Raw genomic sequence first — 57,671 nt, 5'->3', positions numbered from 1 at the left:
GACCCGCAGCAGCGGCTGCTGCTGGAGACCTCGTGGGAGGCGCTGGAACGGGCCGGCGTCGACCCGGCCTCGCTCAAGGGCGCGGACGTCGGGGTGTTCAACGGCATCATGGGCGTCGACTACTTCTTCGGTGGCAGCGTGCCGCCCGAGCTGGAGGGCTTCGCGGGTACGGGTGCGGCCGGCAGCGTGGCGTCGGGCCGGATCTCGTACGTGTTCGGCTTCGAGGGCCCGGCGGTCACCGTGGACACGGCGTGCTCGTCCTCGCTGGTGGCGATCCACCTGGCGGCGCAGGCGCTGCGCCGCGGCGAGTGCTCGATGGCGCTCGCGGGCGGTGCGACCGTGATGGCCACGCCGCACACCTTCGTGGAGTTCTCGCGCCAGCGCGGCCTGGCGGCCGACGGCCGGTGCAAGTCCTACGCGGACGCGGCGGACGGTACCGGCTGGGCCGAGGGTGCGGGCGTGGTGGTGCTGGAGCGGCTCTCCGAGGCCCGCCGCAAGGGCCACCGGGTGCTGGCCGTGTTGCGCGGCAGCGCGGTGAACCAGGACGGCGCGTCCAACGGTCTGACGGCGCCCAACGGGCTCTCCCAGCAGGTCGTGATTCGCAAGGCGTTGGCGGCGGCCGGGCTCACCCCGGCCGATGTGGACGTGGTGGAGGGTCACGGCACCGGGACGGTGCTGGGCGACCCGATCGAGGCGCAGGCGCTGCTGGCCACCTACGGCCAGGAGCGCGAGCCCGGGCGGCCGTTGTGGCTCGGGTCGCTGAAGTCCAACATCGGTCACGCCCAGGCGGCGGCCGGTGTGTCGGGTGTGATCAAGATGGTGCAGGCGCTGCGGCACGGTGTCATGCCCGCAACCCTGCACGTGGACGCGCCCTCCTCCCAGGTGGACTGGACCACGGGAGCGGTCGAGCTGCTCGACCGCAGCCGGCCCTGGCCGGAGGTGGACCGGCTGCGCCGGGCCGGGGTCTCCTCCTTCGGGGTCAGCGGCACCAATGCGCACCTGATCCTGGAGCAGGCGCCCGAGGAGGAGCCGGAGCCGCTGGCGGGCGAGGCCGCGCCGGGCGCCGGCGCGGTGCCGCTGGTGATCTCCGCGAAGAGCGCGGGATCGTTGACCGGTCAGGCCGAGCGGCTGACCGTGTTCGTCGAGGGGTCGGCGCAGGAACTGCCGGACGTCGCCGCCGCGTTGGTGGCGCAGCGGGCGTTGCTGACCGAGCGCGCGGTGGTGCTGGCGGGCTCGCGCGAGGAGGCGCTGGCCGGGCTGGGCGCGCTGGCGCGCGGGGAGTCCGATGCCGCGCTGGTGGCCGGCGGCGGCTCGGGCCCGGTCCGGACGGTGCTGGTGTTCCCGGGGCAGGGTTCGCAGCGGGTGGGTATGGGTCGGGAGTTGGCGGAGCGGTATCCGGTGTTCGCCGAGGCGTTCGACGCGGCGTGTGCGGCGTTGGACGCGCGGTTGGCGGGCTGGGTGGAGCACTCGGTCAAGGGCGTGGTGTTCGGTACGGCGGGTGAGGGTCTGCTGGACCGGACGGTGTTCACCCAGGCGGGTCTGTTCGCCGTCGAGACGGCGTTGTTCCGGCTGGTGGAGTCCTGGGGGGTGCGGCCGGACGCGGTGCTGGGCCACTCGATCGGTGAGCTCACCGCCGCGCATGTGGCGGGTGTGTTGTCGCTGGCGGATGCGGCGGCGGTGGTGGCCGCGCGTGGCCGGTTGATGCAGGCGCTGCCGGAAGGTGGCGCGATGGTGGCGGTGGCCGCCACGGAGGCGGAGGTCGCCGAACTCCTGGGTGACGGGGTGGATCTGGCGGCGGTGAACGGTCCGTCGTCGGTGGTGCTCTCCGGGGAGGAGGCGGCCGTGCTGAAGGCGGCCGAGAGTCTGCAGGCGCAGGGCCGCAAGGTCAAGCGGCTGACGGTCTCGCACGCCTTCCACTCGGCGCTGATGGAGCCGATGCTGGCGGAGTTCGCCGCGGTGCTCGCCGAGGTCTCCTGGGGTGAGGCCCAGGTCCCGATCATCTCGAACGTCACCGGTCGTCCGGCCGAGTCGGGTCAACTGGCCGACCCGGCCTACTGGGTGGACCATGTCCGCCGTCCGGTCCGGTTCGCCGAGGGCATCGCGGCGGCGGCCGAGGGCGGTGACGCGGTCTTCGTCGAGCTCGGCCCGGGTGCCGCGCTCAGCGGCGTGGTGGACGAGACGCTCGACGGCCGTGCGGTGGCGGTGGCCGCGCTGCGCGACGGCCGTCCGGAGGCGCACACCATGCTTGCCTCGGTCGCCGAACTCTTCGTCCGGGGCGTCGAGGTGGACTGGGTGAAGACCCTGCCCGCCGGCGCCGGCGCCGCTCGGGTGGAGCTGCCCACCTACGCCTTCGACCACGAGCACTACTGGCTCCGGATGATGGCCACGGTGACGGATGCGGCGGCGCTGGGCCTGACCGGCGCCGGGCACCCGCTGCTCGGCGCGGTCGTCCAACTCCCGCAGTCCGACGGGCTGGTGTTCACCTCGCGGCTGTCCCTGCGGACGCACGCGTGGTTGGCCGACCACGCCGTCGGCGGCGTCGTCCTGGTGCCGGGTACCGGGCTGGTGGAGCTGGCGGTGCGGGCCGGTGACGAGGTCGGCTGCGGTGCGCTGGACGAACTGGTCATCGAGGCACCGCTGGTGGTGCCCGAGCACGGCGGCCTGCGCGTCCAGGTCGCCGTCGGCGGCCCCGACGGAAATGGCGCCCGCACGGTGGAGGTGTACTCCGCGCGCGAGGACGCCACGGACGCCTGGACCCGTCACGCCACCGGCACCCTGGCGCCGACCACGGCCGGCGACTCCGAGTCGGCGTTCGACTTCACCGCCTGGCCCCCGCCCGGCGCGCAGCCGGCCGACATCGCCGACCTCTACCCCGACCTGGTCGCCCACGGCTACGCCTACGGCCCGGCCTTCCAGGGCCTGCGCGCGCTCTGGCGGCGTGGCGAGGAACTGTTCGCCGAGATCGCCCTGCCCGAGGACCAGCACGACGAGGCCGACCGCTTCGGCATCCACCCCGCGCTGCTCGACGCCGCCCTGCACCCGGGCCTGCGGGACACCGTGGCGGCCGACGGCGACCGGACCTGGCAGCCGTTGCGATGGAACGGGCTCGTGCTGCACGCCACCGGCGCGGCGGCGCTGCGGGTCAGACTCGCCCGACTCGGCGCCGGCACGCTGTCGTTCGAGGCCGCCGACGAGACCGGTGCCACCGTGCTGGCGGCGGACTCGGTGACGCTCCGCCCGGTTGCCGTCGAGCAGTTGGCCGCAGCGGCGGGGGCGACGGGCGGCGACGCGCTGTTCCGGGTGGAGTGGACCGAGCTGCCCTCGGCCGCCGGCCCGGCCGCCGTGGAGTGGACCGCCCTGTCCGACGCGGCCGAGGTCTCCGACCTGGTCGCCCCGGCCGACGGTGCGCCGGTACCGTCCGTCGTCGTCCTGGACACGGCCGGGGACGTGGCCGGGGGCGACGCCCTCGCGCTGACCGGCCGGGTCCTGGAGGTCGCGCAGGCCTGGCTGGCCGCGCCGAACCTCGAAGGCTCCCGCCTGGTGGTGCACACCCGGGGCGCGGTGCCCGCCGGTGGCGACGGTGCGGTGACGGACCCGGCGGGTGCCGCGGTCTGGGGTCTGATTCGGGTCGCCCAGGCGGAGAACCCGGACCGGATCGTGCTGGTCGACAGTGACGCCGACGTCGACGCCTTTCTCCCCGCCGTGCTGGCGGCCGGTGAGTCGCAGGTCGCCGTTCGCGGGACGACGCTGTTCGCGCCGCGTCTGGTCCGCGCCGCCGCGGCCGATGTGACGGGGGCGGCCTTCGACCCGGAGGGCACGGTTCTGGTCACCGGCGGTACCGGCTCGCTGGGCGGCCTGCTGGCCCGGCACCTGGTGACCGGGCACGGTGTCCGGCACTTGGTGCTGGTGAGCCGGCGCGGTCTGGGGGCCGAGGGTGCCCCGGAGTTGGCGGCGGAGCTGGCCGAGCTCGGGGCGTCCGTGTCGGTCGTGGCGAGTGACGTGACCGACCGGGAGTCGGTGGCGGCGCTGCTGGCGGCGGTGCCGGCCGAGCACCCGTTGACCGGTGTCGTGCACACCGCGGGTGTGCTGGACGACGGTGTGTTCGGGGCGCTGACGCCGGAGCGGTTGGCGTACGTGTTCGGTCCGAAGGTGACCGCGGTGCGGCATCTGGACGAGCTGACGCGTGAACTGGCACCGCGGCTGCGGTCGTTCGTGCTGTTCTCGTCGGCCGCGGGGGTCTTCGGCTCCACGGGTCAGGGTAACTACGCGGCGGCCAACGCCTATCTGGACGCGGTCGCCCACCGGCGCCGCGCCGACGGACTACCGGCCGCATCGCTGGCCTGGGGCCTCTGGGAGCAGGCCGGCGGCATGGCCGCGCACCTCACCGAGGCCGACCAGAACCGGGTGAACCGCGGCGGGTTCCTGGCGATCGCCCCGGCGGAGGGGCTGGAGCTCTTCGACGCGGCCCTGCGCGCCGACCGGGCCGTGACCGTGCCGATCAAGCTGGACCTGCGGGCCGTCCGGGCCGAGGCCGCGACGGGGCGCGGGGTCCTGTCGCTGCTGCGGAGCCTGGTGCCCGTCGGCCGGCGGGCCGTCCGGACCGCGTCCGGGCTGGCCGACCGGCTGGCCGGGCTGGCCGCGGCGGAGCAGGAGACGCTGCTGCTGGAGCTGGTCCGTACCCACGTGGCGACCGTGCTCGGGCACGCCGGTGCGGCGAACGTCAAGGTGGAGAAGGCCTTCAAGGACGCCGGCTTCGACTCGCTCACCTCCGTCCAACTGCGCAACCGGCTCCGGGAGTCGACCGGGCTCAACCTGCCCACGACCGTCGTCTACGACTACCCCACGCCGGTGGCGCTCGCCCGCTTCCTGCGCGAGGAGCTCGGCGACACCGCTGCTGCCGCCGCCGTCCCCACGGTGGTCGCGGCCGACCTCGACGAGCCGATCGCGATCGTCGGCATGGCCTGCCGGCTGCCCGGTGGTGTGGTCACCCCGGAGGACCTGTGGCGCCTGGTCAGCGAGGGCCGCGACGCGGTCTCCGGATTCCCGGTGGACCGCGGCTGGGACGTCAGCGGTCTCTACGACGAGGACCAGGAGAACATCGGCACCTCCTACGTCGACCAGGGCGGCTTCCTGCACGACGCGGGGCTCTTCGACGCGGGGTTCTTCGGGATCTCGCCGCGTGAGGCGCTGGCGATGGACCCGCAGCAGCGGCTGCTGCTGGAGATGTCCTGGGAGGCGCTGGAGCGGGCCGGGGTCGACCCGGCCTCACTGAAGGGTCGGGACGTCGGCGTGTTCTCCGGCGTGATGACCCAGGGCTACGGGATCGGCGGCGTCATCCCGTCGGAACTCAGCGGGTTCACCGCGACCGGCTCCGCGATGAGCGTGGCCTCGGGCCGGGTCTCCTACGTGTTCGGGTTCGAGGGCCCGGCGGTGACGGTCGACACGGCGTGCTCCTCCTCGCTGGTCGCGATGCACCTGGCCGCGCAGGCGCTGCGGTCGGGCGAGTGCTCGCTGGCGCTGGCCGGCGGCGCGACGATCATGGCGACGCCGCACACCTTCGTGGAGTTCTCGCGACAGAAGGCGCTGGCCCCCGACGGCCGCTGCAAGGCGTTCTCCTCGACAGCGGACGGTACGGGGTGGGGCGAGGGCGCGGGCGTGGTGGTGCTGGAGCGTCTGTCCGAGGCGCGGCGCAACGGGCACCGCGTGCTGGCCGTGCTGCGCGGCAGCGCGGTGAACCAGGACGGCGCGTCCAACGGTCTGACCGCGCCGAACGGCCCGTCGCAGCAGCGGGTGATCCGCCGGGCGCTGGCCAACGCGGGCCTGTCCACCGCCGACGTCGACGCGGTGGAGGCGCACGGGACGGGCACCTCGCTGGGCGACCCGATCGAGGCGCAGGCGCTGCTGGCCACCTACGGCCGCGGCCGCCCGGCCGAGCTTCCGCTCTGGCTCGGCTCGGTCAAGTCCAACGTCGGCCACACGCAGGCCGCGGCGGGTGTCGCGGGCGTGATCAAGATGGTGGAGGCGCTGCGGCACGGTGTGCTGCCGCCCACCCTGCACGTCGAGGAGCCGACGGCGCAGGTGGACTGGTCGGTCGGCGCGGTGGAACTGCTGACCGAGACGCGGCAGTGGCCGGAGACCGGCCGCCCCCGCCGGGTGGGCGTGTCCTCGTTCGGGCTGAGCGGGACGAACGCGCACCTGATCCTGGAGCAGGCGCCCGAGGAGGAGCCGGTCGCGGTCGAGGCCGCGCCCGACGCGGTGGTGCCGCTGGTGGTGTCGGCGGCGTCGACCGGTTCGCTGGCCGGTCAGGCCGAGCGGCTGGTCTCCTTCCTGGACACCGCGGATGCGGTGTCGCTGCCCGCGACGGCGAACGCACTGGTGTCCCGGCGCGCGCTGCTGTCCGAGCGCGCGGTGATGGTGGCCGGTTCGCCGGAGGAGGCGTTGGCGGGGCTGGGTGCGCTGGCGCGGGGCGAGTCCGTTCCGGGGCTGGTGACGGGCAGTGTGTCGAGTCCTGGCCGGACGGTACTGGTGTTCCCGGGTCAGGGTTCGCAGTGGGTCGGCATGGGTCGTGAACTGCTGGACTCCTCACCGGTGTTCGCGGAGCGCATCACGGAGTGCGGCCGAGCCCTGGGCCCGTGGGTGGACTGGTCGCTGGAGGAGGTTCTGCGCGGTCAGGCGCCGGCGGAGCTGCTGGACCGGGTGGACGTGCTCCAGCCGGCGAGCTTCGCGGTGATGGTCGGTCTGGCCGCCGTGTGGGCGTCGGTGGGTGTGGTGCCGGACGCGGTGGTCGGTCACTCGCAGGGTGAGATCGCGGCGGCCTGTGTGGCCGGTGCGTTGTCGTTGGAGGACGCGGCGCGGATCGTGGCGGTGCGCAGCCAGGTGATCGCCGGGAGCCTCGCGGGGCGTGGCGGGATGGCGTCGGTGGCGCTCTCCGAGAGCGAGGCCGTGACGAGGCTGGAGCGTTGGGCGGACCGCGTCGAGGTGGCAGCCGTCAACGGTCCGACGTCCGTCGTGGTCGCCGGCGATGCCGAGGCCCTGACCGAGGCCTTGGAGGTCCTGGCGGCGGACGGGGTGCGGGTGCGCCGGGTCGCGGTGGACTACGCCTCCCACACCCGCCATGTCGAGGCGATCGAGGACACGCTGGGTGAGGCGTTCGCGGACATCCGCAGCCAGGCCCCGCTGGTGCCGTTCTACTCGACGGTCACGAGTGGGTGGGTCGACGAGGCGGGTGTGCTGGACGGCGGGTACTGGTACCGCAACCTGCGCGGCCAGGTCCGCTTCGGCCCGGCGGTCGCGGCGCTGCTGGGCGAGGGCCACACGGTGTTCGTGGAGGCCAGCGCCCACCCGGTGCTGGTCCAGCCGATCAACGAGGTCGTGGACGAGACCGGGGCCGAGGCCCTGGTCACCGGTTCGCTGCGCCGGGAGGAGGGTGGCCTGCGCCGGCTGCTGGCCTCGATGGCCGAACTCCACGTCCGCGGCGTGGCCGTGGACTGGACCGGCGTGCTGCCCGCCGATGCCGGCGCAGCCCAGGTGGACCTGCCGACCTACGCCTTCGAGCAGCAGCACTACTGGCTCCAGACCGCCCCGGCCACCGACGCGGCCTCGCTCGGCCAGGCCACCGTCGACCACCCGCTGATCGGCGCGGTGGTGGAGGTCCCCGAGACGGGTGGCGTGCTCTGCACCTCCCGGCTCTCCCTGCGCACCCACCCCTGGCTGGGCGACCACGCCGTCGGCGGCGCCGTGCTGGTGCCCGGTACCGGTCTGGTGGAGCTGGCGGTGCGGGCCGGTGACGAGGTCGGCTGCGGCACGCTGGACGAGCTGGTGATCGAGGCCCCGCTGGTGCTGCCCGAACAGGGTGGCGTCCGGGTCCAGGTCACCGTCGGCGGCCCCGACGGGAACGGCGCCCGCAGCGTCGGCATCTACTCCGTCCGCGAGGACGCCGCCGGCGGCACCGGCGGCGACAGCTGGACCCGCCACGCCACCGGCACCCTGACGACGACGTCCGACGCCGCCGGCCCGGCGTTCGACTTCACCGCCTGGCCGCCCACCGGCGCCCAGCAGGTGGGTGTCACCGGCGGCTACGACCTGCTGGCCCGGGCGGGGTACGGGTACGGGCCGACCTTCCAGGGCGTGCGGGCGGTCTGGCGGCGCGGTGAGGAGCTCTTCGCCGAGATCGCGCTGCCCGAGGAGCAGCGGGACGGCGCCGCCAGGTTCGGTATTCACCCCGCACTGCTCGACGCGGCCCTGCACCCCGTCATGCTGGACGTGGCGCTCGGGGACCCGGCGGGCGAGAACCGGACGGGCGACGAGTCCGAGGTGCACCTGCCGTTCGGCTGGAACGGTCTGCGGTTGCACGCGGCCGGTGCCTCGGCGCTGCGGGTGCGTCTGCTGCAGTCCGACGCCAGGACCCTCTCCCTGGAGGCCGCCGACGAGACCGGCGGGCCCGTCCTGACGCTCCGCTCGCTGGTCTCCCGGGCCGTGTCCGCCGATCAGTTGGGCGCGGCCGCCGACGAGGGCCGGGACACCCTGTTCCGGGTGGAGTGGACGGAGCTCCCCGGCTCCGCCGCTCCGGGCCTGGAACTGCCACCGGCGTGGGTGCCGGTGGCCTCCCCGGACCACGTGGCCATGCTGACCAACGGCTCGGGAGTGCCGCCCGTCGTCGTCCTGGACGCGGCGGGGGACGCGGCGGGGGACGATGCCCTCGCGCTGACCGGCCGGGTGCTGGCGATCGTGCAGGCCTGGCTCTCCACCAGGGGGCTGGACGCGGCGCAGCTGGTCGTGGTCACCCGGGGCGCGGTGCCCGCCGGTGGCGACGGTGCGGTGACGGACCCGGCGGGTGCCGCGGTCTGGGGTCTGATTCGGGTCGCCCAGGCGGAGAACCCGGACCGGATCGTGCTGCTCGACACCGACACCGCCCCCGGCACGGACGTCGAGCCGCTGCTCGCCGGCGTGCTGGCGGCCGGTGAGTCGCAGGTCGCCGTGCGTGGGACGACGCTGTTCGCGCCGCGTCTGGTCCGCGCCGTCGCGGCCGACGTGACGGGGGCGGCCTTCGACCCGGAGGGCACGGTCCTGGTCACCGGTGGCACCGGAACCCTCGGCGGCCTGCTGGCCCGGCACCTGGTCACCGGGCACGGTGTCCGGCACTTGGTGCTGGTGAGCCGGCGCGGTCTGGGGGCCGAGGGTGCCTCGGAGTTGGCGGCGGAGCTGGCCGAGCTCGGGGCGTCGGTGTCGGTCGTGGCGAGTGACGTGACCGACCGGGAGTCGGTGGCGGCGCTGCTGGCGGCGGTGCCGGCCGAGCACCCGTTGACCGGTGTCGTGCACACCGCGGGTGTGCTGGACGACGGTGTGTTCGGGGCGCTGACGCCGGAGCGGTTGGCGTACGTGTTCGGTCCGAAGGTGACCGCGGTGCGGCATCTGGACGAGCTGACGCGTGAACTGGCGCCGCGGCTGCGGTCGTTCGTGCTGTTCTCGTCGGCCGCGGGGGTCTTCGGCTCCGCGGGTCAGGGTAACTACGCGGCGGCCAACGCCTATCTGGACGCGGTCGCCCACCGGCGCCGCGCCGACGGACTGCCGGCCGCGTCGCTGGCCTGGGGCCTCTGGGAGCAGGCCACCGCGATGACCGCCCACCTGGAGACGGCCGAGGAGGCCCGGGCGAGCCGGAGCCGCAGCCGGTCGCTGGGGTCGGACGAAGGCCTGGACCTCTTCGACGCGGCGCTGCGCACCGACGAGGCGCTGCTCGTCCCGATCAAGCTCGACCTGCGGTCCATGCGCGCCGACGCGGCGGCGGGCCGTGAGGTGCAGCCCCTGCTGCGCGGGCTGATCCGGGTGAGCCGGCAGACCGCGCGGTCGGCGGCGGCGAGCGACAGCACGGGCGGGCTGGCCGGTCGGCTGACCGGGCTGGCGGCGGCCGAGCAGGAGGCGCTGCTGCTGGAGCTGGTCCGTACGCACGCGGCGACCGTGCTGGGGCACGCCGGACCGGAGGGTGTGAAGACCGACACGGCGTTCCGCGACTCCGGCTTCGACTCGCTGACCTCGGTCGAGCTGCGCAACCGGCTGCGCGAGGCCACCGGCCTGAAGCTGCCCGCGACGGTCGTGTTCGACCACCCCACCCCGCTCGCCCTCGCCCGCCACCTGTACGGCGAGTTCGGTGAGACGACGAGGACCGGGGCCTCGGCGGCGGCGACCGTGCCGGCGGCCATGGCGGCCGATCCCGGCGAGCCGATCGCGATCGTCGGCATGGCCTGCCGGCTGCCCGGCGGTGTGGCGAGCCCGGAGGACCTGTGGCGGCTGGTCAGCGAGGGCCGGGACGCCATGTCCGGGTTCCCGTCCGATCGCGGCTGGGACCTGGACGGCCTGTTCGACGCCGACCCGGACAAGGCCGGCACCTCCTACGTGGACCAGGGCGGCTTCCTGCACGAGGCCGGGCTGTTCGACGGTGGCTTCTTCGGGATCTCGCCGCGCGAGGCGCTGGCGATGGACCCGCAGCAGCGCCTGCTGCTGGAGACCTCGTGGGAGGCGCTGGAGCGGGCCGGTATCGACCCGGCCACGCTGAAGGGCACCGACGTCGGGGTGTTCTCCGGCCTGATGGGCGCCGGCTACGGCTCGGGCAGCGATGTGCCCGCCGAGCTGGAGGGCTTCGTCACGACCGGCGCCGGCAGCAGTGTGGCGTCGGGCCGGGTGTCGTACGTGTTCGGGTTCGAGGGCCCGGCGGTGACGGTGGACACGGCGTGCTCGTCCTCGCTGGTGGCGATGCACCTGGCCGCGCAGGCGCTGCGGTCGGGCGAGTGCTCGCTGGCCCTGGCCAGCGGCGCGGCCGTCATGACCGGCCCCGGCGCGTTCGTCCAGTTCTCGCGCCAGCGGGGTCTGGCCTCGGACGGCCGGTGCAAGTCCTACGCGGAGGCCGCCGACGGTACGGGGTGGGCCGAGGGCGCGGGTGTGGTGGTGCTGGAGCGGCTCTCCGAGGCGCGCCGCAAGGGCCACCGGATCCTGGCGGTGGTCCGCGGCAGCGCGGTGAACCAGGACGGCGCGTCCAACGGACTGACGGCGCCGAACGGTCCCTCGCAGCAGCGGGTGATCCGCAAGGCGCTGGCGGCGGCCGGGCTCGCCCCGTCCGACGTCGACGCGGTCGAGGGCCACGGCACGGGCACCGTGCTGGGTGACCCGATCGAGGCGCAGGCGCTGCTGGCCACCTACGGCCGCGACCGCGACCCGGAGCGCCCGCTCTGGCTCGGCTCGCTGAAGTCCAACATCGGCCACACCCAGGCGGCTTCGGGCGTGGCCGGGGTGATCAAGATGGTCCAGGCGCTGCGGCACGGAGTGCTGCCGCCCACGCTGCACGTGGACGCGCCGTCCTCGCAGGTGGACTGGACGGTCGGTGCGGTGGAGCTGCTGACCGAGGCGCGGGAGTGGCCGGAGACCGGCCGCCCGCGCCGGGTGGGCGTCTCCTCGTTCGGGCTGAGCGGGACGAACGCCCACCTGATCCTGGAGCAGGTGCCCGAGGAGGACGAGGCCGAGCGGCCTGCCGTCGAGCCGACGGGCGCCGTGCCGCTGGTGATCTCCGCGAAGAGCGCGGGGTCGTTGGCCGGTCAGGCCGAGCGGCTGGCCGCCTTCGTCGAGGCGTCGGAGCGGGAAGTGCCGGATGTCGCCGCCGCGTTGGTGGCGCAGCGGGCGGTACTGACCGAGCGCGCGGTGGTGGTGGCGGACTCCTCCGAGGAGGCGCTCACGGGTCTGCGGGCGCTGGCTCGCGGGGAGTCCACCTCCGGCGTGGTGACCGGCTCGGGTTCGGCCCGGACGGTGCTGGTGTTCCCGGGGCAGGGTTCGCAGCGGGTGGGTATGGGTCGGGAGTTGGCGGAGCGGTTCCCGGTGTTCGCCGAGGCGTTCGACGCGGCGTGTGCGGCGTTGGACGCGCGGTTGGCGGGCTGGGTGGAGCACTCGGTCAAGGGCGTGGTGTTCGGTACGGCGGGTGAGGGTCTGCTGGACCGGACGGTGTTCACCCAGGCGGGTCTGTTCGCCGTCGAGACGGCGTTGTTCCGGCTGGTGGAGTCCTGGGGGGTGCGGCCGGACGCGGTGCTGGGCCACTCCATCGGTGAGCTCACCGCCGCGCATGTGGCGGGTGTGTTGTCGCTGGCGGATGCGGCGGCGGTGGTGGCCGCGCGTGGCCGGTTGATGCAGGCGCTGCCGGAGGGTGGCGCGATGGTGGCGGTGGCCGCCACGGAGGCCGAGGTCGCCGAACTCCTGGGTGAAGGTGTGGATTTGGCGGCGGTGAACGGTCCGTCGTCGGTGGTGCTCTCCGGTGAGGAGGCGGCCGTGCTGAAGGCGGCCGAGGGTCTGAAGGCGCAGGGCCGCAAGGTCAAGCGGCTCACGGTCTCGCACGCCTTCCACTCGGCACTGATGGAGCCGATGCTGGCGGAGTTCGCGGCCGCCCTGGCGGATGTGGCGTGGAGCGAGCCGAAGCTGCCGGTGATCTCGAACGTCACCGGCCGAGCTGCTGAACCCGGTCAACTGGTCGATCCCGCCTACTGGGTGGAGCACGTCCGCCGTCCCGTCCGGTTCGCCGAGGGCATCGCCGCGGCGGCCGAGGTCGGTGGCGCACTGTTCGTCGAGCTCGGCCCGGGTGCCGCGCTCAGCGGCGTGGTGGCGGAGTCCGCCGGCGAGGACGCGGTCTGTGTCGCGGCGCTGCGCGACGGCCGCCCCGAGGCGCACACCCTGCTCGCGTCGGTCGCCGAACTCTTCGTCCGGGGCGTCGAGGTGGACTGGGTGAAGACCCTGCCCGCCGGCCTCCCGGCCGCCCATCTGGACCTGCCCACCTACGCCTTCGACCACGAGCACTACTGGCTCCGGAGCGCTCCCGCCACCGACGCGGCCTCGCTCGGCCAGGGCCGGGCCGATCACCCGCTGCTCGGCGCGGTCGTGCGCCTGCCGCAGAACGACGGGCTGGTCTTCACCTCCCGACTGTCCCTGCGCACGCACGCCTGGTTGGCCGACCACGCCGTCGGCGGCGTCGTGCTGGTGCCCGCCACCGCCCTGGTGGAACTGGCCGTCCGGGCCGGTGACGAGGTCGGCTGCGGCGCGCTGGACGAACTGGTCGTCGAGGCACCCCTGGTGGTGCCCGAGCAGGGCGGGGTCCGGGTCCAGGTCGCCGTCGGCGGCCCCGACGGGAACGGCGCGCGCGCCGTGGAGGTGTACTCCGCGCGTGAGGACGTCGAGGACGCCACGGACGCCTGGACCCGCCACGCCACCGGCACCCTCGCGGTGGCGCCGACGGTGGGCGCCGCCCCGCAGGTCGACACCGCCGCGTGGCCCCCGGCCGGTGCGGAGCCGGTCGACGTCGACGGCATCCACACCGAACTCATCGGGCACGGCCACGAGTACGGGCCGTCGTTCCAGTGCGTGCGCGCGGTCTGGCGGCGAGGCGACGAGGTGTTCGCCGAGGTCGCCCTGCCCGAGGCGCAGCGGGACGGCGCCGGCCGGTTCGGTCTGCACCCCGCGCTGCTCGACGCAGCCCTGCACCCCGCCCTGCGGGACGCGGGCGCTGCGGACCGCGAGCAGGCGTGGCAGCCGCTGGAGTGGCGCGGGCTGGCCCTGCACGCCGTCGGCGCCCCGGCGCTGAAGGTGCGGATCACCGCGCAGGGGCCCGACACGCTGGCGCTGGTGGCGGTCGACGAGACCGGCGGCCCCGTCCTGACGGCGGCCTCGGTGACGCTGCGACCGCTGGCCGCCGAGCAGTTGGCGGCCGCGGCCGGCACGGCGGGCGACGACGCGCTGTACCGGGTGGACTGGACGGTGCTGCCCCCGGCACCGCTGCAGAGCGCCGGGACGGCGCCGCGCCGGGCCACCGTGACGACGGCGGCGGACCTCGCGGCCCTGACGGCCGCCGGGGACGTTCCTCCCGTGGTGCTTCTGGAGGCCGTCGCGGACGGCGAGGGAGGCGAGGACGCCGAGGGCGAGGACGCCGTCCTCTCCCTGGCCTCCCGGATCCTGGCGGTGGTGCAGTCCTGGCTGGCCGAGGAGGACCTGGAGGACTCCCGGCTGGTGGTGGCGACCCGGGGCGCGGTGCCCGCCGGCGGCGACGCCGCGGTGACCGACCCGGCCGGCGCCGCCGTCTGGGGCCTGGTCCGCGCGGCCCAGGCCGAGAGCCCCGACCGGATCGTCCTGCTCGACCTGGACCCGGCCACGGCGGCCGACCCGGACACCGTGCTCGGCCCGGTGATCGCACTCGGCGAGCCGCAGGTCGCGGTGCGCGGGACGGCGCTGCACGTGCCGCGCCTGGCCCGGACCGCCGGTGGTGACGCGACGGGCGGGGAGCCGGCGTTCCGTCCGGACGGCACGGTCCTGATCACCGGCGGCACCGGGTCGCTCGGCGCCCTGGTGGCCCGCCACCTGGTCGCGCGGCACGGCGTCCGCCACCTCGTCCTGGCGGGCCGGCGCGGTCCGGACGCCGACGGTGCGGCGCAGCTCGCCGCCGAACTCGGCGCCGCAGGCGCGGCCGTGTCGGTGGTGGCGTGCGACGTCACCGACCGGGACGCGGTCGCCACCCTGCTGGCCGCCGTCCCGGCCGAGCACCCGCTGACCGGCATCGTCCACGCCGCCCGGGTCTTCGACGCCGGCGTGATCGGCGAGGTCGATCCGGACCGGATGGCGCGGGTCTTCGCGCCGAAGGTCACCGCCGTCCGCCACCTGGACGAGCTCAGCCGTGAACTCGCCCCGGAACTGGCCGCGTTCGTCCTGATGTCCTCGGCCGCCTCGGTCTTCCTGGGTGCGGGCACCGGCGGCTACGCCGCGGCCAACGCCTACCTGGACGCGGTGGCGCACCGGCGCCGCGCGGCGGGCCTGCCCGGCACCTCGCTGGCCTGGGGCGTGTGGGCGCAGGCGGCCGGCACGGACGGCTCCGCCGACGGGCCCGGCCAGGACCGGACCGGCCGGCGCGGGGGCGTCCGGCCCCTGACGGCCGAGGCGGGCACGGACCTGTTCGACGCGGCGCTGCGCACCGGCGAGGCGCTGCTGGTGCCGGTCCAGCTGGACCTGCGGGCGCTGCGCGCCGACGCCGCGCTCGGCGGTGGCGTCGCGCCGCTGCTGCGCGGGCTGGTCCGCACCGGCCGGCAGGCCGTCCGGGCGGCCGCCGGTGACGGTGGCGGCGGGCTGGCCCGCCGGCTGGCCGGGCTCGCTCCGGCCGAGCAGGAGGCGCTGCTGCTGGACCTCGTTCGGGGCCGGGTAGCGACCGTCCTCGGTCACGCCGGGGCGGAGCAGGTCAGGCCGGAGACGGCGTTCAAGGACGCCGGCTTCGACTCGCTGACCTCCGTCGAACTGCGCAACCGGCTCCGGGAGGCGACGGGGCTGGGACTGCCGGCCACGGTGGTCTTCGACTACCCGACGCCGCTGGCGCTGGCGCACTACCTGCACGACCGGCTGGACCCGTCCGCCGAGGCCGCGGCCACCTCGCACCCGCTGCTGGTCGAGCTGAGCCGGCTGGAGGCGATGCTGGCCGAGACACCGGCCGGCGACTCGGCCCGGGACCAGGTCGCCACCCGGCTCCAGGGCCTGCTGGCCACCTGGTCGACCGGGAACGGCGGGCCCGGCGAGGAACAGATCGACTACGACACCGCCTCCGACGACGAGCTCTTCGATCTCATCGACACGGAGTTCGGCAGCTAGCCGCCGACGACACCCCGCGACCCCGCAGAACACCCGACGCCACAGCCCTCTAGGAGCCGAACTTCGATGGCGGATGAAAGCAAGCTTCGCGACTACCTCAAGCGCGTCCTCGCGGAGGCGCGCCGCTCCCAGCAACGCGTGCTGGAGCTGGAGGCCGAGAAGTCGGAGCCGATCGCGATCGTGGGCATGGCCTGCCGGCTGCCGGGCGGGGTGGCCGGCCCGGACGACCTGTGGCGGCTGGTCACCGAGCGCGGGGACGGCGTGTCGGGCTTCCCGACCGACCGCGGCTGGGACCTGGACGTGCTGTTCGACGAGGACCCGGAGAAGAGCGGCACCTCGTACGTCAGCCGGGGCGGCTTCCTGCACGAGGCGGGGCTCTTCGACGCGGGGTTCTTCGGCATCTCGCCGCGTGAGGCGGTCGCCATGGACCCGCAGCAGCGGCTGCTGCTGGAGACCTCGTGGGAGGCGCTGGAGCGGGCCGGCGTCGACGCGGCGGGGTTGAAGGGCTCGGACGTCGGCGTCTTCGTCGGAGTGATCAACGAGGGTTACGCGACCGGCGGCCCGGTCCCCCCGGAGCTGGAGGGCTTCACCGGGACGGGGACCACCGGCAGTGTGGCGTCGGGCCGGATCTCGTACGTGTTCGGCTTCGAGGGCCCGGCGGTGACGGTGGACACGGCGTGCTCGTCCTCGCTGGTGGCGATGCACCTGGCGGCGCAGGCGCTGCGGCGGGGGGAGTGCTCGCTGGCGCTGGCCGGCGGTGCGACGGTCATGGCCGGGCCGGGGATGTTCATGGAGTTCTCGCGGCAGCGGGCGCTGGCGGCCGACGGCCGGTGCAAGTCGTACGCGGAAGCGGCGGACGGCACCGGCTGGGCCGAGGGCGCGGGCATGGTGCTGTTGGAGCGGCTCTCCGACGCCCGGGCCAACGGGCACCACGTCCTGGCCGTGCTGCGCGGGTCGGCGGTGAACCAGGACGGCGCGTCCAACGGTCTGACGGCGCCCAACGGCCCCTCGCAGCAGCGGGTGATCCGCAAGGCGTTGGCGGCGGCCGGGCTCACCCCGGCCGATGTGGACGTGGTGGAGGGGCACGGCACCGGGACGGTGCTGGGCGACCCGATCGAGGCGCAGGCGCTGCTGGCCACCTACGGTCAGGAGCGCGAGCCCGGGCGCCCGTTGTGGCTCGGGTCGCTGAAGTCCAACATCGGCCACACGCAGGCCGCGGCCGGTGTCGCCGGTGTGATCAAGATGGTGCAGGCGATGCGCCACGGCGTGATGCCCGCGACCCTGCACGTGGACGCGCCCTCCTCCGAGGTGGACTGGTCGGCGGGTGCGGTGGAGCTGCTGACCGAGGCGCGCGAGTGGCCGGAGACCGGCCGGCCCCGCCGGGCCGGGGTCTCCTCCTTCGGTGTCAGCGGGACGAACGCGCACGTGGTGCTGGAGGAGCCCCCCGTCGAGCCCGCGGCCGAGCCGGACGCGGTCCGGGCCGCCCCCGGCGGCATACTGCCGCTGGTCGTCTCGGCGGCCTCGATCGGCGCGCTGGCGGGCCAGGCCGAGCGGCTGGCGGCCTTCGTCGGGAGCGCGGACGGGGCGGTCCTGGAGGACGTCGCCGCAGCGCTGGCCACCGGCCGGGCGGTGCTCGCCGAGCGTGCGGTGGTGGTGGCCGGTTCGTCGGAGGAGGCGCTGGCCGGGCTGGGTGCGCTGGCGCGGGGCGAGTCCGCTCCGGGGCTGGTGACGGGGACCGCGGGCGGGGCGGGCAAGCTCGTCCTGGTCTTCCCCGGGCAGGGCTCGCAGTGGGTCGGCATGGGTCGTGAACTGCTGGACTCCTCGCCGGTGTTCGCCGAGCGGGTGGCGGCGTGTGCGGCCGCCCTGGGCCCGTGGGTGGACTGGTCGCTGGAGGAGGTTCTGCGCGGGGACGCCCCGGCCGAGCTGCTGGACCGGGTGGACGTGCTGCAGCCGGCGAGCTTCGCGGTGATGGTCGGTCTGGCCGCCGTGTGGGCGTCGGTGGGTGTGGTGCCGGACGCCGTGCTGGGCCATTCGCAGGGTGAGATCGCGGCGGCCTGTGTGGCCGGTGCGTTGTCGCTGGAGGATGCGGCGCGGATCGTGGCGGTGCGCAGCCAGGTGATCGCCGGCAGCCTCGCGGGGCGTGGTGGGATGGCCTCGGTGGCGCTCTCCGAGACCGACGCCGCCGAGCGACTGGAACGTTGGGCGGACCGCGTCGAGGTGGCGGCGGTCAACGGCCCATCCTCCGTGGTCGTGGCCGGTGACGCGGAGGCCCTCGACGAGGCCCTGGACGTCCTGGCTGCCGAGGGCGTGCGGGTGCGCCGGGTCGCGGTGGACTACGCCTCCCACACCCGCCATGTCGAGGCGATCGAGGAGACGCTGGGCAAGGCCTTCGCCGACATCCGTAGCCAGGCCCCGCAGATCCCCTTCTACTCCACCGTCACGAGCGGGTGGGTCGACGAGGCGGGTGTGCTGGACGGCGGGTACTGGTACCGCAACCTGCGCGGCCAGGTCCGCTTCGGTCCCGCGGCCGCCGAACTCCTCGGCCAGGGCTACACCGTGTTCGTCGAGTCCAGCGCCCACCCGGTGCTCGTCCAGCCGATCAGCGAGATCGTGGACGCCGCCGACGCGACGGCCGTGGTCACCGGGACGCTGCGCCGCGAGGAGGGCGGGCCCCGCCGGCTGCTGACCTCGATGGCCGAACTCCACGTCGGCGGCGTGGCCGTGGACTGGACGGGCGTCCTGCCCACCGGCACCGCCCGCGTCGAGCTGCCGACCTACGCCTTCGACCACCGGCACTACTGGCTCCAGCTCGGCCCCGCCGCCGACGCGGCCTCGCTCGGCCAGGCAGCCGCCGACCATCCGCTGATGGGCGCGGTGGTGGAGGTGCCCGAGACGGGCGGCCTGCTCGGCACCTCACGGCTGTCGCTCCGGACGCACCCCTGGCTGGCCGACCACGTCGTCGGGGGAGTGGCCCTGCTCCCGGCCGGCGCCCTGGTGGAACTGGCGGTGCGGGCCGGTGACGAGCTCGGCTGCGGAACCCTCGACGAGCTGGTCGTCAAGGCCCCGCTGCTGCTGCCCGAACAGGGCGGCGTCCGGGTCCAGGTCACCGTCGGCGGCCCCGACGAGACCGGTGCCCGCAGCGTCGCCGTGTACTCGACCCGCGAGGACGCCGCCGGCGACACCGGCAGCGACACCTGGACCCGCCACGCCACCGGCACGCTCACCGCGACGACGAAGACCGGCAGCCCGCAGGCCGACTTCACCGTCTGGCCGCCCGCCGGGGCGCGGCCCGTCGACGTCGACACCCTCTACGACGCTCTCGCCCGGCACGGCTACGAGCACGGCCCGGTCTTCCGGAGCGTACGCGGGCTCTGGCAGCGTGGCGAGGAGACGTTCGCCGAGGTCGCGGTGGACGAGGCCGACCGCGAGGAGGCCGGCCGGTTCGGCCTGCACCCCGCCCTCCTCGACGCCGCCCTGCACCCGGCACTGCGGGACACCGCCGGGGCCGACGGCGCCGCGAGCGGTGCCCGGGTCTGGCAGCCGCTCGCCTGGCAGGGGCTCGCGCTGCACGCCGTCGGCGCCACCGTGCTGCGCGTGCGGATCGGCCCGAACGGCGGCGACGCCGTGTCGCTGGAGGCGGTCGACCAGGCCGGCGGTCTGGTCCTGACGGCGGACGCGGCGGAGCTGCGGCCGCTGACCGCCGAACAGTTGACGACCGCGACGGGCACGGCGGGCGAGGACGCGCTGTTCCGCGTCGAGTGGAGCGAACTGCCCCCGTCCGCGGGGGCGGTGGCCGAGCCGCCGACCTGGGTCACGGTGTCCGAGGCGGGCGCGGTCACCGCGCTGGCCGACGCCCCGGAGCTTCCCGCCCTGGTGGTCCTGGACGCCGCCGCCGACGGCGGTCACGGCGTCGACACCGCGCTCGTCCTGACGAACCGGGTGCTGGCGGCCGTCCAGGCCTGGCTGGCGGCTCCGGGGCTGGAGACGGTCCCCCTCGTCGTGGCCACCCGGGGTGCGGTGGGCGCCGGCGCGGACGGCGCGGTCACCGACCCGGCCGGCGGCGCGGTGTGGGGCCTGATCCGCGCCGCCCAGACCGAGAACCCCGACCGGATCGTCCTGCTCGACCTCGATCCCGACTCCGACGCGGGTCACCACGCCGACGTAGACGCCCACCCCGCCGCTCACGGTGACCTGGCCCCCGTCCTGGGCGCGGTGCTCGCCGCCGGGGAGCCCGAACTGGCCCTGCGGGGAACGACGCTGTCCATTCCGCGACTCGTCCGGGCGGTATCGGCCACCGGGACCGGCGGTGGCGGTGAGCGCGCCACCGCGCCCTGGGCGGGCCTCGACCCCGAGGGCACCGTCCTGATCACCGGTGGTACGGGTTCGCTGGGCGGGATCCTCGCCCGGCACCTCGTCGCCACGCACGGCATCCGCCATCTGGCGCTGGTCAGCCGGCGCGGACCGGCGGCGGAGGGAGCGGCGGAGCTGGTCGCCGAACTGACCGGGCTCGGTGCGACGACGGTCTCGGTGGAATCCTGCGACGTGACCGACCGGGAGGCCGTGGCGGCCCTGCTGGCCGCCGTGCAGCGCGACGGACGTCGGCTGACCGCCGTCGTGCACACCGCGGGCATCGCCGACGCCGGCGTCATCGGCACCCTGGAGCCCGAGCGGGTCGCGCAGGTCTTCGCCCCGAAGGTGACCGCGGCGCAGCACCTGGACGCTCTGACCCGCGAACTGGCCCCCGATCTGGACGCGTTCGTCGTCTTCTCCTCCGTCTCCTCCGTGTTCCTCGGCGCGGGCACCGGCAGCTACGCGGCCGCCAACGCCTTCCTGGACGCGCTGGCGTACCAGCGCCGGGCGGCCGGACTCGCCGGGACCTCGCTGGCCTGGGGCCTGTGGAACCAGACCGCCGGCGGTATGGCCGCCGGCATGGACGAGCTCACGCGGAGCCGGATGAACCGGCGCGGCGGCGTGCTGGCGATGACGGCCGAGGAGGGCATGGACCTCTTCGACGCGGCGCTGCACACCGGCGAGGCGCTGCTGATCCCGGCCAGGCTCGACCTGCGGGCGCTGCGCGCCGGCGCCGCGGCCGGCCGCGACATCCCGACCCTGCTGCGGGGCCTGGTACGGACCGGGCGGCAGCTGGTGCGGGCGGCCTCGGGTGACGGCGGCGGAGGGCTGGCCGGTCGGCTGGCCGGGCTGGCGGCGGCCGAGCAGGAGGCGCTGCTGCTGGACCTGGTCCGTACGCACGCGGCGACCGTGCTCGGGCACGCGGGGCCCGAGGCGATCCGCAGCGGGACGGCGTTCCGGGACTCCGGCTTCGACTCGCTGACCTCGGTCGAGCTGCGCAACCGGCTGCGCGAGGCGACCGGCCTGAAGCTGGCCGCGACGGTGGTCTTCGACCACCCCACCCCGCTCGCGTTCGCCCGCTACCTCCACGCCGAGTTCGGTCATGTGGCCGCCGAGACCGCCGCGACGGCTCCGACCGTCCTGGCCGCCGATCCGGACGAGCCGATCGCCATCGTGGGCATGGCCTGCCGGCTGCCCGGTGGCGTCGGCAGTCCGGCGGACCTGTGGCGGCTGGTCAGCGAGGGCCGGGACGCCATGTCCGGCTTCCCGGAGGACCGCGGCTGGGACGTGGACGGCCTGTTCGACGCCGACCCCGGAAAGGCCGGCACCTCCTATGTGAGCCAGGGCGGGTTCCTCTACGAGGCCGGGCAGTTCGACGCGGGCTTCTTCGGGATCTCGCCGCGTGAGGCGCTCGCGATGGACCCGCAGCAGCGGCTGCTGCTGGAGACGTCCTGGGAGGCGCTGGAGCGGGCCGGGATCGACCCGCTCGCACTGAAGGGGCGGGACGTCGGCGTGTTCTCCGGCGTGATGGGCCAGGGCTACGGCGCCGGCGGCGCGGTGCCCGCCGAGCTGGAGGGCTTCACCGGCACCGGCGGCATGGGCAGTGTGGCCTCCGGTCGGGTCGCCTACGTGTTCGGACTGGAGGGTCCGGCGGTCACCGTGGACACGGCGTGTTCCTCCTCGCTGGTGGCGATGCACCTGGCCGCGCAGGCGCTGCGGCAGGGCGAGTGCTCGATGGCGCTGGCCGGTGGCGCGACCGTGATGGCCACCCCCGGTACCTTCGTGGAGTTCTCGCGCCAGCGCGGCCTGGCGACGGACGGCCGGTGCAAGTCGTACGCGGACGCGGCGGACGGTACCGGCTGGGCCGAGGGTGCGGGCGTGGTGGTGCTGGAGCGGCTCTCCGAGGCACGGCGCCACGGGCACCGGGTGCTCGCGGTGGTGCGCGGCAGCGCGGTGAACCAGGACGGCGCGTCCAACGGTCTGACGGCGCCCAACGGGCTGTCGCAGCAGCGGGTGATCCGCAAGGCGCTGGCGAACGCGGGTCTGTCGCCGGTCGAGGTGGACGTGGTGGAGGGTCACGGGACCGGGACGGTGCTGGGTGACCCGATCGAGGCGCAGGCGCTGCTGGCCACCTACGGCCAGGACCGGGAGCCGGGGCGTCCGCTCTGGCTGGGCTCGCTGAAGTCGAACATCGGCCACACCCAGATGGCGGCCGGTGTCGCCGGTGTGATCAAGATGGTGGAGGCGCTGCGGCACGGTGTCCTGCCGCCCACGCTGCACGTGGACACGCCGTCCTCGCAGGTGGACTGGTCGGCCGGCGCAGTGGAGTTGCTGACCGAGGCGCGGGAGTGGCCGGAGACCGGCCGCCCCCGCCGGGTGGGCGTGTCCGGGTTCGGGGTCAGTGGGACGAACGCCCATCTGATCCTGGAACAGGCTCCGGTCGAGCCCGCGGTGGAACGCCCCGCCGTCGCGCCGACGGGCCTGGTGCCGCTGGTGGTCTCCGCGAAGAGCACGGGGTCGCTGGCCGGGCAGGCCGACCGGCTGGCCCCGTTCGTCGAGACCTCCGGCGCCCGGACGGTGGACATCGCCGCCGCCCTGCTGTCGCAGCGGGCGCTGCTGTCCGAGCGTGCTGTGGTGCTGGCGGGCTCCTCGGAGGAGGCGCTGGCGGGGCTGAGCGCGCTGGCGCGGGGTGACAGCAGCTCGGCGCTGGTGAGCGGGACGGTGTCGGAAACGGCTCGGACGGTGTTCGTCTTCCCGGGGCAGGGTTCCCAACGGATCGGGATGGGCCGGGAGTTGGCCGAGCAGTACCCGGTGTTCGCCGAGGCGTTCGACGCGGCGTGTGCGGCGTTGGACGCGCGGTTGGCGGGCTGGGTGGAGCACTCGGTCAAGGATGTGGTGTTCGGTACGGCTGGGTCCCTCGATCAGACCGTCTACGCCCAGGCGGGTCTGTTCGCGGTGGAGACGGCGTTGTTCCGGCTGGTGGAGTCCTGGGGGGTGCGGCCGGACGCGGTGCTGGGTCACTCGATCGGTGAGCTCGCGGCCGCGCATGTGGCGGGGGTGTTGTCGCTGGCGGATGCGGTGGTGGTGGTGGCCGCGCGTGGCCGGTTGATGCAGGCGCTGCCGGAGGGTGGTGCGATGGTGGCGGTGGCCGCCGCCGAGGCGGAGGTCGCCGAACTCCTCGGTGACGGGGTGGATTTGGCGGCGGTGAACGGTCCGTCGTCGGTGGTGCTCTCCGGTGAGGAGGCGGCCGTGCTGAAGGCGGCCGAGAGTCTGAAGGCGCAGGGCCGCAAGGTCAAGCGGCTCACGGTCTCGCACGCCTTCCACTCGGCACTGATGGAGCCGATGCTGGCGGAGTTCGCGGCCGCCCTGGCCGAGGTGACCTGGCGCGAGCCGAAGCTTGCGGTGATCTCCAATGTGACCGGCCGGGTGGCCGATCCCGGTCAACTGGCCGATCCCGCCTACTGGGTGGAGCACGTCCGCCGTCCGGTCCGGTTCGCCGAGGGCATCGTCGCGGCGGCCGAGGACGGTGGCGCGCTGTTCGTCGAGCTCGGCCCGGGTGCCGCGCTCAGCGGGGTGGTGGGCGAGACGGTCGACGGCCGTGCGGTGGCGGTGGCCGCGCTGCGCGACGGTCGCCCGGAGGCGCACACGCTGCTCGCCTCGGTGGCCGAACTCTTCGTCCGGGGCGTCGAGGTGGACTGGGTGAAGACCCTGCCCGCCGGCCTCCCGGCCGCGCACCTGGAGCTGCCGACCTACGCCTTCGATCACCGGCACTACTGGTTGCAGAGCGCCCCGGCGACCGACGCCGCCTTCCTGGGCCTGACCGGGACCGACCACCCGCTGCTCGGCGCGGTGGTGCACCTGCCGCAGAACGACGGGCTGGTCTTCACCTCCCGGCTTTCCCTGCGCACACACCCCTGGCTCGCCGACCATGCCGTCGGCGGCGTCGTGCTGGTGCCCGGCACCGGTCTGGTGGAGCTGGCGGTGCGGGCCGGTGACGAGGCGGGCTGCGGCACGCTGGACGAACTGGTCATCGAGGCACCGCTGGTGGTGCCCGACCACGGCGGCGTCCGCGTCCAGGTCGCCCTCGGCGGCCCCGACGACCGGGGCGCCCGCACGGTGGAGGTGTATTCCGCCCGCGAGGACGCCGGGGGCGCCGCGAACGGCGCGAACGGTGCGGACAGCTGGACCCGCCACGCCACCGGCACCCTGGTGCCGGCGAAGGCCGGCGCCGCCGCGCCGGAGTCCGACCTCACCGCCTGGCCGCCGCCCGGCGCCCAGCCGGTCGAGGTCGACGTCGACGGCTTCTACGCCGACCTGATCCGGCTCGGCTACACCTACGGCCCCTCGTTCCAGGGCCTGCGGGCGGTCTGGCGGCGCGGCGAGGAGGTCTTCGCCGAGATCGCGCTGCCGGACGGGTACCGCGAGGAGGCGGACCGCTTCGGCATCCACCCCGCGCTGCTCGACGCGGCCCTGCACGCCAACGGGTTCGTCCAGCCGGCCGGCGCCCCCTCGGGGGCGGACGAGCGCCGGACGGTCCTGCCGTTCGCGTGGAACGGGCTGACCCTGCACGCCGTCGGCGCCTCGGCGCTGCGGGTGCGGGTGGCACCGTCCGGCCCGGACGCGGTGTCGCTCCAGGCCGCCGACGAGACCGGCGGGCCGGTCCTGACCCTGGACTCGCTGGTGTTCCGGGCCGTCTCCGCCGAGCAGTTGGAGGCGGCGGCCGGTGCGCCGGGCGGCGACTCGCTGTTCCGGGTGGACTGGACGGCGCTGCCCCCGGCGGCGCAGGCCGTCGCACCGGCGCCGAGCCGGGTCTGCGTCGCCACCGCGGACGAGGTTGCCGCCCTGGCCGAGCAGGGCGCGGTGCCCGACGCGGTCGTGCTGACGGCCGTCGGCGGCGACGCGCTGGAGCTCGGCTCCCGGGTGCTCGACGTGCTCCAGGCCTGGCTGGTCGCGCCCGGCCCGGCGGACTCCCGGCTGGTCGTGGCCACCCGGGGCGCGGTGCCCGCCGGCGGCGACGCCGCACTGACCGACCCGGCGGGCAGCGCCGTCTGGGGTCTGGTCCGGACCGCCCAGGTGGAGAACCCGGACCGGATCGTCCTGCTCGACCTCGACCCGGACACCGATGCCGACACCGGCCTCGACGCCGTCCTGACCGCCGTGCTGGCGACCGGCGAGCCGCAGATCGCGGTGCGCGGGGCGGTGCTGTCCGCACCGCGTCTGGTCCGCGCCGTCGCGGCCGACGCGACGGGGGCGGCCTTCGACCCGGAGGGCACGGTCCTGGTCACCGGTGGCACCGGGTCGCTGGGCGCCCTGCTGGCCCGGCACCTGGTCACCCGGCACGGCGTGCGGCACCTGGTACTGACCAGCCGGCGTGGCCCGGCGGCCGCCGGGGCCGAGGAGTTGGTGGCCGAGCTGCGCGAGCTGGGCGCCGAATCGGTGTCCGTGGCGGCCTGCGACGTCGCCGACCGTGACGCGCTGGCGGCGCTGCTCGCCGCGGTGGTCGACGAACGCCCGCTGACGGCCGTCGTGCACACCGCGGGCGTCCTGGACGACGGTGTGATCGGGGCGCTGAACGGGGAACGGCTGGCGAACGTCTTCGCACCGAAGGTGACCGCCGTCGGCCACCTGGACGAGCTGACCCGCGAACTCGCCCCCGAACTGGACGCGTTCGTCGTCTTCTCCTCCGCCTCCGGCCTGTTCGGCTCGGCCGGGCAGGGCAACTACGCGGCGGCCAACGCCTACCTGGACGGGCTGATGGCCCGGCGCCGGGCGGGCGGCCTGCCGGCGCTGTCGCTGGCCTGGGGCCCGTGGGAGCAGACCGCCACCGGGATGACCACCGGAGCCGAGGCGGCCGGCCGCACCCGGACGAACCGTCGCGGCGGCATCCTCGCGCTCGGGCCGCAGGAGGGCACCGCGCTGTTCGACGCCGCGCTGGACGCGCACGAGGCCCTGCTGGTGCCGATCAAGCTGGACCTCCGGGCGATCCGGGCCGACGCCGCGACGGGCGCGGCGGTGCCACCCCTGCTGCGCGGTCAGGTCCGCGTCGGCCGCCAGGTGGCCAGGGCCGCGTCGGGTGACGGCGGTGACGGTCTGGTCCGCCGGCTGGCCGGGCTCGCCCGGGCCGACCAGGAGGCCGTGCTGGTGGACCTCCTGCGGACCCAGGTCGCGCTGGTCCTGGGCCATGCCGGTCCGGACGGGGTGGTGGCCGGGACGTCCTTCAAGGACGCCGGCTTCGACTCGCTCACCTCGGTCGAGCTGCGCAACCGGTTGCGCGAGGCCACCGGCCTCAACCTGTCCGCCACCGTGGTCTTCGACTACCCGACCCCGCTGGCGCTGGCCCGCCACGTGCACGGCGAACTGCTCCCGGACGGTGCGGCGAGCGGGCCGGAGGTGGACGAGGACCGTCTGCGGCACGCCCTGGTCTCCCTCCCGATGGCCCGGTTCCGGGAGGCCGGACTGATGGAGGCCCTGGTCAGGCTGGCCGCGCTCGACACCGGCGGTGCGGTGGCCGGCGAGCCGGACGAGGACGACCGGCCGGGCACGCTCGCCGACCTGGACGTCGACGACCTCGTTCAACTGGCGCTCGGCGGCGACGACGAGGGCCTCGAAAGCTGATGCGGTACAACGTGATGGGGGCAGTGAAGTGAGTACTTCATACGAGAAGCTCGTCGAGGCGCTACGGAAGTCGCTCGAAGAGGTCGGCTCGCTGAAGAAGCGGAACCGCCAACTCGTCAGCGCCTCCAGCGAGCCTGTGGCGATCGTGGGTATGGCGTGCCGGCTGCCCGGTGGTGTCGACAGCCCCGAGGGGCTCTGGAACCTGGTCAGCGAGGGCCGTGACGGCGTCTCGGCCTTCCCCACCGACCGGGGGTGGGACCTCGACGGGCTGTTCGACGAGGACCCGGAGAACCGTGGCACCTCCTACGTGGACCAGGGCGGCTTCCTGCACCGGGCCGGGCTGTTCGACGGGGGCTTCTTCGGGATCTCGCCGCGTGAGGCGCTGGCGATGGACCCGCAGCAGCGGCTGCTGCTGGAGACGTCCTGGGAGGCGCTGGAGCGGGCCGGCATCGACCCGGCCACGTTGAAGGGCACCGATGTCGGGGTGTTCAACGGCATCATGGGCGTCGACTACTTCGCCGGCGGGAGCGTGCCGCCCGAGCTGGAGGGCTTCACGGGGACGGGAGCGGCCGCCAGTGTGGCGTCGGGCCGGATCTCCTACGTGTTCGGCTTCGAGGGCCCGGCGGTCACGCTCGACACCGCCTGTTCGTCCTCGCTGGTGGCGATCCACCTGGCGGCCCAGGCGCTGCGCCGCGGTGAGTGCTCGATGGCGCTGGCCGGCGGCGCGACCGTGATGGCCACGCCCGGTCTCTTCATCGACTTCTCGCGCCAGCGCGGCCTGGCGGCCGACGGCCGGTGCAAGGCCTACGCGGACGCGGCCGACGGTACCGGCTGGGCCGAGGGCGCGGGTGTGGTGGTGCTGGAGCGGCTCTCCGAGGCCCGCCGCAAGGGCCACCGGGTGCTCGCGGTGGTGCGTGGGTCGGCGGTGAACCAGGACGGCGCGTCCAACGGTCTGACCGCGCCCAACGGCCCCTCGCAGCAGCGGGTGATCCGCAAGGCGCTGGCGAACGCGGGTCTGACCACCGCCGATGTGGACGTGGTGGAGGGGCACGGCACCGGGACGGTGCTGGGTGACCCGATCGAGGCGCAGGCGCTGCTGGCCACCTACGGTCAGGACCGGCCCGTCGAGCGGCCGCTCCGGCTCGGGTCGTTGAAGTCGAACATCGGTCACACCCAGGCGGCGGCCGGTGTGTCGGGTGTGATCAAGATGGTGCAGGCGCTGCGGCACGGTGTCATGCCGCCCACCCTGCACGTGGACGCGCCGTCCTCGCAGGTGGACTGGTCGGCCGGTGCGGTGGAGCTGCTGACCGAGGCGCAGGAGTGGCCGGAGACCGGCCGCCCCCGCCGGGCGGGTGTGTCCGGGTTCGGTGTCAGCGGCACCAACGCGCACCTGATCCTGGAGCAGGCGCCGGAGGAGGAGCCGGTGGCGGTCGAGGTCACGCCCGACGCGGTGGTTCCGCTGGTCCTGTCGGCGGCTTCGGCGACGGCCCTGGCCGGCCAGGCCGGGCGGCTGGCGGCCTTCGTCGAGAGCGCCGAGGCGTCCGGGGCCGGGGCGCCGGTCGCGGTGGCGGGTGCGCTGATCGCCCAGCGGGCGGTGCTGGGCGAGCGCGCGGTCCTGGTGGCCGGTTCGCGCGAGGAGACGCTGGCGGGCCTTGCCGCGCTGGCGCGCGGCGAGTCCGCGCCCGCCGGGGCGACCGGCAGCGCTTCGCCGTCCGGCGGTCCGGGGAGGGTGGTCCTCGTCTTCCCGGGGCAGGGTTCGCAGCGGGTCGGTATGGGTCGCGAGCTGGCGGAGCGGTTCCCGGTGTTCGCCGAGGCGTTCGACGCGGTGTGTGCGGCGTTGGACGCGCGGTTGGCGGGCTGGGTGGAGTACTCGGTCAAGGATGTGGTGTTCGGTACGGCCGGGTCGCTCGATCAGACCGTCTACGCCCAGGCGGGTCTGTTCGCGGTGGAGACGGCGCTGTTCCGGCTGGTGGAGTCGTGGGGGGTGCGGCCGGACGCGGTGCTGGGTCACTCGATCGGTGAGCTCACGGCCGCGCATGTGGCGGGTGTGTTGTCGCTGGCGGATGCGGCGGCGGTGGTGGCCGCGCGTGGCCGGTTGATGCAGGCGCTGCCGGAGGGTGGTGCGATGGTGGCGGTGGCCGCCACGGAGGCGGAGGTCGCCGAACTCCTGGGTGACGGTGTGGATTTGGCGGCGGTGAACGGTCCGTCGTCGGTGGTGCTCTCCGGTGAGGAGGCGGCCGTGCTGAAGGCGGCCGAGAGTCTGCAGGCGCAGGGCCGCAAGGTCAAGCGGCTGACGGTCTCGCACGCCTTCCACTCGGCACTGATGGAGCCGATGCTGGCGGAGTTCGCCGCGGTGCTCGCCGAGGTCTCCTGGGGTGAGGCCCAGGTCCCGATCATCTCGAACGTCACCGGTCGTCCGGCCGAGTCGGGTCAACTGGCCGACCCGGCCTACTGGGTGGACCATGTCCGCCGCCCGGTCCGGTTCGCCGAGGGCATCGCGGCGGCGGCCGAGGTCGGTGACGCGGTCTTCGTCGAGCTCGGCCCGGGTGCCGCGCTCAGCGGCGTGGTGGACGAGACGCTCGACGGCCGTGCGGTGGCGGTGGCCGCGCTGCGCGACGGCCGCCCCGAGGCGCACACCCTGCTCGCGTCGGTCGCCGAACTCTTCGTCCGGGGCGTCGAGGTGGACTGGGTGAAGACCCTGCCCGCCGGCTTCACGGCCACCCATCTGGACCTGCCCACCTACGCCTTCGAGCACGAGCACTACTGGCTCCCGGCCACCCCGAGCCTCGACGCGGCCTCGCTCGGCCAGGGCAGGGCCGATCACCCGCTGCTCGGCGCGATCGTCCAACTCCCGCAGTCCGACGGCTTGGTGTTCACCTCGCGGCTGTCCCTGCGGACGCACGCCTGGTTGGCCGACCATGCCGTCGGCGGCGTCGTCCTGGTGCCGGGTACCGGTCTGGTGGAGCTGGCGGTGCGGGCCGGTGACGAGGTCGGCTGCGGTGCGCTGGACGAACTGGTCATCGAGGCACCGCTGGTGGTGCCCGAGCACGGCGGCCTGCGCGTCCAGGTCGCCGTCGGCGGCCCCGACGGAAACGGCGCCCGCACGGTGGAGGTGTACTCGGCCCGCGAGGACGCCGGGGACGCCGCGAACGGCACGGACGCCTGGGTCCGGCACGCCACGGGCACGCTGTTGCCGACGACGGCCGGCGCCGCCACGCCCGCGTTCGACTTCACCGCCTGGCCCCCGCCCGGCGCGCAGCCGGTGGACATCACCGGCGGCTACGACCTGCTCGCCCGGGCGGGTTACGCCTACGGCCGGTCGTTCCAGTGCGTGCGCGCGGTCTGGCGGCGCGGCGAGGAGGTCTTCGCCGAGGTCGCCGTGCCGGACGAACTCCGGGAGCAGGGTGCCCGCTTCGGTATCCACCCCGGTCTGCTCGACGCCGCGCTGCACTCCAGCATGCTGGACGCGGCGGCCGCGCTGAGCGGCGTCCGGCCGGACGGGGAGACGGACGGTGAGCCGGGCGAGGAGCCGGTGGTGCGCCTGCCGTTCGCCTGGAACGGGCTCGTCCTGCACGCGGCGGGCGCGTCCTCGGTCCGGGTTCGGGTGGCTCAGCCGGCGCCGGACGCCCTGTCGCTGGAGGCCGTCGACGACACCGGCGGGCTGGTCCTGACGCTGGACTCGCTGGTCTCGCGGGCGGTCTCCGCCGAGCAGTTGGAGGCGGCGGCCGGTGCGCCGGGCACCGATGCGCTGTTCCGGGTGGAGTGGGCCGAACTCGCCGCCCCGTCCGCGACGGAAGCCGGCCCGGCCCCGGCCCGGGTCGCCACCCCGGAGGACGTGGCGACCCTGTTCGCGGGTACGGAGGTCACCGAGGCGCCCGCGGCCGTCTGGCTGGAGGCGGTCACCGGCGGCGCCGGCGACACCCCGCTCGCCCTGACCCGGCGGGTGCTGGAGGTCGTCCAGGCCTGGCTGGCCGGCGCCGGCTGGGAGGGTTCCCGGCTGGTGGTCGTCACCCGGGGCGCGGTGCCCGCCGGCGGCGACGCCGCGGTCACCGACCCGGCGGGCAGTGCCGTCTGGGGTCTGCTCCGGGCGGCGCAGGCGGAGAACCCGGACCGGATCGTGCTGCTGGACACCGACACCGCGCCCGGCACGGACGTCGAGCCGCTGCTCGCCGCCGTGCTGGCGGTCGGGGAGCCGCAGGTCGCGGTGCGTGGTGCGGCGCTGTATGTGCCGCGGTTGGCGCGGGCGGCGGTCGTGCGGGGTGCGGAGCCGGTGCTGGATGCGGCGGGGACGGCGCTGATCACCGGTGGTACGGGGTCCTTGGGCGCGGTGTTGGCGCGGCACCTGGTCACCCGGCACGGTGTCCGCCATCTGGTGCTGACCAGTCGGCGCGGCCTGGAGGCGGAGGGTGCCCGGGAGTTGGTGGCCGAGCTGCGTGGGCTGGGCGCCGAGTCGGTGACGGTGCCGGCCTGCGACGTGACCGACCGGGACGCGGTGGCGGAACTGCTCGCCGCCGTCCAGCGAGACGGGCGCCGGCTGACCGCCGTGGTCCACGCGGCGGGTGTCTTCGACGGCGGTGTGATCGGCGAGGTCGACCGGGAGCGGCTGGAGCGCGTGTTCGCGCCCAAGGTGACCGCCACGCAGCACCTGGACGAGCTGACCCGCGAACTCGCCCCGGACCTCGACGCGTTCATCGCGTACTCGTCGGTCTCGGCGGTGTTCCTGGGTGCGGGCACGGGTGCCTACGCGGCGGCGAACGCCTTCATGGACGGCCTGATGGCCCGGCGCCGGGCGGCCGGTCTGCCGGCGCTGTCGCTGGCCTGGGGCCCGTGGGCGCAGACCGACGGCATGGGCGCCGACCTGGACGAGCTGTCCCGTAGCCGGATGAACCGGCGCGGCGGCGCCCAGCCGCTGACGGCGGCGGAGGGCATGGAGCTCTTCGACACCGCGCTGCACGGCGACCGGGCGCTGCTCGTGCCGGTCAAGCTCGACCTGCGGGCCCTGCGCGCGGCCGCCACGGCCGGTGCCGGGGTGCCGCCGCTGCTGCAGGGCCTGGTGCGTCCGGGCCGGCAGGCGGCGCGGTCCGCCGCGGCCGGTGGCGGCGGCGGGCTGGCCGCCCGGCTGGCCGGGCTGGCGGTCGCCGAGCGCGAGGCGCAGCTGCTGGAGCTGGTCCGTACGCACGTCGCGTCGGTGCTCGGCCACGCGGGTGCGGCGAACGTCGCGGCGGAGCGGGCGTTCAAGGACGCCGGCTTCGACTCGCTGACCTCGGTCGAACTGCGCAACCGCCTCCGTGAGGCCACCGGCCTGAACCTGCCCGCCACGGCCGTGTTCGACTACCCCACCCCGCTCGCCCTGGCCCGCTACCTGGACGGCGAGTTCGACGGGACGGCGGTCGCGGCGGGCCCGGCCGTCCCCGTGGCGGCCGTGCACGACCCGGCGGACCCGGTGGCGATCGTCGGCATGGCCTGCCGGCTCCCCGGCGGCGTGGCCACCCCGGAGGACCTGTGGCAGCTGGTCACCGAGGGGCGGGACGGCGTGTCGCTGTTCCCGTCCGACCGCGGCTGGGGCCTGGACGAGTTGTTCGACGCCGATCCGGAGAACGAGGGCACCTCCTACGTCAGCCAGGGCGGCTTCCTGCACGAGGCACCGCTGTTCGACCCGGCCTTCTTCGGGATCTCGCCCCGCGAGGCACTCGCCATGGACCCGCAGCAGCGGCTGCTGCTGGAGACCTCGTGGGAGGCCATGGAGCGGGCCGGCATCGATCCGGGTTCGCTGAAGGGCACCGACGTCGGGGTGTTCAACGGCATCATGGGCGTCGACTACTACGCCGGTGGCAACGTGCCGGCGGAGCTGGGCGGCTTCGCCCTGACCGGCGCCGGCGCGAGTGTGGCGTCGGGCCGGGTGTCGTACGTGTTCGGCTTCGAGGGCCCGGCGGTCACCGTGGACACGGCCTGCTCGTCGTCCCTGGTGGCGATCCACCTGGCCGCCCAGGCGCTGCGCCAGGGCGAGTGCTCGCTGGCGCTGGCCGGCGGTTCGACGGTGATGTCCAGCCCGAGCATGTTCATGGAGTTCTCGCGGCAGAAGGCGCTGGCGACGGACGGCCGGTGCAAGTCCTACGCGGACGCGGCGGACGGTACGGGGTGGGCCGAGGGCGCGGGTGTGGTGGTGCTGGAGCGGCTCTCCGAGGCGCGGCGCAACGGCCACCGGGTGCTCGCGGTGGTGCGCGGCAGCGCGGTGAACCAGGACGGCGCGTCCAACGGCCTCACCGCGCCCAACGGCCCCTCGCAGCAGCGGGTGATCCGCAAGGCCCTGGCCGCGGCCGGACTGTCGACCGCCGATGTCGACCTGGTGGAGGGGCACGGAACCGGGACGGTGCTGGGGGACCCGATCGAGGCGCAGGCACTGCTGGCCACCTACGGCCGCGGCCGCGACCCGGAGCGTCCGCTGTGGCTGGGCTCGCTGAAGTCCAACATCGGCCACGCGCAGGCGGCGGCCGGCGTCTCGGGTGTGATCAAGATGGTGCAGGCGCTGCGGCACGGCGTGATGCCCGCGACCCTGCACGTGGACGCGCCGTCCTCGCAGGTGGACTGGACGGCGGGCGCCGTCGAGCTGTTGACCGAGGCCCGCCCGTGGCCGGAGAGCGACCGGCCGCGCCGGGCCGGGGTCTCCTCCTTCGGCCTGAGCGGGACGAACGCGCACGTGATCCTTGAGCAAGTGCCCGAGGAGGAGCCGGTCGCGGTCGAGGCCGTGCCCGACGCGGTGGTGCCGCTGGTGGTGTCGGCGAAGAGCGCCGTCTCGCTGGCGGGCCAGGCCGGGCGGCTGACGGCCCTCGCGGGGGCGGTCGACCCGGCGGCACTGGCGGGCGCGCTGCGCTCCCGGCGGGCGCTGCTGTCCGAGCGCGCGGTGGTGGTGGCCGGCTCGTCGCAGGAGGCGTCGGCCGCGCTGGCCGCGCTGGCGCGCGGCGAGGGCAGCCCGGCGGTGGTGACCGGCAGCGCCGCGGCCTCGGGCGCGGGCCGGACGGTGCTGGTGTTCCCCGGCCAGGGTGCGCAGTGGGCCGGTATGGGCCGTGAACTGCTGGACTCCTCGCCGGTGTTCGCCGCGCGCATCGCGGAGTGCGCCCGGGCCCTGAGCCCGTGGGTGGACTGGTCTCTGGAGGAGGTGCTGCGCGGCGAGGCGCCCGCCGAGATCCTGGACCGCGCCGACGTGGTGCAGCCCGCGAGCTTCGCCGTGATGCTCGGTCTGGCGGCCGTCTGGGCCTCGGTGGGGGTGCGGCCGGACGCGGTGGTCGGCCACTCGCAGGGCGAGATCGCGGCGGCCTGCGTGGCCGGTGCGCTCTCGTTGGAGGACGCCGCCCGGATCGTGGCGGTGCGCAGCCAGGTGATCGGCGGGAGCCTCGCGGGGCGTGGTGGCATGGCGTCGGTGGCGCTCTCCGAGGCGGAGGCCGCGGCCCGGCTGGAGCGCTGGTCGGGCCGGCTGGAGGTCGCAGTGGTCAACGGTCCCCGGTCGGTCGTGGTCGCCGGTGATCTCGACGTGGTGGACGAGGCCGTCGAGGTGCTGGCCGCCGAGGGGGTGTGGGTGCGCCGGGTCGCGGTGGACTTCGCCTCCCACACCCGGCACGCCGAGGCCCTGGAGGAGACGCTGGCGGAGGCGTTCGCGGACATCCGCGGCCGGGCGCCGCAGATCCCGTTCTTCTCCACGGTGACAGGCGACTGGGTCCGCGAGGCCGGCGTCATCGACGGCGGCTACGTGTACCGGAACCTGCGCGGCCAGGTCCGCTTCGGTCCGGCCGTCGCCGCGCTGCTGGCCGAGGGCCACACGGTGTTCGTGGAGGCCAGCGCCCACCCGGTGCTGGTCCAGCCGATCAACGAGGTCGTGGACGAGACCGGGGCCGAGGCCCTGGTCACCGGCTCGCTGCGCCGGGAGGAGGGTGGCCTGCGCCGGCTGCTGACCTCGATGGCCGAACTCTTCGTCCGGGGCGTGGCCGTGGACTGGACCGGTGTCCTGCCGGCCGGCGCCGGCGCCGCCGAGGTGGACCTGCCGACCTACGCCTTCGACCACCAGCACTACTGGCTCGAAAGGACCGCGGCCGCCACCGACGCGACCTCCCTGGGCCTGGCGGGTGTCGACCATCCGCTGATCGGCGCGGTGGTGGAGGTGCCGGAGACGGGCGGGGTGCTGTGCACCTCCCGGCTGTCGCTGCGCACCCACCCCTGGCTGGCCGATCACGCCGTCGGCGACGTCGTCCTGCTGCCCGGTACCGGTCTGGTGGAGCTGGCGGTGCGGGCCGGTGACGAGGTCGGCTGCGGCACGCTGGACGAGCTGGTGATCGAGGCCCCGCTGATCCTGCCCGCGCAGGGAGGTGTCCGGGTGCAGGTCACCGTCGGCGGCCCCGACGAGAGCGGCTCCCGCACGGTGGCCGTCTACTCGACCCCCGAGGAGGCCGTCGGCGAGCCGTGGACCCGCCACGCCACCGGCGTCCTCACCGCCACGGCGAGGGCCGCCGGCTCCCGGTTCGACTTCACGGCCTGGCCACCGCCCGGCGCGGAGCGGGTGGAGATCGGCCCGGAGGAGTTCTACGCCGGGCTGCTGGAGCACGACTACGTCTACGGGCCGGTGTTCCGCGGCCTGCGGGCGGCGTGGCGGCGCGGCGACGAGGTGTTCGCCGAGATCGCCCTGCCGGAGGACCAGCGGGGCGCCGCCGCCGGGTTCGGCATCCACCCGGCGCTGCTGGACGCCGCCCTGCACGCGAAGGCGTTCCTGAGTACGGGCGACGGCCGCACGATGCTGCCGTTCGCCTGGAACGGGCTGGTCCTGCACGCCGCGGGCGCCTCGTCGCTGCGGGTTCGGGTGGCTCAGCCGGCGCCGGACGCCCTGTCGCTGGAGGCGGTGGACGAGACCGGCGGCGCGGTCCTGACGGCGGACTCGCTGGTGTTCCGGCCGGTGTCCGCCGAGCAGTTGGGCGCGGCGGCGGGCCGTACGGGCGGTGACTCGCTGTTCGCGGTGGACTGGACGGAGGTGCCGCGGGCCGGGGGCGCCGCCTCGCCGTCCTGGGTGCGGCTGTCCACCGCCGAGGAGGTGGCCACGCTCGCGGAGGACGCGCTGTCCGGGGCGGACGTCCCGGAGACGGCGATCCTGGAGGCGGTCACCGGCGGTGACGCGGACAGTCCGTTGGACGTGACGGACCGGGTGCTGGAGGTCGTCCAGACCTGGCTGGCCGGCGCCGGGCTGGAGGAGACCCGGCTGGTGGTCGTCACCCGGGGCGCGGTGCCCGCCGGTGGTGACGCCACGGTGGCGGACCCGGCCGGGTCCGCCGTCTGGGGCCTGGTCCGGGCGGCGCAGGCGGAGAACCCGGACCGGATCGTGCTGCTGGACACCGACGCCTCCGATCCGGTGGACGTCGAGTCGTTGCTGGGCCCGGTGCTGGCGGTCGGGGAGCCGCAGGTCGCGGTGCGTGGTGCGGCGCTGTACGTGCCGCGGCTGGCGCGGGCGGCGGTCGTGCGGGGTGCGGAGCCGGTGCTGGATGCGGCGGGGACGGTGCTGATCACCGGTGGTACGGGGTCGCTGGGCGCGGTGTTGGCGCGGCACCTGGTCACCCGGCACGGCGTGCGCCGTCTGGTGCTGACCAGTCGGCGCGGCCTGGAGGCGGAGGGTGCCCGGGAGCTGGTGGCCGAGCTGCGCGGGCTGGGCGCCGAGTCGGTGACGGTGCCGGCCTGCGACGTGACCGACCGGGAGGCGGTGGCGGAACTGCTGGCCGCCGTCCAGCGCGACGGGCGCCGGCTGACCGCCGTGCTGCACGCCGCCGGCCTGTTCGACGCGGGGGTGATCGGTGAGGTCGACCGGGAGCGGCTGGAGCGGGTGTTCGCGGCGAAGGTGACCGCGACGCAGCACCTGGACGAGCTGACCCGCAAGCTGGCGCCGGAGGTGGACGCGTTCGTGGTCTACTCCTCGGTGTCGGCGGTGTTCCTGGGTGCGGGCACGGGTGCCTACGCGGCGGCGAACGCCTTCATGGACGGGCTGATGGCCCGGCGCCGGGCGGCCGGTCTGCCGGCGCTGTCGCTGGCCTGGGGTCTGTGGGAGCAGGACTCCGGCATGGCGGCCGGCACCGACGACCTGACCCGCAGCCGGCTGAACCGGCGGGGCGGCCTGCTGGGGATGACGCCGGCCGAGGGCATGGAGCTGTTCGACACCGCGTTGCGCGCTGACCGGGCGCTGCTGGTGCCGGCCAAGCTCGATCTGCGGGCCCTGCGCGCCGACGCCGCGGCCGGGCGCGAGGCTCCGCCGCTGCTGCGTGGGCTGGTGCGGGCGAGCCGGCAGCTGGCCCGGGCCGCGGTCTCCGGTGACGAGCGGCGCCGGCTGGCCGAGCAGCTGACCGGGCTGCCCACGGCGGAGCGGACGGCGGTCCTGCTGGACGTCGTCCGCGCCCAGGTGGCTCTCGTCCTCGGGTACGGCGCCTCGCACCACATCGACGTGGACCAGGGGCTCTTCGAGATCGGCTTCGACTCGCTGACCGCGCTCGAACTGCGTAACCGGCTGGGTGAACTGATGGGCCGAAAGCTCTCGGCAGGACTTGTTTTCGATCATCCGACGCCGGGGATGATTGTCGCGCACATGCAAGATCGCATGTTCGGCGAGGACGCGGGGGGCGTCGCGGCCCTCTCGCTCTGAGTCGTCACGACGGACCGGCGGCCCGGTGACCGGCCGCCCGACCACCCACCCCGATCCGGCCCTGATCCGGCCCGGGAACAAGAGAGGAGATGACGACATGTTCGACGCGGACGCCTACCTCCGGCACATCGGGTGCGCCGGGCGGACGGGCGTGGACATCGAGACGCTGCGGACGCTGCACAAGCGGCACCTGATGGCGATCCCGTACAACATCGCCGCCCAGGACTTCACCGACGGCGTCAACCTCGTCGACCTCGACGAGGACGCCGTGTTCGAGACGGCCGTCGTCGAGGGGCGGGGAGGCACCTGCTTCCAGCTGAACCGGCTGTTCTTCCGGCTGCTGGGCGCCCTGGGCTACGACGTCTCCCTGATGGCGGCCAGTACCGCCGAGGGCAGGGAGAACTTCGGCACCGAGGTCGAGCACATGTTCGTCCGGGTGGCGCTGGACGGTGCCGAGTGGCTGGTCGACGTGGGCTACCCGGGGCCGTCCTACCTCGAACCGCTGCTCGTCACCGACGCGGTGCAGACCCAGTTCGGCTGCCAGTACCGGCTGGTGGACAAAGGCGACGGCGACTTCGCGTTGCAGCGGCGCGGGCGGGTGACCCGCTGGAGCGTCGTCTACACCTTCCGGCTGCTGCCCCGGCGGTGGAGCGACTGGAAGGAGCTGGAGGACCGCGCCCGGGAGAATCCGGCCCCGCCCCCCGAGGGGGACATGCAGGGCGTCCTCTACGGCCGGGCGTTCGAGGACGGCCAGGTCGTCCTGAAGGGCCGGCGGCACCTGACGGTCCGGGACGGACGGGAGCGGGTCCGCACCGTCGTCGACGACGACGAGCACCGCCTGCTCGTCGGCACCATCGTGTCCGGGGACCTCCCCTGACCCGCAGGAACACCATTCGCAGGCGATGTACGACGAATTCACGAAGGGAATCCAATGGCGAAGAACTCGGCCGATGTGGTTGTCATCGGCGGCGGTCCGGCAGGCGCGGTCAGCGCCTTCGTCCTGGCCAAGCAGGGCCATTCCGTGGTGCTCCTGGAGCGCGACGAGTTTCCGCGCTTCCACATAGGCGAGTCCCTGCTGCCCTACATGATGGGCCTTTTCGACCGGATCGGTCTGCGTGAGGCGCTGGAGTCCAGGGGCTACGTCCCGAAGTTCGGTGGCGAATTCATCGACCCGACGGAGACCAAGTTCTTCTCCGGCGTGTTCCGCGCGGACTTCAGCAAGCAGGGCGAGGGGCGCTTCGACCGCGCCTTCCAGGTGGAGCGCGCCAGGTTCGACGCGATGCTCGTCGAGGAGGCGGCCAAGGCGGGCGCCGAGGTCCACCTCGGCGCCGGCGTCAAGGACCTGCTGATGGAGGGCGACCGGATGGTCGGCGTCAGCTACGAGAAGGACGGCGAGGAGCACGAGGTCCGGGCGTCCTACGTGATCGATGCCAGCGGCCGGGCCGGGCGGATCGCCAACAAGTTCGGCCTCCGCAAGACGCTGGAGAAGCTCCGGATGGTCGGGGTGTTCCGGCACTACGAGGGCCTCGACGAGAAGCACAACCTCGGGGCCGAGGGCGACATCCAGGTCGGCGCGCACAACGACGGCTGGGTCTGGGCGATCCCGATCTCCAAGGAGGTCATCAGCGTCGGCACCGTGATGCCGCGCGACGTGTTCCGCGCGAGCACGCCGGAGGCGGCGTTCGAGGAGCACCTCAACCGGGTGCCGCGGATCACCGCGCGGCTGACCGGCACCCGCCCCAGCATGGACCTCAAGATCGAGACCGACTACTGCTACCACGCGGACACCGTCACCGGCCCCGGCTGGGTCATGGTCGGCGACGCGGGCTGCTTCGGCGACCCGATGTTCTCCGGTGGGGTGCTCGTCGCGACGGCCACCGCCACCCGCGCCGCCGAGACGATCGACGCGGCGCTGAAGGCCCCGGCCGACGCGGACCGGCTGATCGACGAGTACTCGAACTACTTCAAGACCGGGTACGACACCTACATCCGGCTCATCCACGCCTTCTACGACGGCGAGCTGGTCTCGGTGGCCGCCGACGCGGGCCGGACCACCTCGCGCGACGCACTGGAGCGCTACCTGATCCGGCTGATCGGCGGCGACTTCTGGAGCGAGCACAACGCGGTCGCGCAGGAGATGCGGCGGCGTCCGGAGTGGGACACCTTCGCGCCCTTCCAGCGGGTGTTCGGCTGCCCGTCCTACCCGCAGCTCGACGAGCACGACCGCAAGGAGCGGGCCGAGGCCCGCATCCTGCGGGTGACCACCGGCCAGTAACGGCCGGAGCGCCCCCGCACGCCCGGGATCCCAGTGGCCGAGCGCCGCCGGGGCCCCGGGCGAGGCCCGGGGTGCGCGTACCACCGAACAGCGGGCGCACCGTCGCGGGAACAGCGGGCGCAGCACCGAAAAGTCGGCGTTCCACGGCTACAGAACAGGTTGAAGCGGCGTGAGAGAACAAGTTCCGGTGCGCATCGGCGACCGTTCGTACGACGTGCTCATCGGCCCGGGAGTGCGCTCCTCGCTGGCCGAGGTCATCCGGGGCCTCGGTGCCCGGCGGGTGGCCGTGGTGTCGGCGCGGCCCGCGCAGTGGGTGCCCGACACCGGTGTCGAGACCCTGCTGCTGCCCGCCCGGGACGGTGAGCCGGACAAGAACCTCGCCACCGTCGAGGCGCTCTGCGCCGAGTTCGTGCGGTTCGGGCTCACCCGGTCCGACGCCGTGGTCTCCTGCGGCGGCGGGACGACCACCGATGTCGTCGGCCTGGCCGCGGCGCTCTACCACCGCGGGGTGCCCGTCGTGCACCTGCCGACCACGCTGCTGGCGCAGGTGGACGCCAGCGTCGGCGGCAAGACGGCCGTCAACCTGCCGTCCGGCAAGAACCTGGTGGGCGCCTACTGGCAGCCCGCCGCGGTGCTCTGCGACACCGACTACCTGACCACCCTGCCGCGCCGCGAACTGCTCAACGGGCTCGGCGAGATCGCCCGCTGCCACTTCATCGGCGCCGGCGACCTGCGCCCCCTCGCGCTGGCCGACCGGATCGCCGCCAGCGTCACCCTCAAGGCCGGCATCGTCTCGGCCGACGAACGCGACACCGGCCTGCGGCACCTGCTCAACTACGGCCACACCCTGGGCCACGCCCTGGAGGTGGCCACCGACTTCGCGCTGCGCCACGGCGAGGCGGTCGCCGTCGGCACGGTCTTCGCGGGCCTGCTCGCGGGCGTCCTGGACCGGATCGACCCGGCCCGGGTGGACGAGCACCGGGAGGTCGTCGCCTCCTACGGCCTGCCCGGCGCGCTGCCCGAGGGCGTCGATCCGGCCGAACTGGTCCGCCTGATGCGGCGGGACAAGAAGGCCCTCAGCGGGCTCGCCTTCGTCCTGGACGGCCCCGAGGGGGCGGAACTGGTCCACGACGTGCCCGAGCGGGCCGTCGAACAGGCGCTGGCGCGGATGCCGCGGCAACCGCTCGCCCGGCTCGTCGGGCCCGGCGCCGACCGGCCCGCCGGGACGGGAGCGGCGGTGACATGACGTACTCACCACGGCCGTCACCCGACGAGCGGGCGCCGGAGCGGACCGGGCGCCCGGCGGAGCGGCTGCTCGCCGACCGCCTCGCCGCCGCACTGGCCAGACCCGCGGCCCAGCAGCCCCACTGGCCGGACCGGGCCCGGGCGCGGGAGGTGGTCGGCCGACTGCGCACCGCCGCCCCGATCGTGGCGCCCGCCGAGACCGCGCGGCTGTCCGAACGGCTCGCGGCCGTCGCCCGGGGTGAGGCCTTCCTGCTCCAGGGCGGGGACTGCGCGGAGACCTTCGCCGACAACACCGAGTCGCACCTGCGCGCCAACCTGGGCCTGCTGAAGCGGATGGCGCTGGTGTTCACCCACGCCACCGGCCTGCCGGTGGTGCCGGTCGCCCGGGCCGCCGGACAGTACGCCAAACCGCGCTCCCAGCAGGTCGACGCGCAGGGCCTGCCGGTCTACCGCGGCGACATCGTCAACGGTGTCGAGCCCACCCTCGCCGCCCGCACCCCGGACCCGGAGCGGATGCTGCTGGCCCACGCCGACGCCGCCCGCACGATGGCCGTCGCACGCCGGCTCTGCCGGGAGGACCTGGGCGACCCGCACGCCCTGCACGCCGAGAACCTCCACTTCGTCCGCAGCTCGCCCGCCGGCCGCCGCCACGCGCCGGCGGTCGAGGAGATCGGCCGCGGCCTGCGCCTCCTGGACGGGCTCGGGGCCAGCGGGCGGACGGCCCGGCAGAGCGAGATCTACGTCAGTCACGAGGCCCTGCTGCTGGACTACGAGAGCGCCCTGCTCCGGGTGGCGGACGACGGGCCCGAGCCGCTCCTCTCCAGCGGGCTGGCGCACTTCCTCTGGATCGGGGAGCGCACCCGCGGCCCGGAGGACGCGCACATCGCCTTCGCGGAGCTGCTGGCCAACCCGATCGGGCTGAAGATCGGCCCGGGCACCACCCCCGAGCAGGCGGTCGAGTACGTGCGCCGGCTCGACCCGCATGGGACCCCCGGACGGCTGACGCTGATCAGCCGGATGGGGCACGCCCGGGTGCGCGAGGTGCTCCCGCCGATCGTCGAGAAGGTCACCGCCTCCGGTCACCAGGTGGTCTGGCAGTGCGACCCGATGCACGGCAACTCCCGCACCGCGGACAACGGGTACAAGACCCGTCACTTCGACCACGTGGTGGCGGAGATCGCCGGCTTCCTCGACGTCCACCGGCGGCTCGGCACCCACCCCGGCGGCCTCCACCTGGAGGCGACCGGGGAGGACGTCACCGAGTGCCTCGGCGGTGCCCGGGGGATCACCGAGCACGACCTGCCCCGTCGCTACCGGACCGCCTGCGACCCCCGCCTGAACGCCGAGCAGTCGATGGAACTCGCCTTCACCGTCGCGGAGCTCCTCGCCGGGCGGTTCGCGCCGGGCACCGCCCCCCGCCCCGAGAGGCCACGATGACCGACACTCCGCAGGCCGCCGCTCCGCGGTCCACGCCCATCAGCGGTGCCACCAGGCTGTACGCCGTGCTCGGCGACCCGGTCGTCCAGGTCCAGTCACCCGGGCTGCTGAACCCGCTGTTCGCACGGCTGGGCATCGACGCGGTACTCGTCCCGGTGCACGCCCGGCCGGGCGACCTGGCGACGGTGGTCCGCGGCCTCCAGCACATCGGCAACCTCGACGGCCTGTTCGTCACCGTGCCGCACAAGGCGGCCGCCGCCGGGCTCGCCGACCGGCGCAGCCGCACCGTGCAGATCACCGGCACCGCCAACGTCCTGCGGCGCGAACCGGACGGCGGCTGGCTCGCGGAGAACTTCGACGGCTCCGGCTTCGTGGCGGGCCTGGCGCGGGCCGGCCACGACGTCCGCGGCCGCAGGGTCGCGCTGGCCGGCGCCGGCGGGGCGGGCAGCGCCATCGCGGCCGCCCTGCTCGCGGCCGGCGCGCAGCGGCTCGCCGTCACCGACCCGGACGGGCCCCGGCTGGCCGCGCTCGTCGCACGGCTGGCCGAGCACTGGCCCGGCCGGGTCCGCGCCGCGGCCGAACCGCCCCTGCACGACAGCGACATCGCGGTGAACGCCAGCCCGCTGGGCCTGCGCCCCGGCGACCCGTTGCCGTTCCGGCCGGACGCCCTCGCCCCCGGCGGCGTGGTGGCGGACATCATCATGAAACCGCGGGAGACGCCGCTCCTGCGGCAGGCGGCCGCCCTGGGGCTCGACGTCCACCACGGAATCCACATGTTGAACGGTCAAGTGGACGAGTACCGCGCATTCTTCGGGCTGTGCTGACCGTTGATCAGCAGGCCGCGGCCGACGACTACCAGAACGAGGGATGCGGGGCGCCGAGGGCGGCGCCTACTGTGAGGCCGCAATACCTTGCGTGAAATCCCAGGGGCCATTGTTCCGCTGTTCCGTCGGCCACGCGCCCCGCCGCTCAATCCCGCCAGAAGTCCACCAGCGGGTACCAGTTCGTAGCGGAGATTTGGAGAGACATGAACGCGCGACCGGCACCGGAATTCCCCTCCTGGCCGCAGTACGACGACGACGAGCGGAGCGGCCTGATACGCGCTCTGGAGCAGGGCCAGTGGTGGCGCATGGGCGGGGACGAGGTGAACTCCTTCGAGCGCGAGTTCGCCGGGTACCACGGCGCGCCGCACGCCCTCGCGGTCACCAACGGCACGCACGCCCTGGAGCTGGCGCTGCAGTGTCTGGGCGCCGGTCCGGGCACCGAGGTCATCGTGCCGGCCTTCACCTTCATCTCCTCCTCGCAGGCCGCCCAGCGGCTCGGCGCGGTCGCCGTCCCCGTCGACGTCGACCCCGACACGTACAACATCGACGTGGCGGCGACGGCCGCCGCCGTCACCCCGCGCACCCGGGTGATCATGCCCGTGCACATGGCCGGGCTGATCGCCGACATGGACGCCCTGGGAAAGCTCTCCGAGGACACCGGCGTGCCGCTGCTCCAGGACGCCGCGCACGCGCACGGCGCACGCTGGCAGGGCAAGCGGGTCGGCGAACTCGGCTCGGTGGCCGCCTTCAGCTTCCAGAACGGCAAGCTGATGACCGCCGGCGAGGGCGGCGCCCTGCTGTTCCCCGAGTCGGAGCTGTACGAGGCCGCGTTCCTGCGCCACAGCTGCGGCCGGCCGCGCACCGACCGCCGGTACCTGCACCAGATCGCCGGCACCAACATGCGGCTCAACGAGTTCTCGGCGTCCGTGCTCCGTGCCCAGCTCCGCCGCCTCGACGCCCAGACGGAACTGCGCGAGCAGCGCTGGAACCTGCTGTCCGGCCTGCTCGGCGCGATCGACGGCGTCGTCCCCCAGGGCAGCGACCCGCGGGCCGACCGCAACTCGCACTACATGGCGATGTTCCGCATCCCCGGCATCACCGAGGAGGGCCGTAACGAGCTCGTGGACCGCCTGGTCGAGGCCGGCCTGCCGGCCTTCGCCGCGTTCCGCGCGATCTACCGCACCGACGCGTTCTGGGAGACCGCCGCCCCCGACGAGACCCCGGAGGCGGTCGCCGAGCGCTGCCCCAACACCGAGGCCATCAGCCGGGACTGCGTCTGGCTGCACCACCGGGTCCTGCTCGCCTCCGAGGACGCCCTGCACGCCACGGCCGCGATCATCGCCGACGCAGTGGCAGCCCTGTGAGGCTTCGCGCCGCCGTCGTCGGGCTCGGCTGGGCGGGCCGGGAGCTCTGGCTCCCGCGGCTCGGAACGCACGAGGACTTCGACGTGGTCGCCGTCGTCGACCCCGACCCGGCGTTGCGGGCGGCGGTCGGCGGGGCGACGGGCATCCCCGCCCACGCGGCGGTGGACGCCCTCGACGCCCGCGACGTCGACGTCGCCGTCGTCGCGGTGCCCAACCACCTGCACGCCGAGGTGGCCGCGGCCCTGCTCCGGCGCGGCCTCTCCGTCTTCCTGGAGAAGCCGGTCTGCCTGACCACCGCCGAGGCCGACACCCTGGCGCGGGCCGAGCGCGGCGGCGGCATGCTGCTGGCCGGCAGCGCCGCCCGCCACCGCGCCGACGTCCGGGAACTGGCCCGGCTCGTCCCCGACCTGGGGCGGGTGCGCCATGTCGACCTGGCCTGGGTGCGCTCGCGCGGTGTGCCGAAGGCCGGCGGCTGGTTCACCCAGCGCAGCAAGTCCGGTGGCGGCGTGCTGGTCGACCTCGGCTGGCACCTGCTGGACGCCCTGGCCTCGCTGATCGGCCCGGCGGAGTTCGCCCAGGTGGTCGGCGCGACCTCCGACGACTTCGTGAACGTCGGTGCGTGGTCCGCCGCCTGGCGACAGGACCGGCCCGCCGACGCGCTCGCGGGCGACGTCGAGGACACCGCCCGCGGCTTCCTGGTCCGCGAGGACGGCATCTCCGTTTCGCTGCGGGCCAGTTGGGCCTCGCACGAGGCCCTGGACGTGTCGCGGATCATGGTCGAGGGCAGCGGCGGCAATGCGGAGCTGAGCTGCACGTTCGGCTTCAGCCCCAACCGGCAGCCCGAGCCGGTCCTGACCCTGACGCAGGAGGGCACCACCCGTCGGATCCCGGTGCCCGCCGAGCCGATCGGGGCCGAGTACCGGCGCCAACTCGACGGCCTCGGGGCACTCCTGGCCGACCCCGCCAACCGCGGCCGGGCCATCGCGCAGGCGCGTGGCACGGTCCAGCTCATCGAGAGTTTCTACGAGTCGGCCCGCGTTGCCGGCCGGGCGCGATCCGCCCGGCCCGCAGCCGCCCACGAGGAGGTGAGGACCTCTTGACCGCCACATCGGTACCCGGGTCCGCCACGACCACGGACAGAACAGCACACCCCCGGCAGGCGGTCGTCTTCGACCTGGACGGGGTCATCGTCGACAGCTTCGCGGTGATGGGCCAGGCCTTCGCCATCGCCTACGCCGAGGTCGTCGGGGACGGCCCGGCGCCGTTCGAGGAGTACCAGCGTCACCAGGGCCGCTACTTCCCCGACATCATGCGGATCATGGGCCTGCCGCTGGAGATGGAGGCGCCCTTCGTCCGCGAGAGCTACCGGCTCGCGCACCAGGTGCAGGTCTTCGACGGCGTCGTCGAACTGCTCCAGGAGCTCCGCGACCGGGGGCTGCGGATGGCGATCGCCACCGGCAAGGCCGGCGACCGGGCCCGCTCCCTGCTCGACGGCCTCGGCCTGCTCCCGTACTTCGCCCACGTGATCGGCTCCGACGAGGTGGCCCGGCCCAAGCCCGCCCCCGACATCGTGCTGCGCGCGCTGGAACTGCTGGACGTGCCCGCCGAGCAGGCCATCATGATCGGTGACGCGCCGACCGACCTGGCCAGCGCCCGCGGCGCCGGCGTCGCCTCCGCGGCCGCCCTCTGGGCCGGCCCGGACGAGGCGGAGCTGCTCGCGGCCGGCCCCGACGCGGTGCTGCGCCACCCGGCCGAGCTCCTCGCCCTCTGCCCGGCCCTCACCGGGCGCTGACCCGACCGCACCGGAGGCGGCACACGATGCGGACCCGCGACAGCGCACCGGGGCGCGGCACCGAGGCGGCCGCCGAGGGAGGCGCCGACGGCGGGCCCCGCTACCTCGGCATCGACGTCGGCGGCACCAAGGTCGCCCTCCGGGCGGAGTCGGCGACGGGCCCGGCCGAGGAGACCTCCTTCGCCTGGGGCCCGGGCCGCGGCGCCGAGCACGACCTGGCCCGACTCGCCGCGTGCGCGGGCACGCTGACGGCCCGGACGGGCGAGCCGTTCCGGGCCGTCGGCGTCGCGATGCCCGCCACCGTCGGCCCGGACGAGCGGGTCACCGCCTGGCCGAGCCGGCCGGAGTGGACCGGTCTGCCACTGGGCCCGGCCCTGCGCGCGCTCTTCCCCGGGGCGGCCGTCGCCTGGGCGGACGACGGCGACCTGGCGGCCCTCGCCGAGGCCGAGGCGGCGGGCTGCGAGGACCTGCTCTACCTGGGCGCCGGCACCGGCATCGGCGGCGGCCTCGTCCTCGGCGGCCGGCTCTGCCCGGGCCCGGACCGCGGCTCCTTCGAACTCGGCCACCTGGTCGTCGAACTGGACGGTCCCACCTGTGTCTGTGGCCGCCGGGGGTGCCTCCAGGCGACCGCCTCCGGACCGGCCACCCTCGCGCGCGCCGCGCGCCTGCGCGGCGCGCCCGTCGACTTCGACGACCTGCGGACGGGGCTGCGCGAGGGGCGGGCGTGGGCCGTCACGGCGCTCGACCGGACCGGCCACGCCCTGGCCGCCGCCGCCGTGGGCGTCGCGGAGCTGCTCCACCCCCGGCTCGCCGTGCTCGGCGGCGGCTTCGCGGCCGGTATCCCCGAACTCGTCGACCGGGTGGCCGAGCACCTCGCGGCGCTCGCCCGGCCCGGCCTGTCCCGGCTGCCGGTCGCCCCGGCCCGGCTGGGCGGCCTCTCCTCGCTGCGCGGCGCCGTCCTGCTGGCCCGCCGGCAGTAGGGCCGCCCCGGCCGCGGCGTGCGGTGACGACCCGTCCGGCGGCGCCGAAGCGACGCGGTACCGCACGGCCCGTTCGGACCCTTCGGTCCGTCCCGACCGCACGGTCCGTCCCGACCGCACGGCCCGTTCGGACCGCACGGCCCGTCCCGACCCTTCGGTCCGGACGGGCCGCCGTCACGTCACCTCCGGTGGCCCGCCGCACCCGCCGGCACGGCGGCCGTCAGCCGGTCCCGCAGGTCGTCCACCAGCGCCGCCGCACCCTCCGGACCCTCGGCCGCGCCGAACACGTGGTAGTCCGGGCGCACCAGCAGCGCGCTCGCCCCGTACCGCGCCAGATACGCCCCGTAGACGCCGTCCGCGTCCACCACCTCGACCACCCCGGGGGCGTGCGCCGCGCCGCTCCCGGCGCTGCCCTGGCCGCCCGGCAGCAGCCGCACCACGAACGCCTCCAAGCCGGCCAGGAAGGACAGCCGCTCGGCACCGAGCCCGGCGTCCGCCCCGGCCGCGAGCAGCAGCACGAAACCGCGCCCGACGACCTCGTCGAACGGGCCGCTGCCGCCGGGGCCGTCCACCGCCCCCTGCGGCACGACCTCGCCGGCCGGCCGGGCCGGCTCGTCCGCGTCCCCGCGGTACAGCAGGCCCTCGGTGAGGGGTTTGGCCGGCTCGGGCCGGGTCGGCCCCCGGCCGCGCCGGTTGGCCAGCACCGTGGCGTCCCGCTCGGCGGCGGCCGCCGGGTCGGTCACACAGATCACCCGGCCCAGCTGGACCGAGGCCAGGATCGAGTCCTTGACCTGCGCCCGGCGCTCCTCGGTGTAGGTGTCCAGCACCGTCTCCTCGGCGAGGCCGCGCATGACGAGGTCCAGCTTCCACGACAGGTTGACCACGTCCCGGATGCCCGAGCACATGCCCTGCCCGGCGAACGGCGGCATCAGGTGGGCCGCGTCACCGGCCAGCAGCACGCGCCCCACCCGCCACTGCTCGGCCCACCTGGCCTGGAACATGTACGTGGTGCTGCGCAGCAGGGTGGCGGTGTCGGGCGTGACCCCGAACGGGGCCAGCAGCCGCCACGCCGTCTCCTCGCGGTTCAGCTCGGCGGCCCGCTCGCCGGGCAGCCGCATGAACTCCCAGCGCCGGTGCCCGGGGCCGCTGCCGACCAGGGTGGTGGGCCTGGCCGGGTCGCAGATCTGCACGTTGGTCGGCACGAAGTCCCGCGGGTCCCGCAGCCGGACGTCGCACAGCAGCCACTCGTAGGAGAACCCGAGGTCGGTCACGGGGACGTCGAGGTGGTCCCGGACGAAGCTGTTGGCGCCGTCGCAGCCCACCACCCAGCGGGCCGAGACCGTCTGCACCGCGCCGTCCTCGTCCTCGGCCGTCACCACGACCCGGTCGCCGTGGTCGGCGATGCCCACGACCTGCCGGCCGCGCAGCACGGTGACCCCGGGCAGCCGCTCGGCCCGGGCGGCGAGCAGCTCCTCCAGGGCGGGCTGGTGCATGGTGTTGGCGTCCGGCCACCCGTAGGGGCCCCGCGACCCGAACTCGATGTCCAGCAGGGTCTCGCCGCTCGCCGTCCGCCACTGGTAGCCGGAGGCCGGTTCGGTGATCCGCCCCAGGTCCGGGCCGATCCCGCAGGCGGCGAGCAGTCGGGCGGTCTCCCCGTCGAAGCTGGTCGCCCGGGGCAGCGTGTACGGGCGACGCCGGCGTTCCAGCACGGTCACCCGCCGGCCGCGCTGGGCGAGCAGGACCGACAGCGCGGCCCCGATCGGTCCGTTGCCGACGACGACCACGTCCGTGTCCGTCGGGCCGGTCGAGGGCTCGTGCGGTGACACCTTGGGCATAGGGACCCCTCATCGCAGGGAGGCGGCGGACCGGTGCGGACCGGTGCACGGCGGATGGGCACGGCGGTGGGACCACGGCGGAGAAGCGGGGGAGGTGCTCTGCTCGGACGCCGCGGCGGCTGTGCGCGGCAACGGGGCGCGACAGCCCTGGCAGGAACACCGCAAGACTACTATCGTGACCCGCCGAAAGCGTCAACGTCCGCCCCGCGCTATCAGATCGGGGGATACCACGAGGGGCCCGGACCGGCCTAGTCTGCCGAGGTCCCGAACAATCCGAGGACCCGTGCGGAGTCCGCCACCATCGCCGATCGGCCTGTGCTGGGGAACGTGCCACGGACCGTTGCCCGAAGGGAACTTTCGGCATGGCTCAAGCGACGGCCCATTACGAGAAGTGGGTCAGTGTCTTCCACCCGGTGCCGAACAGCGCCGTGCGGCTCGTCTGTCTGCCCTACGCCGGCGGGTCGGCGAGCTTCTTCTTCCCGGTGTCGCGGGCGCTCGCCCCGAAGGGGATCGAGGTGCTGGCCGTCCAGTACCCGGGCCGCCAGACCCGGCACCAGGAGCCGGGCATCGACAACATCCCCGACTTCGCGGACCAGATCTTCGCGGCGCTGCGGCACCTGGACGACAAGCCGCTGGCCCTGTTCGGCCACAGCATGGGCGCGGTGCTCGCCTACGAGGTGGCGCTGCGCATGCGCCGGGCCGGACTGCCCGCCCCGGTACGGCTGTTCGCCTCCGGCCGGCGCGCGCCGTCCCGCTACCGCGACGAGCAGGTGCACACCGGGTCGGACGCGGAGGTCGTGGCCGAGCTCAAGGCGCTGAGCGGCACCAGCCAGGTCATGCTGGCCGATCCGGAGGTCCTGGCGATGATCCTGCCGGCGATCCGCAGCGACTACACCGCCGTCGAGCGCTACCGGCACGACCCCGAGCAGGGGCTGGACTGCCCGGTGACGGTCCTCACCGGCGACGCCGACCCCCGGGTGTCGATCGACGAGGCTCGTGCCTGGGAGGAGCACACCACCGGGGCGACCGAGCTGGAGGTCCTCCCGGGCGGCCACTTCTTCCTCGCCGACCGGAGCGCCCAGGTGATCGACCTGGTGGCCCGGAGGCTGTCCGGGCAGGGCGTCCCCACCAACCGTTGAACCATCTCCCGGAATAGGTCGACATGCTCATCGCCGCACCCGTGCCGACGATCGGCCAGCACTCGCTCCTGGTGTTCCTCCTCCAGATCGCCGCCCTGCTGCTGCTGGCGCTCGTCCTCGGACGGCTGGCGCAGCGCTTCAACCTGCCCGCGGTCGCGGGCGAGCTGTGCGCGGGGGTGATCCTCGGGCCCTCGATCCTGGAACCGCTGCTGCCCGGCTTCTCCGGCTGGCTGCTGCCGCAGAAGGCCGACCAGATGCACCTGCTGGACGCGGCCGGGCAGCTCGGTGTGCTGCTGCTGGTCGGCGTCACCGGCGCGGAGCTGAAGTTCGCTCTGGTGCGGCGGCGCGGTCTCACCGCGGCCCGGGTCAGCATCGCCGGTCTGCTGCTGCCCCTGGGCCTCGGGATCGGCACCGGTTACCTGCTGCCGCGCTCGTTCCTGCCGAGCGGCGCGGACCCGGCGGTCTTCGCGCTCTTCCTCGGGGTGGCGATGTGCGTCACCGCGATCCCGGTGATCGCCAAGACCCTGCTGGACATGAAGCTCCTGCACCGGGACATCGGCCAGCTCATCCTGGCCGCGGGCGTGGTCGACGACGTGGTGGGCTGGTTCCTGCTGTCCGTCGTCTCGGCGATGGCCACCGCGGGGCTGACCGCCGGCGTCGTCACCACCGCGATCCTGTACCCGGTCGGCGTGGTGGTCTTCGCCTTCCTGATCGGCCGTCCGCTGGTCGGCGCGGCGCTGCGGGCGGCCGCGCGGTCGGAGAGCCCGGCGCCCACGATCGCCACCGCCGTGGTGATGGTGCTGTTCAGCGCGGCGGCGACGCAGGCGATGCACCTGGAGGCGATCTTCGGCGCCTTCGTCTGCGGTGTCCTGATCGGCACCAGCGGCCAGTTGGACACGGAGAAGCTGGCCCCGCTGCGGACCACGGTGCTGGCCTTCCTGGCCCCGCTCTTCTTCGCCACCGCCGGCCTGCGGATGGACCTCACCGCCCTGGGCCGCCCGGTCGTCCTGGGCGCCGCGGTGGCGGTGCTCGCGGTGGCGGTCTTCGGCAAGTTCGCGGGGGCCTTCCTCGGAGCCAGGCTCAGCCGGCTCAACCGCTGGGAGGCGCTGGCGCTCGGTGCCGGCATGAACTCCCGCGGCGTCGTCGAGGTGATCGTGGCGATGACCGGCCTGCGGCTCGGCGTCCTGAACACCGAGACGTACACCATCATCGTCCTCGTCGCGATCGTGACCTCCCTGATGGCGCCGCCCATCCTCCGGTACGCGATGTCCCGTGCCGAGGAGGTCGCCGAGGCCGGACTCGTCCTGGGCGACCAGCACGCCGGCCCGGCGCGGACCCCGGGCGCGGCCCGGACCCCCGATCCGGCACAGACTCCGGAACCGGTACCGACCCCCGATCCGGCACAGACCCCCGACCCGGCGCAGATCCCCGGCCGGGCACCCGGTGCGGTCCGCGTCTCCGACCAGCGAGGTGACTCATGAGCACGATGCTTCTCCTGAACGGCCCCAACCTCGGCATCCTCGGCCAGCGGGAGCCGGAGATCTACGGCACCGACACGCTGGCCGACATCGAGAAGGCCGTCGCCGAGGAGGTGAGCGGCCGGGGCTGGGAGGTCCGCTCCATCCAGCACGACTCGGAGGGCGACCTCGTGCGCGCCATCCACGAGCACCGCCTCAGCAGCGTCGGCGCCGTCGTCAACCCAGGTGCCCTGATGATCGCCGGGTGGAGCCTGCGTGACGCGCTGGCCAGCTATCCGCGGCCCTGGGTCGAGGTGCACCTGAGCAATGTGTGGGCGCGCGAGCAGTTCCGGCACGAGTCGGTGATCGCCCCGCTGGCCGGCGGCGTGGTGGTCGGCCTCGGCGCCTTCGGCTACCGGCTGGCGGCCCAGGCCCTGATGCACCTGACCGCCGCCGACCGCTGACGGGGCGTGCCGTCCGGCCGTCCGTCCGGCCTGCCCGGCCCGTTCGGTTGTCCCACCCATCCGGCCCGCCCGGACCGTGCGTTGAGAGGAAGACCCGGCCCATGAGGCTCAAGCTCCACGAAGTCGGCGACGGCGACAAGGTCGCGTTGCTCGTCCACAGCATCATCTCGTCGGCGGACACCTGGAGCCGGGTGGCGCCCCGGCTCGCCGACCGCGGCTACCGGGTGATCATGCCCGACCTGCGCGGCCACGGCGACAGCCCGCACGCCGAGGAGTACACGCCGGAGCTGCTCGCCGCCGACCTGGTCGAGTCGCTGCCGGCCGGCGCCGACCTCGTGATCGGCCACTCGTTCGGTGCGTCGGTGCTCTCACTGGCGGTGGAGGGGCTGCGCCCGGCCAAGGTGGTCTACAGCGACCCCGCCTGGCGGTTCACCGAGAAGTCGGTGGCCGAGATCCGGGAGTTCGCGCAGTTCACCAAGGTGGCGACCGCCGACGCGATCCGCCCGATGTTCCCCCGCTGGGCGCCCGAGGACCTCGACGCCGAGCTCGCCGGGTACGCGCGGTGGGACGTCCGGGCCGTCGACTGGCTGGAGAGCACGCACGACTACGTCCCCGCCCGGCCGATCGTGCCGTCGCTGGTCCAGGGTGCCGGCGACCACCACCTCGTCCCGGACGAGCTGGCCGCGAGCCTGCGGGCGAGCGGCTTCGAGGTGCGGTACGTGCCGGACACCGGCCACTGCATCCACCGGGACGACCTGGACGGCTTCCTGACGTCCCTCGACGGCTGGATCTGATCCGGTGGGAAACAGAAGTTGACGGCCGTTCAGATCGGTCGGACGGCGGCGCGACGAGGCCGCCGTCCGACCGGCCGAGTGGTGATCGGCCTGCGTGGTAGTGTCGCCGAGTGAGCTCTGGCCGCCTTGATCACGCAAGTGGGGGCACTTCCCCGACCGACGGGGAACCGCAGGTCGTGCACGGCTCGTTCGCCTTGCAGGTCGGTTTCTCGGCGCCGCCGGAGCAGGTCTTCGCGGCGTTCGCCGACCCCGGTCTGCGCACCCGCTGGTTCCGCCTCCCCGGCTCCTCGAAGAATGCCACTCACGCGCTGGACTTCCGGGTCGGCGGCAGCGAGGTGGCGGCCAACCTGTTCGTCTCCGGGGACATCGAGGAGCGGCTGGAGTACCGGTCCCGGTTCCACGACATCGTGCCCGACCGGCGCATCGTCTACGTCTACGAGGCCCATGTGGACGGCCTGCGCCGCTGGGTCTCCCTGGTGACGGTCGAACTCGACGCCCAGGGCGCCGGGTCCCGGCTCGACTGGACGGAGCAGTACGCGTACCTGGTGCTGAGCGGGGACGCCGTCCAGGACACCGCCCACCTCCGGGGCGGCACCCGGCTGCTGCTCAACGGCCTGTCCGCCGTCGTCGAGCCGGAGCGCTACCGGGGGCTGTCGAAGATCCGCCCCGACGGAGCCTGACTCCTCGTCGGTCCCGAGGCGTGCCCGAGAGCCGGTCGCCGCCCCGAAGCCGCGGGGGGCGACCGGCGTGGTGCGCGCTTCCGCGAGCTGCTCCACAGAAAGCAACGACGCGTCACGGCAGGGTTGTTGACCGGCAGTCAGATACGGCCGGCGACGGGCCGGGTGGCCGCCTCGATGTCCCCCTGGGCGGGGGCGGGTGCCGCCGCCACTGCGGTGGCCCTTCGCCGACGGGCGAGGGTGAGCAGGAGGCCGCCCGCCACGGCGCCGGCGAGGAGGACGGCCGCGCCCACCGAGGCGGCGCGGCCGACGGCGTCGGTGAACGCCTGGGCCACGTCCTGCGGCCGGGGGCGGCCGAGGGTGGCGAGGCGCTCCTCGAAGTGGCTGGTCATCAGCGTGCCGAGGATGCTGGTGCCGAGCACCGCGCCCACCTGGCGGGCCGCGTTGACCGTGCCGGCCGCGGCGCCCTCCTTGCCGGGTGGCACGTGGCCGACCGCCAGTGCGGTCGAGGGCGCGTTGGCCAGGCCGCAGCCGAAGCCGAACACCATCAGCGCCGGGGCGTAGCCGCCGAAGCCGTCGCCCGGCTCCACGGTGGCGAACAGGGCGGCGCCCGCGGCTGCCAGCAGCAGTCCGGTGACGATCGGCCGGGCCGCTCCGAAGCGCGGCCCGAGTACTCCGGCGGCCACCGAGGCGAGGATGAACATGCCGAACTCCGCGAGGAGTTGGAGGCCCACCTGGAGTGCGGTCAGCCCGCGCACCTGCTGCAGCCAGAGCACCTGGAGGAGGGAGAGGCCGACGAAGCCGAACAGGACGGTGGCGGCCAGCAGCAGCGCGGCACTGTACGAGGGGTCGCGCATCAGCCGCAGGTCGAGCAGCGGGTGGGCGCGGCGCGACTCGACCGCGGCGAAGGCGGCGAGCAGGACGGCGGCGCCGACCGCGGCGGCCAGCGGGGCGCCGCCGAGGTAGCTGTGGTGGCCGCCGTCGATCAGCCAGTAGATCAGCAGGGCGAGCCCGGCGGTGGCGAGGACCTGGCCGGGCCAGTCCAGCCGGACGCCCTCGGCGCGGGACTCGGGGACACCGAACAGGGCGGCGGCGACGGCGAGTGCGGCGATCACCGGGCCGAGCCAGAACGCGGTGTGCCAGGTCGACCAGCGCAGCGCCAGTCCGGCCGTGATCGGCCCGAGGGCGAGGCCGAGGCCGGAGGCGGCGGCCCAGGCGGAGATCGCACCGGCCCGCCGGCGCGGGTCGGGGAAGGCGCCGGTGACCAGGGCGAGCGAGCTGGGGGTGATCAGCGCGCCGCCGAGACCGGCGACCGCCTGCCCGGCCAACACGCCGGCGAGGCTGTCCGCGAACACCAGGACCACCCCGCCGGCGGCCATCGCGAGCGCGCCCAGCAGGAAGATCCGCCGCCGCCCCCAGCGGTCGGCGAAGGCGCCGGCGCCGAGCACGACGGAGGCCACCACCAGGGTGTACATGCTCGGGACCCAGACCAGGTCGGCGGAGTCGAGACCGAGGTCCGTGCGGACGGCGCCGAGGGTGCCGATGGTCTGGGTGGTCTGGACGAAGACGGTGAACAGGCCGAGGCAGGCGGCCAGCAGGACGGTCCCGCTGCGGTCAGTGCGCGGCATCGGGCGTCTCCGGGGTGCGGGTCGCCGTGGGGCGGGGGCTGGTCACGAGGGCTCCAGGGTGCTGGCAGGTCGGTGGGTTTGACATCGCGACTCACCCTAGCGTCGTGCGTTTGATTATCCAACCCTTCTGGTCGGCGGGGACCGGAAGGCGGCGGGGCGCCTCGGTGGGCCGAGGCGCCCCGCCGCCGCAGGGGGAGTCGTCGGGTCAGCTGGACGTGCTGCCGGGCGGGGTGACGCAGGGTGGGAGAGTCGAGGGCGAGACGGTCGCGCAGGTCACCGACGCGGCCGCCGACCGGGAGGCCGCCGTCGTGGTGCCCGTCGCCGTCGCCGTGGTCGCGGTGGTCGTCGCCGTGGAGGGGGTCACGCTCGCCGAGGGCGGGCCCGACGAGACCGGGGGCGAGGACGAGCTGGTCGACGACGAAGCCGACGCCGAGGCGGTGCTCGCCGAGGACGACGGCCCGGACGGCGAACCGGAGGAGCTGGAGGCCGACGCCGACCCGGTCGACGGACCGGTCGAGCCCGAGGTCGAGGTCGAGGCCGAGCCCGAACCCGAGGTGCTGGCCGAGGTGGAGCCCGACACCGACGCCGACGGCGAGACCGGGGGCATCGGCGCGGCCGGCGGGATGCCCGGCGCCAGCTCCCTCGGCGGCTGGACCGGCCGGTCCTCCACCTTGATCTGCCCGCTCACCCGGGCGAACCAGCCGCCGGTGGAGATGTTCACCAGGATGAACTCGGTCACCGGCTTCGGCGCGGCCACCACGATGACCAGCGCGGACGGCTGGAAGCCCGTCCAGGGCTTGCCGGTGTACTTGGCGTCGGACACCAGCGCCGGCGGCTTCAGCGGGTTCCCGCAGCCGCAGCGCACCCGCGGCACGCCCTGCGCGTCCACCAGGACGGAGGTGCCGGCCTGGAGCACCGACTGGTAGGCGACCGAGACCCCGCCCTTGTAGCCGTGGTTGGTCACCCGGGTGTCCACCCGCAGGTAGGCCGAGGTCAGCCCGCGCATGTAGCTCGGAATGGCGGACTGCTCGATCCCCTGGGCGGAGGCCCAGGCGCGGCCGGTGTCCCCGGCCGACGTCATGGAGATCAGCTTCTCCGTGTCGCAGGCCGGCTTGGACATCGCCCCCGCGTAGAGCCCGGCCGACGAGCCCTGCACGTTGTGGATGCCGGTCGGCGAGGCCGGGGCGGTGCTCTTGGTGGTGCCGGTCGGCTTGGCGGGGGTGGAGGTCGGCTCGGGAGCGGAGACCGCGGTGGTCTCCACCGACTGGGTGTACGGGGCCGGCCCCGAATCGCTCGGCGACTGCAGCGCCACCTCGTTGGCGGCCGGGATCGCGTCGCTGCCCGGCCCGCCCCCGCCACCGCTGCTGCTGACGATCACCACCGTCGCCACCACGGCCAGCACCGCCGTGCCCGCGACCACCGCCAGCTTCTTGCCGGAGCGCCACCACGGCGTCGGACGCCCGCCGGACGGCCCGCCCGGCGCACCGCCGGAGGAGCCCCCCGACCCGGACGGCGGAACGGACGGCGGACCCGGGGGGCCGCTCGACGGAGGTCCGGAGAGCGGGCCGGACGGGGGGCCGGACGGCGGCCCGGAGGGGGGTTGGGAACTCATCGAGGCTCCGTTTCGCGGGCGGCCGGCGAAACGGCCGGCACAGAAGGCTCCTGCCACTGGCTTCCATTTCTGCCCCCGCCGGGCATCCGCCGCAACAGCACGCCGCCACCTGGTCGCCGTGCGTACGCAGCGCGCACCGACCCGTCCTGGGTGAGGCTGGACCCAGACGCGAGGGGGGTACCCGAGTCGACGAGGAGCCCGCATGCCTCAGGAGCCCACCAGCACGGCGCCCGGCCCGCCCGGCTTTCTGCGCGGCTGGCTGGACGCGCTCGGGGTCGTCCTCGCCGGGATCGCCGCGATGGCGGCGGTGGCCGCGCTCGGCCTCTGGGCCGCCGGTGCCGACAGGCTTCCCGGCGGCGGGTTCCCCGCTGTCCTGGCCGGCGCGCTGGCGCTCGCGGTCGGCGGCTCCGTGCAGCTCGACGGCGGTGCGGGCTTCTTCGCCCAGGTGGACGCGGGGATCACCGCGATGCCGCTGAGCGTCGGACTGGTCGGCGCCCTGGTCATGGCGGAGGTCTTCCTGCGCCAGCTGCGCTTCCGGGCGGTCGCCGGCGGCACCGAACTGCTCGGCCGGGTGGCCCGGACGGCCGCCGTCTGGGTGGTGGCCCTCGTGCTCGTCACGCTCGCCGCCCGGCACACCTTCGTCGTCCCGCTCGGCAACGACCTCGCCGAGCAGATCGGTGGCGCCCTCGGGCTGACGCCCGAGATCGGCTTCCACGCGGAGGCGGCGACCACCGTCGGCCTCGGGCTGCTCTGGCTGCTGGTGGTGCTGGCCATCACCTTCGCGGTCTCCCGGCGGGCGCCGCTGCCGCGCGGCCTGGTGCCGTTCCAGCAGGCCGTCCGGCCCGCCGCGTTCGCGATGCTGCTGGTCCTGC

Annotated in this window: 21 protein-coding genes (2 of these 21 running past the window's edge); 18 read left to right on the top strand and 3 right to left on the bottom strand. The window is 74.9% G+C overall.

What is annotated here, in order from left to right; translation table 11 throughout:
- The 12 genes from AB0J08_RS07675 to AB0J08_RS07620 all read left to right on the top strand — a co-directional run.
- Window positions 1–15,648 carry the 3' portion of a type I polyketide synthase gene (locus AB0J08_RS07675; RefSeq protein WP_360628513.1) on the top strand. It extends 351 nt beyond the left edge of the window, so only the last 15,648 of its 15,999 coding nucleotides appear in the window; its start codon lies off the left edge, out of view; it ends in the stop codon at window positions 15,646–15,648.
- A gap of 66 nt (window positions 15,649–15,714) precedes the next feature.
- Complete coding sequence (locus AB0J08_RS07670) at window positions 15,715–26,613, top strand: type I polyketide synthase (protein WP_360628510.1); 10,899 nt, start codon at window positions 15,715–15,717, stop codon at window positions 26,611–26,613.
- Between the two features lie 28 nt (window positions 26,614–26,641).
- Window positions 26,642–37,276 (top strand): type I polyketide synthase, encoded by a 10,635-nt coding sequence (locus tag AB0J08_RS07665; RefSeq protein WP_360628507.1) that lies wholly within the window; start codon window positions 26,642–26,644, stop codon window positions 37,274–37,276.
- Window positions 37,277–37,373: 97 nt separating this feature from the next.
- Window positions 37,374–38,153 (top strand): arylamine N-acetyltransferase, encoded by a 780-nt coding sequence (locus AB0J08_RS07660; protein WP_360628504.1) that lies wholly within the window; start codon window positions 37,374–37,376, stop codon window positions 38,151–38,153.
- 54 nt (window positions 38,154–38,207) lie between these two features.
- Window positions 38,208–39,551 (top strand): NAD(P)/FAD-dependent oxidoreductase, encoded by a 1,344-nt coding sequence (locus AB0J08_RS07655; protein WP_360628501.1) that lies wholly within the window; start codon window positions 38,208–38,210, stop codon window positions 39,549–39,551.
- Window positions 39,552–39,720: 169 nt separating this feature from the next.
- Entirely contained in the window at window positions 39,721–40,797 is a 1,077-nt protein-coding gene (locus tag AB0J08_RS07650; RefSeq protein ID WP_360628498.1) for a 3-dehydroquinate synthase family protein, read from the top strand.
- Window positions 40,794–42,233, top strand: a complete 1,440-nt coding sequence (locus tag AB0J08_RS07645) for a 3-deoxy-7-phosphoheptulonate synthase class II (RefSeq protein ID WP_360628495.1) — start codon at window positions 40,794–40,796, stop codon at window positions 42,231–42,233. The genes AB0J08_RS07650 and AB0J08_RS07645 overlap by 4 nt, the downstream gene beginning before the upstream one ends.
- Entirely contained in the window at window positions 42,230–43,057 is an 828-nt protein-coding gene (locus AB0J08_RS07640) for a shikimate dehydrogenase (protein WP_360628491.1), read from the top strand. Before AB0J08_RS07645 ends, AB0J08_RS07640 begins: the two co-directional genes overlap by 4 nt.
- Window positions 43,058–43,260: 203 nt before the next feature.
- Complete coding sequence (rifK, locus tag AB0J08_RS07635; RefSeq protein WP_360628488.1) at window positions 43,261–44,421, top strand: 3-amino-5-hydroxybenzoate synthase; 1,161 nt, start codon at window positions 43,261–43,263, stop codon at window positions 44,419–44,421.
- Window positions 44,418–45,521 carry a Gfo/Idh/MocA family oxidoreductase gene (locus tag AB0J08_RS07630; RefSeq protein ID WP_360628485.1) on the top strand — a complete coding sequence of 368 codons (1,104 nt, stop codon included), beginning with the start codon at window positions 44,418–44,420 and terminating at the stop codon, window positions 45,519–45,521. Before rifK ends, AB0J08_RS07630 begins: the two co-directional genes overlap by 4 nt.
- The gene (locus tag AB0J08_RS07625) at window positions 45,518–46,213 is read left to right on the top strand and encodes an HAD-IA family hydrolase (RefSeq protein WP_360628478.1); all 696 of its coding nucleotides are present in this window, start codon (window positions 45,518–45,520) and stop codon (window positions 46,211–46,213) included. The genes AB0J08_RS07630 and AB0J08_RS07625 overlap by 4 nt, the downstream gene beginning before the upstream one ends.
- Before the next feature lie 26 nt (window positions 46,214–46,239).
- Window positions 46,240–47,193, top strand: coding sequence for an ROK family protein (locus AB0J08_RS07620; RefSeq protein ID WP_360628475.1), 954 nt, complete (start codon window positions 46,240–46,242; stop codon window positions 47,191–47,193).
- Between the two features lie 179 nt (window positions 47,194–47,372).
- On the opposite strand, the gene AB0J08_RS07615 is transcribed toward AB0J08_RS07620, so the two are convergent.
- The gene (locus AB0J08_RS07615; RefSeq protein WP_360628472.1) at window positions 47,373–49,028 is read right to left on the bottom strand and encodes a bifunctional 3-(3-hydroxy-phenyl)propionate/3-hydroxycinnamic acid hydroxylase; all 1,656 of its coding nucleotides are present in this window, start codon (window positions 49,026–49,028) and stop codon (window positions 47,373–47,375) included.
- Between the two features lie 362 nt (window positions 49,029–49,390).
- Here AB0J08_RS07615 and AB0J08_RS07610 point away from each other — a divergent pair, with 362 nt between their 5' ends.
- From AB0J08_RS07610 to AB0J08_RS07590, 5 genes are all read left to right on the top strand, one after another.
- Complete coding sequence (locus AB0J08_RS07610; RefSeq protein ID WP_360628469.1) at window positions 49,391–50,167, top strand: alpha/beta fold hydrolase; 777 nt, start codon at window positions 49,391–49,393, stop codon at window positions 50,165–50,167.
- A gap of 23 nt (window positions 50,168–50,190) precedes the next feature.
- Window positions 50,191–51,648 (top strand): cation:proton antiporter, encoded by a 1,458-nt coding sequence (locus AB0J08_RS07605; protein WP_360628466.1) that lies wholly within the window; start codon window positions 50,191–50,193, stop codon window positions 51,646–51,648.
- Window positions 51,645–52,088 (top strand): type II 3-dehydroquinate dehydratase, encoded by a 444-nt coding sequence (locus AB0J08_RS07600; protein ID WP_360628464.1) that lies wholly within the window; start codon window positions 51,645–51,647, stop codon window positions 52,086–52,088. The genes AB0J08_RS07605 and AB0J08_RS07600 overlap by 4 nt, the downstream gene beginning before the upstream one ends.
- 101 nt (window positions 52,089–52,189) lie before the next feature.
- The gene (locus AB0J08_RS07595; RefSeq protein WP_360628461.1) at window positions 52,190–52,882 is read left to right on the top strand and encodes an alpha/beta hydrolase; all 693 of its coding nucleotides are present in this window, start codon (window positions 52,190–52,192) and stop codon (window positions 52,880–52,882) included.
- Between the two features lie 176 nt (window positions 52,883–53,058).
- Window positions 53,059–53,562 (top strand): SRPBCC domain-containing protein, encoded by a 504-nt coding sequence (locus tag AB0J08_RS07590; protein WP_360628458.1) that lies wholly within the window; start codon window positions 53,059–53,061, stop codon window positions 53,560–53,562.
- Window positions 53,563–53,699: 137 nt separating this feature from the next.
- Here the strand turns inward: AB0J08_RS07590 and AB0J08_RS07585 are convergent, their stop codons facing one another.
- Together AB0J08_RS07585 and AB0J08_RS07580 are read right to left on the bottom strand one after the other, a co-directional pair.
- Window positions 53,700–55,187 (bottom strand): MFS transporter, encoded by a 1,488-nt coding sequence (locus AB0J08_RS07585; RefSeq protein ID WP_360628455.1) that lies wholly within the window; start codon window positions 55,185–55,187, stop codon window positions 53,700–53,702.
- A 205-nt stretch (window positions 55,188–55,392) separates the two neighbouring features.
- The gene (locus AB0J08_RS07580) at window positions 55,393–56,607 is read right to left on the bottom strand and encodes a DUF6777 domain-containing protein (RefSeq protein WP_360628452.1); all 1,215 of its coding nucleotides are present in this window, start codon (window positions 56,605–56,607) and stop codon (window positions 55,393–55,395) included.
- Window positions 56,608–57,001: 394 nt separating this feature from the next.
- Here AB0J08_RS07580 and AB0J08_RS07575 point away from each other — a divergent pair, with 394 nt between their 5' ends.
- Window positions 57,002–57,671 carry the start of a streptophobe family protein gene (locus AB0J08_RS07575; protein ID WP_360628449.1) on the top strand. 674 nt of this gene lie beyond the right edge of the window, so the window shows 670 of its 1,344 coding nt (coding positions 1–670); it begins with the start codon at window positions 57,002–57,004; its stop codon lies off the right edge, out of view.

This window comes from Kitasatospora sp. NPDC050463 (genome assembly GCF_040655255.1).
Lineage (GTDB): Bacteria > Actinomycetota > Actinomycetes > Streptomycetales > Streptomycetaceae > Kitasatospora.
The sequence above is the reverse complement of the archived record's forward strand: the minus strand, read 5'-3'. Positions and strand labels throughout refer to the sequence as shown.

Bases quoted from the DNA above. Each gene is read 5' to 3' on its own strand.
- AB0J08_RS07670 (WP_360628510.1), top strand. From the start codon at position 15,715: ATGGCGGATGAAAGCAAGCTTCGCGACTACCTCAAGCGCGTCCTCGCG.
- AB0J08_RS07660 (WP_360628504.1), top strand. From the start codon at position 37,374: ATGTTCGACGCGGACGCCTACCTCCGGCACATCGGGTGCGCCGGGCGG.
- AB0J08_RS07655 (WP_360628501.1), top strand. From the start codon at position 38,208: ATGGCGAAGAACTCGGCCGATGTGGTTGTCATCGGCGGCGGTCCGGCA.
- AB0J08_RS07645 (WP_360628495.1), top strand. From the start codon at position 40,794: ATGACGTACTCACCACGGCCGTCACCCGACGAGCGGGCGCCGGAGCGG.
- AB0J08_RS07640 (WP_360628491.1), top strand. From the start codon at position 42,230: ATGACCGACACTCCGCAGGCCGCCGCTCCGCGGTCCACGCCCATCAGC.
- rifK (WP_360628488.1), top strand. From the start codon at position 43,261: ATGAACGCGCGACCGGCACCGGAATTCCCCTCCTGGCCGCAGTACGAC.
- AB0J08_RS07620 (WP_360628475.1), top strand. From the start codon at position 46,240: ATGCGGACCCGCGACAGCGCACCGGGGCGCGGCACCGAGGCGGCCGCC.
- AB0J08_RS07615 (WP_360628472.1), bottom strand. From the start codon at position 49,028: ATGCCCAAGGTGTCACCGCACGAGCCCTCGACCGGCCCGACGGACACG.
- AB0J08_RS07610 (WP_360628469.1), top strand. From the start codon at position 49,391: ATGGCTCAAGCGACGGCCCATTACGAGAAGTGGGTCAGTGTCTTCCAC.
- AB0J08_RS07605 (WP_360628466.1), top strand. From the start codon at position 50,191: ATGCTCATCGCCGCACCCGTGCCGACGATCGGCCAGCACTCGCTCCTG.
- AB0J08_RS07600 (WP_360628464.1), top strand. From the start codon at position 51,645: ATGAGCACGATGCTTCTCCTGAACGGCCCCAACCTCGGCATCCTCGGC.
- AB0J08_RS07595 (WP_360628461.1), top strand. From the start codon at position 52,190: ATGAGGCTCAAGCTCCACGAAGTCGGCGACGGCGACAAGGTCGCGTTG.
- AB0J08_RS07585 (WP_360628455.1), bottom strand. From the start codon at position 55,187: ATGCCGCGCACTGACCGCAGCGGGACCGTCCTGCTGGCCGCCTGCCTC.